The organism is Plantibacter sp. RU18, assembly GCF_050613355.1.
Taxonomy (GTDB): domain Bacteria; phylum Actinomycetota; class Actinomycetes; order Actinomycetales; family Microbacteriaceae; genus Plantibacter.
Map to the genome: position 1 here is coordinate 2,093,290 of NZ_CP159618.1, position 57,671 is coordinate 2,150,960.

General features: G+C 66.5%; 51 protein-coding genes, 1 tRNA gene, 3 rRNA genes and 1 pseudogene (1 of these 56 running past the window's edge). 39 read left to right on the top strand and 17 right to left on the bottom strand.

The window, feature by feature from the left end; genetic code table 11:
- A protein-coding gene (locus ABMA10_RS10085) for a hypothetical protein (RefSeq protein WP_347868191.1) crosses the window boundary here: on the bottom strand, positions 1-72 show its start. The gene continues 573 nt to the left of window position 1, outside the view; 72 of the gene's 645 nt are visible here — the first part of the coding sequence; it begins with the start codon at positions 70-72; its stop codon lies beyond the left edge, outside the window.
- Between the two features lie 140 nt (positions 73-212).
- Between ABMA10_RS10085 and ABMA10_RS10090 the strand changes: the two genes are divergently transcribed.
- The 9 genes and pseudogenes from ABMA10_RS10090 to ABMA10_RS10130 all read left to right on the top strand — a co-directional run bounded on the left by ABMA10_RS10090 (position 213) and on the right by ABMA10_RS10130 (position 9,802).
- Positions 213-1,493, top strand: coding sequence for a sensor histidine kinase (locus ABMA10_RS10090; protein ID WP_431031468.1), 1,281 nt, complete (start codon positions 213-215; stop codon positions 1,491-1,493).
- Positions 1,493-2,182, top strand: a complete 690-nt coding sequence (locus ABMA10_RS10095; RefSeq protein ID WP_347868189.1) for a response regulator transcription factor — start codon at positions 1,493-1,495, stop codon at positions 2,180-2,182. The genes ABMA10_RS10090 and ABMA10_RS10095 overlap by 1 nt, the downstream gene beginning before the upstream one ends.
- 202 nt (positions 2,183-2,384) lie before the next feature.
- Positions 2,385-3,428 carry an N-acetyl-gamma-glutamyl-phosphate reductase gene (argC, locus tag ABMA10_RS10100; RefSeq protein WP_347868188.1) on the top strand — a complete coding sequence of 348 codons (1,044 nt, stop codon included), beginning with the start codon at positions 2,385-2,387 and terminating at the stop codon, positions 3,426-3,428.
- Positions 3,425-4,597 (top strand): bifunctional glutamate N-acetyltransferase/amino-acid acetyltransferase ArgJ, encoded by a 1,173-nt coding sequence (gene argJ, locus ABMA10_RS10105; RefSeq protein WP_347868187.1) that lies wholly within the window; start codon positions 3,425-3,427, stop codon positions 4,595-4,597. Before argC ends, argJ begins: the two co-directional genes overlap by 4 nt.
- Positions 4,597-5,505 carry an acetylglutamate kinase gene (gene argB, locus ABMA10_RS10110; protein WP_431031469.1) on the top strand — a complete coding sequence of 303 codons (909 nt, stop codon included), beginning with the start codon at positions 4,597-4,599 and terminating at the stop codon, positions 5,503-5,505. The genes argJ and argB overlap by 1 nt, the downstream gene beginning before the upstream one ends.
- Positions 5,502-6,687, top strand: a pseudogene (locus ABMA10_RS10115) (acetylornithine transaminase). Before argB ends, ABMA10_RS10115 begins: the two are co-directional and overlap by 4 nt.
- Before the next feature lie 32 nt (positions 6,688-6,719).
- Entirely contained in the window at positions 6,720-7,664 is a 945-nt protein-coding gene (argF, locus tag ABMA10_RS10120; protein WP_347868184.1) for an ornithine carbamoyltransferase, read from the top strand.
- 75 nt (positions 7,665-7,739) lie between these two features.
- Positions 7,740-9,170 (top strand): argininosuccinate lyase, encoded by a 1,431-nt coding sequence (gene argH, locus ABMA10_RS10125; protein ID WP_347868183.1) that lies wholly within the window; start codon positions 7,740-7,742, stop codon positions 9,168-9,170.
- A 5-nt stretch (positions 9,171-9,175) separates the two neighbouring features.
- Complete coding sequence (locus ABMA10_RS10130; RefSeq protein WP_414693655.1) at positions 9,176-9,802, top strand: DNA-3-methyladenine glycosylase; 627 nt, start codon at positions 9,176-9,178, stop codon at positions 9,800-9,802.
- Between the two features lie 38 nt (positions 9,803-9,840).
- On the opposite strand, the gene ABMA10_RS10135 is transcribed toward ABMA10_RS10130, so the two are convergent.
- Both ABMA10_RS10135 and ABMA10_RS10140 read right to left on the bottom strand, forming a co-directional pair.
- Positions 9,841-10,443: a hypothetical protein gene (locus ABMA10_RS10135; RefSeq protein WP_347868182.1), complete on the bottom strand. Its 603-nt coding sequence runs from the start codon at positions 10,441-10,443 to the stop codon at positions 9,841-9,843.
- A complete protein-coding gene (locus ABMA10_RS10140; protein WP_431031470.1) occupies positions 10,440-11,069 on the bottom strand; it encodes a DNA-binding protein in 630 nt (209 codons plus the stop codon). Before ABMA10_RS10140 ends, ABMA10_RS10135 begins: the two co-directional genes overlap by 4 nt.
- Before the next feature lie 114 nt (positions 11,070-11,183).
- Between ABMA10_RS10140 and tyrS the strand changes: the two genes are divergently transcribed.
- The 5 genes from tyrS (at position 11,184) to rrf (ending at position 20,390) form a co-directional block, all read left to right on the top strand.
- Positions 11,184-12,536, top strand: coding sequence for a tyrosine--tRNA ligase (tyrS, locus tag ABMA10_RS10145; RefSeq protein WP_347868180.1), 1,353 nt, complete (start codon positions 11,184-11,186; stop codon positions 12,534-12,536).
- Between the two features lie 127 nt (positions 12,537-12,663).
- Entirely contained in the window at positions 12,664-14,448 is a 1,785-nt protein-coding gene (locus tag ABMA10_RS10150) for a PQQ-binding-like beta-propeller repeat protein (RefSeq protein ID WP_347868179.1), read from the top strand.
- Between the two features lie 597 nt (positions 14,449-15,045).
- Positions 15,046-16,566: ribosomal RNA gene (locus tag ABMA10_RS10155) — 16S ribosomal RNA — on the top strand.
- A 446-nt stretch (positions 16,567-17,012) separates the two neighbouring features.
- Positions 17,013-20,129 (top strand): 23S ribosomal RNA (locus tag ABMA10_RS10160).
- A gap of 144 nt (positions 20,130-20,273) precedes the next feature.
- Positions 20,274-20,390 (top strand): 5S ribosomal RNA (gene rrf / locus ABMA10_RS10165).
- Together the 16S, 23S and 5S rRNA genes form the textbook arrangement of a ribosomal RNA operon.
- A gap of 257 nt (positions 20,391-20,647) precedes the next feature.
- Here the strand turns inward: rrf and ABMA10_RS10170 are convergent.
- A complete protein-coding gene (locus ABMA10_RS10170; RefSeq protein WP_347868950.1) occupies positions 20,648-21,220 on the bottom strand; it encodes a hypothetical protein in 573 nt (190 codons plus the stop codon).
- 9 nt (positions 21,221-21,229) lie between these two features.
- Here ABMA10_RS10170 and ABMA10_RS10175 point away from each other — a divergent pair, with 9 nt between their 5' ends.
- The 16 genes from ABMA10_RS10175 to der all read left to right on the top strand — a co-directional run bounded on the left by ABMA10_RS10175 (position 21,230) and on the right by der (position 36,855).
- Positions 21,230-22,060, top strand: coding sequence for a hypothetical protein (locus tag ABMA10_RS10175; RefSeq protein ID WP_431031471.1), 831 nt, complete (start codon positions 21,230-21,232; stop codon positions 22,058-22,060).
- A complete protein-coding gene (locus ABMA10_RS10180) occupies positions 22,020-23,066 on the top strand; it encodes an HAD-IIA family hydrolase (RefSeq protein WP_347868952.1) in 1,047 nt (348 codons plus the stop codon). Before ABMA10_RS10175 ends, ABMA10_RS10180 begins: the two co-directional genes overlap by 41 nt.
- A gap of 94 nt (positions 23,067-23,160) precedes the next feature.
- Positions 23,161-23,319 carry a hypothetical protein gene (locus ABMA10_RS10185; RefSeq protein WP_347868953.1) on the top strand — a complete coding sequence of 53 codons (159 nt, stop codon included), beginning with the start codon at positions 23,161-23,163 and terminating at the stop codon, positions 23,317-23,319.
- Between the two features lie 3 nt (positions 23,320-23,322).
- A complete protein-coding gene (locus tag ABMA10_RS10190; protein ID WP_347868954.1) occupies positions 23,323-24,177 on the top strand; it encodes a TlyA family RNA methyltransferase in 855 nt (284 codons plus the stop codon).
- Positions 24,178-24,181: 4 nt separating this feature from the next.
- Complete coding sequence (locus ABMA10_RS10195; RefSeq protein ID WP_347868955.1) at positions 24,182-25,192, top strand: NAD kinase; 1,011 nt, start codon at positions 24,182-24,184, stop codon at positions 25,190-25,192.
- Positions 25,189-26,886 carry a DNA repair protein RecN gene (recN, locus tag ABMA10_RS10200; protein WP_347868956.1) on the top strand — a complete coding sequence of 566 codons (1,698 nt, stop codon included), beginning with the start codon at positions 25,189-25,191 and terminating at the stop codon, positions 26,884-26,886. Before ABMA10_RS10195 ends, recN begins: the two co-directional genes overlap by 4 nt.
- A 137-nt stretch (positions 26,887-27,023) precedes the next feature.
- Positions 27,024-28,718: a CTP synthase gene (locus ABMA10_RS10205; RefSeq protein WP_347868972.1), complete on the top strand. Its 1,695-nt coding sequence runs from the start codon at positions 27,024-27,026 to the stop codon at positions 28,716-28,718.
- Entirely contained in the window at positions 28,711-29,331 is a 621-nt protein-coding gene (locus tag ABMA10_RS10210) for an NUDIX hydrolase (RefSeq protein WP_347868957.1), read from the top strand. Before ABMA10_RS10205 ends, ABMA10_RS10210 begins: the two co-directional genes overlap by 8 nt.
- 3 nt (positions 29,332-29,334) lie before the next feature.
- Positions 29,335-30,285 carry a site-specific tyrosine recombinase XerD gene (gene xerD, locus ABMA10_RS10215; protein ID WP_347868958.1) on the top strand — a complete coding sequence of 317 codons (951 nt, stop codon included), beginning with the start codon at positions 29,335-29,337 and terminating at the stop codon, positions 30,283-30,285.
- Positions 30,286-30,355: 70 nt separating this feature from the next.
- Positions 30,356-31,231 (top strand): ParA family protein, encoded by an 876-nt coding sequence (locus tag ABMA10_RS10220; RefSeq protein ID WP_347868959.1) that lies wholly within the window; start codon positions 30,356-30,358, stop codon positions 31,229-31,231.
- A gap of 10 nt (positions 31,232-31,241) precedes the next feature.
- Positions 31,242-32,102 (top strand): segregation and condensation protein A, encoded by an 861-nt coding sequence (locus tag ABMA10_RS10225; protein ID WP_347868960.1) that lies wholly within the window; start codon positions 31,242-31,244, stop codon positions 32,100-32,102.
- Complete coding sequence (gene scpB, locus ABMA10_RS10230) at positions 32,095-32,736, top strand: SMC-Scp complex subunit ScpB (RefSeq protein WP_347868961.1); 642 nt, start codon at positions 32,095-32,097, stop codon at positions 32,734-32,736. Before ABMA10_RS10225 ends, scpB begins: the two co-directional genes overlap by 8 nt.
- Positions 32,702-33,523: a pseudouridine synthase gene (locus ABMA10_RS10235; RefSeq protein WP_347868962.1), complete on the top strand. Its 822-nt coding sequence runs from the start codon at positions 32,702-32,704 to the stop codon at positions 33,521-33,523. The genes scpB and ABMA10_RS10235 overlap by 35 nt, the downstream gene beginning before the upstream one ends.
- Positions 33,520-34,620: a prephenate dehydrogenase gene (locus tag ABMA10_RS10240; protein ID WP_347868963.1), complete on the top strand. Its 1,101-nt coding sequence runs from the start codon at positions 33,520-33,522 to the stop codon at positions 34,618-34,620. Before ABMA10_RS10235 ends, ABMA10_RS10240 begins: the two co-directional genes overlap by 4 nt.
- Before the next feature lie 8 nt (positions 34,621-34,628).
- Positions 34,629-35,360, top strand: coding sequence for a (d)CMP kinase (cmk, locus tag ABMA10_RS10245; protein WP_431031472.1), 732 nt, complete (start codon positions 34,629-34,631; stop codon positions 35,358-35,360).
- A complete protein-coding gene (gene der / locus ABMA10_RS10250; protein ID WP_347868965.1) occupies positions 35,347-36,855 on the top strand; it encodes a ribosome biogenesis GTPase Der in 1,509 nt (502 codons plus the stop codon). Before cmk ends, der begins: the two co-directional genes overlap by 14 nt.
- Positions 36,856-36,939: 84 nt before the next feature.
- Here der and ABMA10_RS10255 read toward each other — a convergent pair whose 3' ends face one another.
- A complete protein-coding gene (locus ABMA10_RS10255; RefSeq protein ID WP_347868966.1) occupies positions 36,940-37,587 on the bottom strand; it encodes a TetR/AcrR family transcriptional regulator in 648 nt (215 codons plus the stop codon).
- A gap of 152 nt (positions 37,588-37,739) precedes the next feature.
- On the opposite strand from ABMA10_RS10255, the gene ABMA10_RS10260 reads away from it, so the two are divergent.
- The 5 genes from ABMA10_RS10260 (at position 37,740) to ABMA10_RS10280 (ending at position 42,958) form a co-directional block, all read left to right on the top strand.
- A complete protein-coding gene (locus tag ABMA10_RS10260) occupies positions 37,740-38,654 on the top strand; it encodes an NUDIX hydrolase (protein WP_347868967.1) in 915 nt (304 codons plus the stop codon).
- A 103-nt stretch (positions 38,655-38,757) separates the two neighbouring features.
- Positions 38,758-39,246, top strand: coding sequence for an NfeD family protein (locus ABMA10_RS10265; protein ID WP_347868968.1), 489 nt, complete (start codon positions 38,758-38,760; stop codon positions 39,244-39,246).
- 54 nt (positions 39,247-39,300) lie between these two features.
- A complete protein-coding gene (locus tag ABMA10_RS10270) occupies positions 39,301-40,821 on the top strand; it encodes a flotillin family protein (protein ID WP_347868969.1) in 1,521 nt (506 codons plus the stop codon).
- A 295-nt stretch (positions 40,822-41,116) separates the two neighbouring features.
- Positions 41,117-42,772, top strand: coding sequence for a long-chain-fatty-acid--CoA ligase (locus tag ABMA10_RS10275; RefSeq protein ID WP_414693676.1), 1,656 nt, complete (start codon positions 41,117-41,119; stop codon positions 42,770-42,772).
- A 112-nt stretch (positions 42,773-42,884) separates the two neighbouring features.
- Positions 42,885-42,958 (top strand) — tRNA-Pro (locus tag ABMA10_RS10280).
- 45 nt (positions 42,959-43,003) lie between these two features.
- Here ABMA10_RS10280 and ABMA10_RS10285 read toward each other — a convergent pair.
- The 8 genes from ABMA10_RS10285 to ABMA10_RS10320 form a co-directional block, all read right to left on the bottom strand.
- The gene (locus ABMA10_RS10285; protein ID WP_431031473.1) at positions 43,004-43,252 is read right to left on the bottom strand and encodes a hypothetical protein; all 249 of its coding nucleotides are present in this window, start codon (positions 43,250-43,252) and stop codon (positions 43,004-43,006) included.
- Between the two features lie 23 nt (positions 43,253-43,275).
- Positions 43,276-43,938 carry a response regulator transcription factor gene (locus tag ABMA10_RS10290; RefSeq protein ID WP_431031474.1) on the bottom strand — a complete coding sequence of 221 codons (663 nt, stop codon included), beginning with the start codon at positions 43,936-43,938 and terminating at the stop codon, positions 43,276-43,278.
- Positions 43,935-45,152: a sensor histidine kinase gene (locus ABMA10_RS10295; RefSeq protein WP_347866734.1), complete on the bottom strand. Its 1,218-nt coding sequence runs from the start codon at positions 45,150-45,152 to the stop codon at positions 43,935-43,937. Before ABMA10_RS10295 ends, ABMA10_RS10290 begins: the two co-directional genes overlap by 4 nt.
- Before the next feature lie 104 nt (positions 45,153-45,256).
- Positions 45,257-46,063, bottom strand: a complete 807-nt coding sequence (locus tag ABMA10_RS10300) for an ABC transporter permease (protein ID WP_431031475.1) — start codon at positions 46,061-46,063, stop codon at positions 45,257-45,259.
- Positions 46,064-46,085: 22 nt separating this feature from the next.
- On the bottom strand, positions 46,086-46,994 hold the full coding sequence (locus tag ABMA10_RS10305) for an ABC transporter ATP-binding protein (protein WP_431031476.1): 909 nt from the start codon (positions 46,992-46,994) through the stop codon (positions 46,086-46,088).
- Positions 46,995-47,126: 132 nt separating this feature from the next.
- A complete protein-coding gene (locus ABMA10_RS10310; RefSeq protein ID WP_347866731.1) occupies positions 47,127-48,467 on the bottom strand; it encodes an FtsX-like permease family protein in 1,341 nt (446 codons plus the stop codon).
- The gene (locus ABMA10_RS10315; protein ID WP_347866730.1) at positions 48,464-49,195 is read right to left on the bottom strand and encodes an ABC transporter ATP-binding protein; all 732 of its coding nucleotides are present in this window, start codon (positions 49,193-49,195) and stop codon (positions 48,464-48,466) included. Before ABMA10_RS10315 ends, ABMA10_RS10310 begins: the two co-directional genes overlap by 4 nt.
- A 99-nt stretch (positions 49,196-49,294) precedes the next feature.
- Positions 49,295-50,539, bottom strand: coding sequence for an IS256 family transposase (locus ABMA10_RS10320; protein WP_431030682.1), 1,245 nt, complete (start codon positions 50,537-50,539; stop codon positions 49,295-49,297).
- A gap of 363 nt (positions 50,540-50,902) precedes the next feature.
- On the opposite strand from ABMA10_RS10320, the gene ABMA10_RS10325 reads away from it, so the two are divergent.
- Positions 50,903-51,295, top strand: coding sequence for a barstar family protein (locus ABMA10_RS10325; protein ID WP_347866729.1), 393 nt, complete (start codon positions 50,903-50,905; stop codon positions 51,293-51,295).
- A gap of 25 nt (positions 51,296-51,320) precedes the next feature.
- Here ABMA10_RS10325 and ABMA10_RS10330 read toward each other — a convergent pair whose 3' ends face one another.
- The 3 genes from ABMA10_RS10330 to ABMA10_RS10340 are packed head-to-tail and all read right to left on the bottom strand — an operon-like array spanning position 51,321 to position 53,682.
- The gene (locus ABMA10_RS10330; protein ID WP_347866728.1) at positions 51,321-51,647 is read right to left on the bottom strand and encodes a YciI family protein; all 327 of its coding nucleotides are present in this window, start codon (positions 51,645-51,647) and stop codon (positions 51,321-51,323) included.
- Entirely contained in the window at positions 51,647-53,059 is a 1,413-nt protein-coding gene (locus ABMA10_RS10335; protein ID WP_347866727.1) for a flavin monoamine oxidase family protein, read from the bottom strand. The genes ABMA10_RS10330 and ABMA10_RS10335 overlap by 1 nt, the downstream gene beginning before the upstream one ends.
- Positions 53,056-53,682 (bottom strand): dihydrofolate reductase family protein, encoded by a 627-nt coding sequence (locus tag ABMA10_RS10340; protein ID WP_347866726.1) that lies wholly within the window; start codon positions 53,680-53,682, stop codon positions 53,056-53,058. Before ABMA10_RS10340 ends, ABMA10_RS10335 begins: the two co-directional genes overlap by 4 nt.
- Positions 53,683-53,888: 206 nt before the next feature.
- Here ABMA10_RS10340 and ABMA10_RS10345 point away from each other — a divergent pair, with 206 nt between their 5' ends.
- A complete protein-coding gene (locus ABMA10_RS10345) occupies positions 53,889-54,374 on the top strand; it encodes a glutathione peroxidase (protein ID WP_347866725.1) in 486 nt (161 codons plus the stop codon).
- Between the two features lie 30 nt (positions 54,375-54,404).
- Here the strand turns inward: ABMA10_RS10345 and ABMA10_RS10350 are convergent, their stop codons facing one another.
- Positions 54,405-55,277, bottom strand: a complete 873-nt coding sequence (locus ABMA10_RS10350; protein ID WP_347866724.1) for an oxidoreductase — start codon at positions 55,275-55,277, stop codon at positions 54,405-54,407.
- Between the two features lie 102 nt (positions 55,278-55,379).
- Between ABMA10_RS10350 and ABMA10_RS10355 the strand changes: the two genes are divergently transcribed.
- Positions 55,380-55,937 (top strand): PadR family transcriptional regulator, encoded by a 558-nt coding sequence (locus ABMA10_RS10355; protein ID WP_347866723.1) that lies wholly within the window; start codon positions 55,380-55,382, stop codon positions 55,935-55,937.
- Positions 55,938-55,941: 4 nt separating this feature from the next.
- Complete coding sequence (locus tag ABMA10_RS10360) at positions 55,942-57,654, top strand: ABC1 kinase family protein (RefSeq protein WP_347866722.1); 1,713 nt, start codon at positions 55,942-55,944, stop codon at positions 57,652-57,654.
- Positions 57,655-57,671 lie beyond the last annotated feature (17 nt).

Consider the following 57,671-nt stretch of genomic DNA (forward strand, 5'->3'; position numbering starts at 1 on the left):
GAATGCGGCTTCTGCGCCGAGGATGGCCCAGATGAGCGGGCTGGTACCGAAGAGTTCCGTGAAGCTGTCCATACTTCGATGATCCAGGAACCGGGGAGCCTGCACATCGACCGAGTCGCTGATCTTCCCGCGGCACCCGTCAGCGGAACTGCGTACACCTCGTCCCCCGTCCGGCGCTCGCGTCGAGCGCCGCGAGCTGGTGAGATGGGGGCATGACTGCACACGACGGCCCGCGCGCGTGGGTAGGACACCACCGTGGTCCACTCGTCACCGCGCTGTGCGCGGCGATCGGGGTCGTCTGCGTACTCATCGGGTTCTCACTCCCATGGAACCTCGAAGCCGTCCGCCCCGGGATCGGCGTGACCCTCGCCTTCCTCGTCGGTGCGCTCATCATCCACCTGTTCCGTCGACGCAGACCGCTGACCATGTTCGCGCTCGGGGTCCTGCTCGCGCTCACCGAGGCCCTGGTCACCGGGTACGGCGGCGTCGGCGTCCTCATCGTGGTGTCGGACCTGGCGTACGCCGCAGCCCTGTACTCGGGCTCGCGCATCGTCGACGCCGTCGCGTTCGCCTGCACGGCGCTCGCCGTCGGTGCCGCCGGGTTCCTCGCCGTCGTCTGGGCGACGGGGAACATCGTCGCGGTCGCCGGCACCGGCGGCGGGTTCATGTTCGGATGGCTCATCACCGTTCCGGTGCTCTTCGCGAGCTCGATCTGGTTCGGCAGACTGGTGCGAAACCCGAGACTCGAGGCGCAGCGCGAACGCGACCGCGCGGACACTGTCGAACGTGCGGCCGCAGCACTCCGTCAGGACGCCGTGACCCGCGAACGACTCGAACTCAGCCGCGAGCTGCACGATGTCATCGCAGGTCACCTGTCGGCGATCGCCATGCAGTCCACCGCCGCGCTCGAGCGCCGGGACTCGGACGACGCCGCACCGCTGCGACGCACGCTCGAACTGGTCCGGGGGAGCAGCCTCGATGCGCTCGCCGACATGCGGACCATGATCGACGTGCTCCGCGGGGACCCCCTCCTCGCAGGCGTCGCGGAAGCCCCGAGCCGGTTGACGGCCGAGGAGATCGGCCGCGCCGTCCAGGTGGCTGAGGCGAACGGACTCCGGGTCGTCCTCCGCGCTCCGACGTCCGACGTGCTCGCCGACGTCCCCGCGCAGGTCTCCGTGGTCGCCCTGCGAACGCTCGTCGAGGGTCTGACCAATGCTGCGAAGCACGCTCCTGCCTCGAGCGTCGAGGTCGACATCGCCGTCACCGGCGGCCATCTGACTGTCGCCGTGGTCAACCCGGTGCAGGAGTCTCCGGCGCCTCCCGCGGTGCCCGGCTCCGGCGGGGTCGGACTGGTGGGACTCGCGGAACGCGCACGATTGGTGGGCGGTCGGCTCGCATCGGGCTCCGACGGCGTCGTCTGGCGGACCTCGTTGCTCGTTCCATCCGAGCCTCCTCGACCAGCAGCCGCAATCGCCCGGACAAGGAGCATCTGATGAGCATCGCCGTGTTGATCGCCGACGACCACGCAGCCGTCCGAGCCGGGCTCCGAGCGCTGCTCGAGGAACCCGCCGACATCGTGGTCGTCGGTGAAGCGGCGGACGGCGAGTCCGTGGTCATCGAGACCGCGCTGCGCCGACCGGACGTCGTGTTGTTGGACGTGCAGATGCCGCGGGCCTCGGGCATCGACGCGATCCCGGCCATCCTCGCGGCGACGTCGCCGTCGCCGGAGATCATCGTCCTCACGACCTTCTCCATCGACCGCTACGTCGACGATGCGCTCGCCGCCGGTGCGAGTGCCTTCCTCGTGAAGACCATCTCCGCCGCGGCGCTCGTGGACGCCATCCGCCGTGTGCACGCCGGCGAGGCGGTCCTCGCGCCGGAGGTCACCCGCCGCGTCCTCGAGCGCCTTGCGGCCTCACGCCCCGCCGTCGTCCGAGCACCGGAGCCGCCGCATCCCGGCCTCGCCTCCTTGACTCCCCGCGAGCTCGACGTGCTCGCCCAGCTCGGTGCCGGTCGCAGCAACGCCGGGATCGCGACGGCGCTCGGCCTGTCGGAGGCGACCGCCAGGACGCACGTGTCGCGGATCCTCCTCAAACTGGACGCGCGCTCTCGCGTCCAGGCCGCGCTCATCGCCGAACGGGCGGGGCTCGGCGCGGATTCGCCAGCATCCTCGTCGCCGTAGTACGCTCTCGACATGGCACGTTTCCAGGCACAGGGTTCTTCGCGGGCGATCACGCTCCGCGCCCTCCGCCGTCCTGTGTCAGCACGCGCTACCGCAGAGCGACGATAGGCGACCCCGATGCAGCACCCTCGACACGACGGTGCAGCTGATCCGGGAGTCGCCGTCTGAAGTCCCTCACGCGTCCACTCAATAAGGTAGAGCCATGTCCTTCTCTGTAGCGGTAGCCGGCGCATCCGGTTACGCAGGAGGCGAGCTGCTGCGGCTGCTCGCCGATCACCCCGAATTCGACATCACGACCGTGACGGCGCACGCCAACGCCGGACAGCCGCTGATCGATCACCAGCCGCACCTGCGTTCGCTGCGTCACCTCGTGCTCGACGCGACGACGCCCGAGGTGCTCGCCGGCCACGACATCGTCTTCCTCGCCCTCCCGCACGGCAAGTCCGGCGAGATGACGGCGGCGCTCCCGCCGGACACACTCGTGGTCGACTGCGGTGCGGACCACCGGCTCGTGGACGAAGCGGACTGGGCCGCGTTCTACGGCGGCGACTACTTCGGAGCCTGGGCGTATGGAGTCCCCGAACTGCAGACCACGACCGGTCGTGGTCGCGACGCACTCGTCGGCGCGAAGCGGATCGCTGCGCCGGGCTGCAACGCGAGCACGGTGGCGCTCTCCCTCGCGCCCGGGATCGCGGCAGGCGTCATCGAGCCACTCGACCTGGTCTCGGTCCTGGCGGTCGGGCCGTCGGGCGCAGGCAAGAGCCTCAAGCTGAACCTGCTGGCGAGCGAGATCCTCGGGTCGGCCAACCCGTACGCGGTGGGCGGGACTCACCGGCACATTCCCGAGATCACGCAGAGTCTCCGCGCGGCGGGCGCCGAGCGTGCCAGCATCTCCTTCACTCCGGTGCTGGTCCCGATGTCGCGGGGCATCCTCGCCACGTCGACAGCGCGCATCGTGCCGGGGACGACGGCCGCCGAGGTACGAGCAGCATGGACCGCCGCCTACAGCGACGAACCGTTCGTGCACCTGCTCCCGGAGGGTGCGCTCCCGCGCACTGCCGACGTGCTCGGCGCGAACACCGCGCTCATCGGGCTCGCGGTCGACGAGGCGGCCGGACGGGTGGTCGTCGTGACCGCCGTCGACAACCTCGTGAAGGGGACTGCCGGGGCGGCGATCCAATCGGCGAACATCGCGCTCGGACTCCCCGAGACGACCGGACTCAGCGTGAATGGAGTGGCACCGTGAGTGTGACAGCAGCAGCAGGATTCCTCGCGGCGGGCGTCGCCTGCGGTCTCAAGTCGTCAGGCGGACTCGATCTCGCGGTGGTCCACAACGTCGGCCCGCTGCAGAACGCGGCCGCAGTGTTCACGAGCAATCGGTGCAAGGCGAACCCCATCCTCTGGAGTGAGCAGGTCATGCAGGACGGCATCGTCTCAGCGATCGTCCTGAACTCCGGTGGTGCGAACTGCTACACCGGTACACGGGGTTTCCAGACGACGCACGCGACCGCCGAGGCCGTCGCCGAACGACTCGAGATCTCCGCGGGCGACGTGCTCGTCTGCTCGACCGGCCTCATCGGCGATCAGCTCGATCTCGACAAGCTGACCGCAGGCGTCTGGGACGCGACACGTTCCGTCGGCGACGACGACGGCGCGAGCGAAGCCGCGGGTTTGTCGGCGGCGACGGCCATCATGACGACCGACACGAAGCCGAAGCAGGCCGTGCAGCGCGTCGCCGAAGGCTGGACCGTCGGCGGCATGGCGAAGGGCGCGGGAATGCTCGCGCCAGGCCTCGCGACGATGCTGGTCGTCATCACGACCGACGCCGTCCTCGAATCCGCCCAGCTCGACGAGGCACTCCGCGCCGCGACCCGGGTCACCTTCGACCGGCTCGATTCGGACGGCTGCATGTCCACCAACGACACTGTGGCGCTGCTGGGCTCAGGGTCGAGCGGCGTCACCCCGGACCTCGCCACGTTCACGGAGGCGCTCACCGAAGTCTGTCGTGACCTGACACTGCAGCTGCAGGCCGATGCCGAGGGCGCGGCGCACGACGTCGCGATCGAGGTCGTCGGTTCCCTCACCGAGGACGACGCCGTCGAGGTGGCCCGTGCCGTCTCACGCAGCAACCTGTTCAAGGCCGCGATCTTCGGGAACGACCCGAACTGGGGTCGGGTGCTCGCAGCGGTCGGGACGACCTCGGCCGCCTTCGACCCCTACGGCATCGACGTCGCCATGAACGGTGTCCAGGTCTGCACGGCCGGAGAGCCCGATCAGCCGCGAGACCTCGTCGACCTGACGCCGCGCGCGGTGCACGTCCTCATCGATCTGCACGCCGGCGACGCCGCCGCCACGATCTGGACCAACGACCTCACGCACGACTACGTGCACGAGAACAGCGCCTACGCGAGCTGATGATGACGGAGTATCGAGACAACTCACCCGAGGAGGCCGCGACGAAGGCCGCGACCCTCATCGAGTCGCTCCCGTGGTTGAAGGCGTTCCGCGATCGGATCATCGTCGTCAAATTCGGCGGCAACGCCATGGTCAGCGAGGAGCTGGCCCAGGCGTTCGCCGAGGACATGGTCTACCTGCGGTACGCCGGCTTGAAGCCCGTCGTCGTCCACGGCGGCGGACCCCAGATCTCCGCGATGCTCGAACGCCTCGACATCCACAGTGAGTTCCGCGGCGGGTACCGGGTGACGACACCCGAGGCCATGAACGTCGTCCGCATGGTGCTGACCGGGCAGGTGAACCCGGAACTCGTCGGTCGGATCAACGAGCACGGTCCGCTCGCGGCAGGCCTGTCCGGGGAGGACGCCGGGCTGTTCGCCGGTCGCCGTCGTTCGATCGTCGTCGACGGTGAGACCGTCGACATCGGGCTCGTCGGCGACGTCGTGAGCGTCGACCCCTCATCTGTGCTGGCATACCTGGAGTCGGGCAACATCCCGGTGGTCTCGTCGATCGCTCCCGACCTCGACCAGCCGGGGCAGACGCTGAACGTGAACGCCGATGCTGCCGCCGCCGCGCTCGCCGTGGCCCTCGGCGCGGAGAAACTCGTCATCCTCACCGATGTCGCGGGGCTGTACAGCGACTGGCCGAACCGTGACTCCCTCGTCTCGCAGATCAGCACCACCGAGCTGCGTACCATGCTGCCGTCGCTCGAATCGGGCATGATCCCGAAGATGACCGCGTGCCTCGACGCCGTCGAGGGCGGTGTCGCGAAGGCGGCGATCATCGACGGACGCGTGCCCCACTCCATCCTGCTCGAAGTGTTCACCCAGAACGGTTCCGGCACCGAGGTCGTCCCGGAGGACTCATGACCGACTGGAAGTCGCGTGTCGAACGCGACATGATGCGCACGTTCAACACTCCGATCGCGATGCTCACCCGCGGCGAGGGGTGTCACGTCTGGGATGCAGACGGCACGCGGTACCTCGACTTCCTGGCGGGGATCGCGGTCAACGCGCTCGGCCACGCACATCCCGCGTTCGTGAATGCCATCACCAGGCAGGCGAACACCCTCGCGCACGTCTCGAACTACTTCTCGTCCCCGCCGCAGTTGGAGCTCGCGGAGCGTCTGGAAGCGGCTGGCGGGCGCCGAGGTGAACGGGCGTGTGTACTTCGCGAACTCCGGGGCCGAGGCCAACGAGGCTGCGTTCAAGCTCGCCCGCTTGAACCGGGGGGATGGTTCGCGCACGAGGGTGATCACCCTCGAGAACTCTTTCCACGGACGGACGCTCGGCGCGCTCGCGCTCACGGGGAAGCCGTCGCTCCAGGAGGGCTTCGGGCCCCTGCCGGGAGGTGTGGAACACATCGCGACGACGATCGAAGCGCTCGAGGCCACCATCGACGAGCGTGTCGCGGCCCTCATCGTGGAGCCCATCAAGGGCGAGGCAGGTGTCGTGGACCTTCCGGAGGGATACCTCCAGCGTGCCCGCGAGCTCACCGAGGCGCACGGTGTCCTCCTCATCATCGACGAGATCCAGACGGGTGCCGGACGCACCGGCGAGTGGTTCGCGTTCCAGCGGTCTGGAATCGTGCCGGACGCCATCACCGTCGCGAAGGGCATCGGTGGGGGTATGCCGATCGGTGCGCTCGTGACCTTCGGTGCGGCATCCGACCTCTTCGGCCCCGGTCACCACGGGAGCACTTTCGGCGGGAACCCGCTCGCCACGGCGACCTCGAACGCCGTCCTCGAGGAGATCGAGCGCGCGGGGCTCGTCGAGAACGCGGCGGTGCGGGGCGAACAGCTGCGTGCGCTGATCAGCGGTCTCGGGTCGCCGCTCATCGAGGAGGTACGCGGGCACGGTCTGCTGATCGGGATCGGCTTGACCGCTCCGGTCGCGGCGGAGCTCTCGAATGCGGCGTTCGAACGCGGCCTCATCATCAACGCGCCCAACGCCACCAGCATCCGCATCGCTCCGCCCCTCATCATCGGCGACGCCGAGATCGAGGAGTTCACCACACTCTTCCGGGCTGCGCTCGACGCCGTCCAGGCCTGACGGCCGCCGACCCCACACGAACAGGACCACTCATGACCCGTCACTTCCTCCGCGACGACGACCTCTCCCCGGCCGAGCAGGCGCAGATCCTCGACCTCGCAACGGAGCTGAAGCGCGATCGTTGGTCGCGCAAGCCGCTCGCAGGCCCGCAGACCGTCGCCGTGATCTTCGACAAGTCCTCGACCCGGACCAGGGTCTCCTTCGCCGTCGGCATCGCCGACCTCGGTGGATCCCCGCTCATCATCTCCACGGCCAACAGCCAGTTGGGCGGCAAGGAGACCGCGGCGGACACGGCTCGCGTCCTGGAACGCCAGGTCGCCGCCATCGTCTGGCGGACCTATGCGCAGTCGGGGCTCGAGGAGATCTCGGCCGGGACCACGGTGCCGGTCGTGAATGCGCTGTCCGACGACTTCCACCCGTGCCAGTTGCTGGCGGACCTCCTCACGATCCGCGAGCACAAGGGCGAGTTGTCCGGCCTCACGATGTCGTTCTTCGGCGACGGCGCGAGCAACATGGCGCACTCGTACCTCCTTGCCGGAGCGACTGCCGGCATGCATGTGCGCGTCGCCGCCCCTGCGGAGTTCTCACCGGCTGCCGCAGTGGTGGCGGACGCTGCCAGGATCGCCGCGACCACGGGGGGTTCCGTGCTCGTCACGACCGACCCCGACGCAGCTGCGGCTGGTGCCGACGTCATGATCACCGACACCTGGGTGTCGATGGGCAAGGAGAGCGAGAAGACCGAACGCGTCGCGATCTTCGGCGCGTACCAGGTCGACCGCCGCCTCATGGGCCTCGCCGCGAGCGACGCCGTGTTCATGCACTGTCTGCCGGCCGATCGCGGTTTCGAGGTCGAGGGCGAGGTCATCGACGGCGAGCAGAGCATCATCTGGGACGAGGCGGAGAACCGTCTGCACGCGCAGAAGGCGTTGCTCGTGTGGTTGCTCGAGCAGCAGCACTCCGCCCCGTCAGCGGCCTGAGCCGCGCCCACCGGCTCCGGCCGATCCATTCCGCCCGGCATCCGTGACCGGGCACCAGCAGCACAGGAGAACATCGTGGCAGATCAGCAGAACCGAGCCGGCGAATCCGGATCCCTCTGGGGTGGACGATTCGCGAGCGGACCGTCGCCGGAACTTGCGCGCCTCAGCAAGTCCACGCAGTTCGACTGGGTGCTCGCGGCGTACGACATCGCAGGCTCCCGGGCGCACGCGAAGGCGCTTGCCTCGGCCGGCTACCTCGACGATGCCGAGCTCGAGGGCATGCTCGGAGCGCTCGACGTCCTCGACGCCGATGTCGCGGACGGCGTGTTCGTCGCTGCGGAGAGCGACGAGGACGTGCACTCGGCTCTGGAACGCGGGCTCGTGGAGCGCGCGGGCAAGGAACTCGGCGGCAAGCTGCGCGCCGGCCGCAGCCGGAACGACCAGATCGCGACCCTCGTGCGGCTCTATCTGATCGACCACGGTCGTGTGATCGCCCGCGAGGTCATCCATCTGATCGACGCGATCGTGTCTCAGGCGGAAGCGCACCCGGAGGCGGCGATGCCCGGTCGCACGCACCTGCAACATGCGCAGCCGGTCCTGCTCGCGCACCAGCTCCTGGCGCACGCGTGGCCGCTCACCCGCGACCTCGAGCGTCTCCGCGACTGGCTCGCGCGGGCGAGCGCGTCGCCGTACGGCTCTGGTGCACTCGCGGGCAGCTCGCTGGGGCTCGACCCGGTCCTCGTCGCGCGCGAACTCGGCCTCGACCGCCCGACGGAGAATTCGATCGACGCGACCGCGAGTCGCGACGTCGTCGCCGAGTTCGCCTTCATCACCTCGCTCATCGGGATCAACCTCTCGCGCTTCGCCGAGGAGATCATCGTCTGGAACACGCGGGAGTTCGGATTCGTCACGCTCGACGACGCGTACTCGACGGGGTCGAGCATCATGCCGCAGAAGAAGAACCCCGACATCGCCGAGCTCGCGCGTGGCAAGTCCGGTCGGCTGATCGGCAACCTCACCGGGCTGCTCGCGACGCTCAAGGCCCTCCCTCTCGCTTACAACCGCGACCTCCAGGAGGACAAGGAACCGGTCTTCGACTCGGTGAACCAGCTCGAGGTGCTCCTCCCAGCCTTCACTGGGATGGTCGCCACGCTCCGTTTCGACACCGCTCGCTTGCGGGAACTGGCGCCGGAGGGTTTCTCGCTCGCAACCGACGTGGCCGAGTGGCTCGTCAAGCAGGGTGTGGCCTTCCGCGATGCACACGAGATCAGCGGTGAGCTGGTCCGGTACTGCGAGGAGCGCGGTCTCGCCCTCCACGAACCGGACGACGGTGCGCTGCAGGGCGTCTCGCCTCACCTCGTTCCCGAGGTCCGCAGCGTGTTGACGGTCGACGGGTCGATCGGGAGCCGTCTCGGTGCCGGCGGGACCGCTCCCGAGCGGGTCCAGGACCAGCTCGTGACCCTGGTCTCACGCGTCGGCGAGCTGTCGCACGCGCTCTCGCTCTAGGACGGTTGCACGCCTTGACATCGCCGGGTGGACTGCGCGAGCTGACGTCCGGTTCGGCGCTCGAGGTCGCTCCGGCGCTCCTCGGCGCGGTGCTGTCGCACACGACGGCGGAGGGGACGGTCTCGGTGCGGCTCACCGAGGTCGAGGCGTACCTCGGTGTGGGAGAGGACCCCGGCTCGCATGCGCACCGCGGCCAGACCCCTCGGACGAGCCCGATGTTCGGTCCGCCGGGCCATCTGTACGCGTATTTCACCTACGGGATGCACGTGTGCATCAACGTCGTGTGTTCACCGGTCGGCACCGCCTCAGCGGTGCTTCTCCGCGCAGGGGAGGTCGTCGCCGGCCAGGAGCTCGCCTCGCTGCGTCGGGGGGAGCGTGTCTCAGCGCGGGATCTCGCGCGCGGGCCGGCACGGCTCACCGTTGCTCTCGGGGTCGCGCTCGCGCAGTCCGGTGACGATCTCGCGGCGGACCCGTTCGAGCTCGTCCTGCCGGAGCGTCGGCTGGCGATGGTCGCGGGACCCCGCACCGGGGTCGGTGGCCCCGGTGGCGGAGCGGCGTACCCCTGGCGGTTCAGTGTGCCGGGGGAGCCGACGGTGTCGCCCTACAAGCGGTCACCGCGAGCTGTGGATTGATCCAGCCGGTGGCCCGCGAGGCGCTGGTCGGCGCCGGGTCAGCCGCGGGCGAGGAGGAGGATCGCGGCGACGCCGGCAGCCCACAGCAGGCTCGCGAGTGATCCGATGATGAAGCGTTCGCGTGCCTCCGCGGAGTCGAGTTCGGTGAATCGACCGACGCCTTTGACGGCGACGATGACGGCTATCGCCTCCGGGTAACCGGCGTACAGCGCGGCGACGAGCGCGAGGCGTTCGAGGACGCCGATGGTCGTCCCTCCGCGGAGGACTTCGATCGGACGGCCGATCACCTGTGGCGAGGCGCCCGAGGGTCGTCGCTCGATCATGATCCCGCCGTGGACGCCCTGCGGGACGGTGCCGTCGGTCGCGAGCGACAGGACGAGGGATGCGACGGGGCCCCCGCCGACCACGGCGAGGAGGAGCACGAACGTTCCGAGGAGCAGGAGCGCGGGGCCGCTCGGCGGGATCGCCGGCTGCAACACGGTCACGAGTGCGGCGACCGCCATGACCGCGGTGAGCATGATCATGAGCCGATTCGCGAGACGGGTGGCGAGCATCCGTCCCAGCAGCAGGAACATGATGGCACTGCCGAGGAAGCCGACGACTGTCGGCCAGGTGGTGGCGGTGGTCGCGAAGATGTTCATCGGTCGTCCTCTTGATCGGGAGTGCTGACTCCGACGGTACCGTCGAGCTCGGACAGCAGCCGGACGATGGCGCCGGTTGCGGCGACTTCCGCTCGGATGCCGGCGGCGGCGACGCGTCTGCTGATCGAACTCTCGGTGAGTCCGAGGCGTTCTGCTGCTTCGGTCTGGGTCGCGCCGGCCGCGAGCAGGTCGGCCACTTCCCAGCCGCCGGCCGTCCGTCGCTCTCGCAGATGCAGGAGCAGCACGACGATCGCCTCGAGGTCGGCGCCGCGCTGCTGATCCGAGGATTCCAGCGCGAAGCGGAGCGCGCTCTTCTTCGCCCGGGTGACGGCGTCCCGCGCGGCGTAGAACGCCTCCCCGGTGGCAGCGCGCGTCGCTTCGGGGAGCGGAAGCCGCACGCCGCCTTGACCGAGGCCGACGCTCCACCCACCGTCGCGGACGAGGTCGAGTGCGATGCCGAGGGCCAGGGCGGCGTCGTCGGTGGCGAGTTGGAACTCGTCCCCGGCCGTGCGGTCTGCGGCGAGGAGGAGCCGTTCGTGGTGTCGACGATTCAGTTCTTCCACGGTCGTCCCCGCTCGATCCGGGTTCGACCGGCTTGCGATCTGGTCGACGGTCAGGACGTACACGCGGCTCCTCTTCGGGTTGCGGCATGCGTTCACAGTACAGGCAACATGCATATATTTCTACAACTTGCTCGACTGTTAGTAATTCCTGCAAGCCGAAGCGGAGTGTCGAACCCCATGACGAGCTGCGCCGAGCGGGTCGCTGATACCCTTGCAGGCGTGTCGAACCTCGCTCTTTCCGCCCAGCACAACGATCCCGCCTTCGCAGATGTCTGGGAGGAACTCGTCTGGCGCGGGCTCGTCCACGTGTCGACGGACGAGCAGGAGTTGCAGGAACTGCTCGCAGGCCCCCCGATCACCTACTACTGCGGCTTCGACCCGACCGCTCCGAGTCTCCACCTCGGCAACCTCGTCCAGCTCCTCGTCATGCGGCGGCTGCAGCTCGCCGGGCACCGACCACTCGGTCTCGTCGGAGGCTCCACTGGTCTCATCGGCGACCCGCGCCCGACCGCGGAGCGCACGCTCAACACACGCGACACGGTCGCCGAGTGGGTCGACTCCCTCCGCGTCCAGATCGAACGCTTCCTGAGCTTCGAGGGCGACAACGCCGCGCGCATGGTGAACAACCTCGATTGGACGGCGCCACTCTCGGCGATCGACTTCCTCCGGGAGATCGGCAAGCACTACCGGGTCGGCACCATGCTCAAGAAGGATGCCGTCAGCGCGCGTCTCAACTCCGACGCCGGCATCAGCTACACCGAATTCAGCTACCAGATCCTGCAGGGCATGGACTACCTCGAGCTCTACCGCACCCACGGGTGCGTCCTGCAGACCGGCGGCAGCGACCAGTGGGGCAACCTCACGAGCGGTACGGACCTCATCCGCCGGGTCGAGCGCCAGACGGTGCACGCCATCGGGACACCGCTCATCACCAACTCCGACGGCACGAAGTTCGGCAAGAGCGAGGGCAACGCCGTCTGGCTCGATGCGAGCATGACGAGCCCGTACGCGTTCTACCAGTTCTGGGTGAACACCGACGACGCCGACGTCGTCGCCCGGCTCAAGGTCTTCACGTTCTTCGAGCGATCGGAGATCGAGCGGCTGGCCGCAGCAACCGAGGCCGAGCCGTTCCGACGCGAAGCGCAGAAGACACTCGCCTATGCCGTCACCTCGCTCGTGCACGGCACCGAGGCGACCGACGCGGCGATCGCCGCTTCTGCAGCGCTGTTCGGGCAGGGCGACCTCGAAGCGCTCGACGCCGAGACCCTGCGTTCTGCGGTGAAGGAGCTCCCGACAAGCCAGGGAACACCGGAGACGACCGTCCTCCAGGCGCTCGTGGACACTGAGCTGTGCTCGAGCCTCGGCGAGGCGCGTCGCGCTGTCGCGCAGGGTGGCGTCTCGGTGAACAACGTGAAGATCGACGACGTGGACGCGACCCTCGACGGACGCTTCCTCGCCGGCGACGTCGCCGTCCTGCGCCGCGGCAAGCGCACACTCGCGGGTGTCGTGCTCGGCGGTGTATCAGCCTGACCACCGGGCGACGGGCCACCGTCGTCGGCCACCGAACCTGAAGGGGACGCTCCGAGTGCAGCTCTGCGAGGCCTGCGGGACCGAGATCGTCGACGCGCGCGACGGCGTGTGTCCGGCGTGCGGTTGCATGATCCCGCTGCACACGAACCCCACGCCGACGCACGCGGACGAAGCCTCCGATGAGTCGACGCCATCGGAGGAGCGTGTGGACGGGCTGCCGACCGACGCCGTCGTCATCTCGCCGGGCGTCGGTGAGATCGATGGCGAGCTCGTCGATCACACCGAGCCGGGAGTGCCCGAACCCACCCTGCCCGATGCGAGCACGGGCGTCTCGGCGTCTGCGGCCGTCGAGGTCTCGGAGGGCGTGGCCACCGGAGCACCACCCGCGCACCAGAGCGATGCTGCTCTGGAGCCGGGTGAGGTCCCGTCTGCAGCGACGGCACCCGCAGCGGCTGCTCCACCGGCAGAAGCACGAACGCCGGTCGGTGCCGCCACGATCGCGTCGCCGCACCTGGCCCGATGGCACCCGGACTCCCTGCAGGCCGCGCGCCGCAGGCGTCCATCGAAGCGGTTGTGGTTCGTGATCGGGGGTGCTGCGCTCGTCCTGATCGCCGCGGTCGTCACCATCGTGCTGCTCGTCACGGCCGCGGTCCCACAGCGCGTCGAAGGACTCGCGCTCCTCCGGGACCTGCCAACGAAACCGGTGATCGGCGAATGGGAGCTCGCGCATCCGCTCGCCGACGAGGTTCCGGCCGGCGACGAACTGTATCTGAACGGCTACACCGCCGGACGGAGCACGGCTCTGCTCGTGTGGTCCACCGACCGTCCACTCGCGTCGGCCGACGTCGACACCGCCCCAGGGGAGACGATGATCTCGCTCGTGAACACGGCGAACGGACACACACTGTGGGATCGTCGCGTCACCGAGTTGTCGAAGGACTTCGACCGGTTCGACACGCCCGTGGTGGTCTCGCCGCCCGACGCCGCAGCGATCGTGGTCAGCCAGGGTGAACTGATGGTGTCGCTGAGTCGACGGGACGGACGGGTGGTGTCGACGTCCGCCGAGCACTCGAGTGTCGAGGGGATCGGGTTCCCCGAGTTCGCGGCACCGGCGGCGTTCGTCCCCGCGCTCGACGGCGAGATGTTGGTCTCGTCGACGACGGACGGTGTCGGGACGATCGGCCGCTACCGCTCGACGGACCTGACCGATCCGGTGTGGCAGGTCACGGGCGACGCGGGGGAGCGAGCCACGACCGCGGGGGACAAGCTCTTCTTCGACGGTTCGGTGTATTCGCTCGACGACGGCTCCAGGATCGACTGGAAGGGTGACCTCTCCTGGTACTACCAGCAGCTCGGTCGCGACCTCGTCGCCATCGACTACTCCGGCAACGACACCACGGTCCGAGGCGTCGACGCCGCCACGGGGGCGGAGCGTTGGAAGGTGACAGGTACCCTGCCTGTCGTCCTCGACGGAAGCGGACTGCTCGTCGTCGCCGACCAGTCGGGCGAACAGGTGCGCCGACTCGATCCCGCTACAGGCGAGGTGGAGTGGCGGGGCGGACTCACCAGCACCTGGGACGGTGCGTACACGGTCGGCGACACGATCATGCTCGGCGACGGCGACGGCGGGTACACCGGGATCAGCGCACGCGACGGTGAGATCCGATACGAGGAACGTGACGCAGCGGGGAGTCTGGTCGGCTACAGCGACCAGACGCTCGTGCTCGCTCTCGACGGTCGACTCGTCGGCATCGACGCCATGACGGGGAAGCGCAGCTGGTCCGTCCCCGCTGTAGGCGACCAGTACGGATTCGCCGCGTGGGGCGGCAGCCCGGTCGCGGTCGCCTCGGTGCTGACGGCCGGTTCCACCGAGCCCGCCGTACTGGGCGTCAGCGACCCATCGGACCGATGAACCGCGTGTTTCCGCACGACACGCCCGGGCTGCAGCCGCGATTTGCCACGTTCCGGCGTCCTGCGTAAAGTAATCACTCGTCACCCCAAAGGTGCGGGAAGCGGAAGAGCTTCCCGGCTTAAGTGGGACTGATACCCAGCCAAAAGTCGAGCATCTCGACGTGAGCAAGACTCACACTTGAGATTGTCTCACTTCAAGACTAGGTTGGAACTTCCCAGCTCTCGGGTCATCGAAGCGGTGAGGATCAGGCGGACTCTGTCCGGCGAGATCAGCTCCTGGTTCGATTTGACAACAACCGAAGAAGTGGTAACTTAGAGAAGTTGCCCTGCAGGGCGGTCGTGATGGCCAAAGGCAGGAGCATCCGATCCTTGAGAACTCAACAGCGTGCACAATGTCAAATGCCAAAAACCTCGTGCTTGTGATGCCTTCCTTTTCGGTTGGTTGATCTTGCAGGAGATTCCTTTGGAATACATTTAAACAAAACAAAGCAAGTCAGTAATGATTTGTTCTGTCAGTTTCAAACTTGCAGCGTTTTCGCCTATTCCGGCGTTGCGTTGCGCGAAATGTGCCGGCCTTTCGGGGTCGTGCAATTCAACATTTACGGAGAGTTTGATCCTGGCTCAGGACGAACGCTGGCGGCGTGCTTAACACATGCAAGTCGAACGATGAAGCCCAGCTTGCTGGGTGGATTAGTGGCGAACGGGTGAGTAACACGTGAGTAACCTGCCCTTGACTCTGGGATAAGCGTTGGAAACGACGTCTAATACCGGATACGAGCTTCCACCGCATGGTGAGTTGCTGGAAAGAATTTTGGTCAAGGATGGACTCGCGGCCTATCAGCTAGTTGGTGAGGTAATGGCTCACCAAGGCGACGACGGGTAGCCGGCCTGAGAGGGTGACCGGCCACACTGGGACTGAGACACGGCCCAGACTCCTACGGGAGGCAGCAGTGGGGAATATTGCACAATGGGCGAAAGCCTGATGCAGCAACGCCGCGTGAGGGACGACGGCCTTCGGGTTGTAAACCTCTTTTAGCAGGGAAGAAGCGAAAGTGACGGTACCTGCAGAAAAAGCACCGGCTAACTACGTGCCAGCAGCCGCGGTAATACGTAGGGTGCAAGCGTTGTCCGGAATTATTGGGCGTAAAGAGCTCGTAGGCGGTTTGTCGCGTCTGCTGTGAAATCCCGAGGCTCAACCTCGGGTCTGCAGTGGGTACGGGCAGACTAGAGTGCGGTAGGGGAGATTGGAATTCCTGGTGTAGCGGTGGAATGCGCAGATATCAGGAGGAACACCGATGGCGAAGGCAGATCTCTGGGCCGTTACTGACGCTGAGGAGCGAAAGGGTGGGGAGCAAACAGGCTTAGATACCCTGGTAGTCCACCCCGTAAACGTTGGGCGCTAGATGTGGGGACCATTCCACGGTTTCCGTGTCGTAGCTAACGCATTAAGCGCCCCGCCTGGGGAGTACGGCCGCAAGGCTAAAACTCAAAGGAATTGACGGGGGCCCGCACAAGCGGCGGAGCATGCGGATTAATTCGATGCAACGCGAAGAACCTTACCAAGGCTTGACATATACGAGAACGGGCCAGAAATGGTCAACTCTTTGGACACTCGTAAACAGGTGGTGCATGGTTGTCGTCAGCTCGTGTCGTGAGATGTTGGGTTAAGTCCCGCAACGAGCGCAACCCTCGTTCTATGTTGCCAGCACGTAATGGTGGGAACTCATGGGATACTGCCGGGGTCAACTCGGAGGAAGGTGGGGACGACGTCAAATCATCATGCCCCTTATGTCTTGGGCTTCACGCATGCTACAATGGCCAGTACAAAGGGCTGCAATACCGTAAGGTGGAGCGAATCCCAAAAAGCTGGTCCCAGTTCGGATTGAGGTCTGCAACTCGACCTCATGAAGTCGGAGTCGCTAGTAATCGCAGATCAGCAACGCTGCGGTGAATACGTTCCCGGGCCTTGTACACACCGCCCGTCAAGTCATGAAAGTCGGTAACACCCGAAGCCAGTGGCCTAACCGCAAGGGAGGAGCTGTCTAAGGTGGGATTGGTAATTAGGACTAAGTCGTAACAAGGTAGCCGTACCGGAAGGTGCGGCTGGATCACCTCCTTTCTAAGGAGCATGTGCAGCTCTCCTCTGTATACAGGGAGATTCAAGCTGCCAAGTCACGCTGAGGCGAATGTTCTCAGGTGGCGCTCATGGGTGGAACATTGACATTGGCATCAGGTCGGAAGATTTGAACTCAGTACATCACTTTCGGGTGATCGGAACGGTTCGGGTTTCGAGGTCTGGTGCATGCACGCTGTTGGGTCCTGAGGGACCGGATCCGCATCTTCGGATGTGAGGACGAACCTCAGGGCCTGTTGTTGTTGGCATACATGGCCATCACGACAGGTACCGCCCGTACTTTGAGAACTACACAGTGGACGCGAGCATCTTAGATTCATGGCCCTTCGGGGTTGTGGATCACAAAGATCAAATGACACTCTTCGGAGTGTTATAGATCATTGGTCAATCTGCATCAAGTAATTGGTGTCGATCGATTCAAACTCATGTGATTTCAAATTTCTAAGAGCAAACGGTGGATGCCTTGGCATCTGGAGCCGAAGAAGGACGTAGTAATCTGCGATAAGCCTCGGGGAGTTGATAAACGAACTGTGATCCGAGGATTTCCGAATGGGGAAACCCCGCCAGGCCTTTTAAGTGACCTGGTGACTCCCGCCTGAATATATAGGGCGGGTAGAGGGAACGGGGGGAAGTGAAACATCTCAGTACCCCCAGGAAGAGAAAACAACAGTGATTCCGTCAGTAGTGGCGAGCGAAATCGGAAGAGGCTAAACCGGGCATGTGTGATAGCTATCAGGCGTTGCATGTCCGGGGTTGTGGGACTTCTCACTCCGAACTGATATTCGGGGAGCATTAGAACGTGGTATAGACGAATGGGATTGAAAGCCCAGCCAGAGACGGTGCCAGCCCGGTAGTCGAAATGCTGCAATCGTGCGAGAAGTATCCCAAGTAGCACGGGGCCCGAGAAATCCCGTGTGAATCTGTCAGGACCACCTGATAAGCCTAAATACTCCCAGATGACCGATAGCGGACAAGTACCGTGAGGGAAAGGTGAAAAGTACCCCGGGAGGGGAGTGAAATAGTACCTGAAACCGTTTGCTTACAAACCGTTGGAGCACCCTTGTAGGTGTGACAGCGTGCCTTTTGAAGAATGAGCCTGCGAGTTAGCGATATGTGGCGAGGTTAACCCGTGTGGGGTAGCCGTAGCGAAAGCGAGTCTGAATAGGGCGATTCAGTCGCATGTCCTAGACCCGAAGCGAAGTGATCTATCCATGGCCAGGTTGAAGCGACGGTAAGACGTCGTGGAGGACCGAACCCACTTAGGTTGAAAACTGAGGGGATGAGCTGTGGATAGGGGTGAAAGGCCAATCAAACTTCGTGATAGCTGGTTCTCTCCGAAATGCATTTAGGTGCAGCGTTGCGTGTTTCTTGCCGGAGGTAGAGCTACTGGATGGCCGATGGGGCCTAAAAGCTTACTGACGTCAGCCAAACTCCGAATGCCGGTAAGTGAGAGCGCAGCAGTGAGACGGTGGGGGATAAGCTTCATCGTCGAGAGGGAAACAACCCAGACCACCAACTAAGGTCCCAAAGCGCGTGCTAAGTGGGAAAGGATGTGGAGTTGCACAGACAACCAGGAGGTTGGCTTAGAAGCAGCCACCCTTGAAAGAGTGCGTAATAGCTCACTGGTCAAGTGATTCCGCGCCGACAATGTAACGGGGCTCAAGCACGCCACCGAAGTTGTGGCATTGATATTTTTGGTAGGCCTTCGTGGTCCAGCCGTATTGATGGGTAGGAGAGCGTCGTGTGGCGAGTGAAGCGGCGGTGTAAACCAGCCGTGGACGCTACACGAGTGAGAATGCAGGCATGAGTAGCGAAAGACATGTGAGAAACATGTCCTCCGAAAGACCAAGGGTTCCAGGGTCAAGCTAATCTTCCCTGGGTAAGTCGGGACCTAAGGCGAGGCCGACAGGCGTAGTCGATGGACAACGGGTTGATATTCCCGTACCCGCGAAGAACCGCCCAAGACAATCCAGTGGTGCTAAGAGTCCTAACCCGGACGACTGATTCCCTTCGGGGATGATGGGTCCGGTCTAACGCTCGACCCCATGCTGGTGCGTTTAGCGTATTAACAGGTGTGACGCAGGAAGGTAGCCTATGCCGGGCGATGGTTGTCCCGGTGTAAGTGCGTAGGCTGAGAGATAGGCAAATCCGTCTCTCGTGAAGGCTGAGACACGATACGGACCCGTAAGGGATAGTAGGTGATCCTATGCTGCCAAGAAAAGCATCGACGCGAGGTTCTAGTGGCCCGTACCCCAAACCGACTCAGGTGGTCAGGTAGAGAATACTAAGGAGATCGAGAGAATCGTGGTTAAGGAACTCGGCAAAATGCCCCCGTAACTTCGGGAGAAGGGGGGCCTGAGGCGTATTAGGACTTGCTCCGAAAGCGTTTGAAGGCCGCAGAGACCAGTGGGAAGCGACTGTTTACTAAAAACACAGGTCCGTGCCAAGTCGCAAGACGATGTATACGGACTGACGCCTGCCCGGTGCTGGAAGGTTAAGAGGAACGGTTAGCCGCAAGGCGAAGCTGAGAATTTAAGCCCCAGTAAACGGCGGTGGTAACTATAACCATCCTAAGGTAGCGAAATTCCTTGTCGGGTAAGTTCCGACCTGCACGAATGGCGTAACGACTTCCCAGCTGTCTCAACCGCGAACTCGGCGAAATTGCATTACGAGTAAAGATGCTCGTTACGCGCAGCAGGACGGAAAGACCCCGTGACCTTTACTACAGCTTGGTATTGGTGTTCGGTGTGGCTTGTGTAGGATAGGTGGGAGACTTTGAAGCTTGGACGCTAGTTCAGGTGGAGTCATTGTTGAAATACCACTCTGGTCACTCTGGATATCTAACTTCGAACCGTAATCCGGTTCAGGGACAGTGCCTGGTGGGTAGTTTAACTGGGGCGGTTGCCTCCCAAAAAGTAACGGAGGCGCCCAAAGGTTCCCTCAACCTGGTTGGCAATCAGGTGTCGAGTGTAAGTGCACAAGGGAGCTTGACTGTGAGACTGACAAGTCGAGCAGGGACGAAAGTCGGGACTAGTGATCCGGCAGTGGCTTGTGGAAGCGCTGTCGCTCAACGGATAAAAGGTACCTCGGGGATAACAGGCTGATCTTGCCCAAGAGTCCATATCGACGGCATGGTTTGGCACCTCGATGTCGGCTCGTCGCATCCTGGGGCTGGAGTAGGTCCCAAGGGTTGGGCTGTTCGCCCATTAAAGCGGTACGCGAGCTGGGTTTAGAACGTCGTGAGACAGTTCGGTCCCTATCCGCTGCGCGCGCAGGAAATTTGAAAGGATCTGACCCTAGTACGAGAGGACCGGGTTGGACGAACCTCTGGTGTGTCAGTTGTTCCGCCAGGAGCACCGCTGATTAGCTACGTTCGGGATGGATAACCGCTGAAAGCATCTAAGCGGGAAGCCGGCCTTAAGATGAGATTTCCATGCCTTCGGGCGAGAGGCTCCCAGCCAGACTACTGGGTTGATAGGCCGGATGTGGAAGAGAGGACGAAAGACTCTCGGAGCTGACCGGTACTAATAAGCCGATAATTTGATAACATATTCTTTGTTTGAATACGAAGATGCTACGCGTCCACTGAGTGGTTCTCGATGTACGGTCGAGAACCTGCAAACAACACCTTCGTTGTCTTACGACACACGACGTTGTTAGTTTGCTCGTTCACTTTGATACATCAATAGTGTTTCGGCGGCCATAGCGAGAGGGAAACGCCCGGTTACATTCCGAACCCGGAAGCTAAGACTCTTTGCGCCGATGGTACTGCAGGGGGGACCCTGTGGGAGAGTAGGACACCGCCGGACTTCTTCGTTGAAATGGCCACCCAAGATTCTTGGGTGGCCATTTTGCGTTAAGTCGACACTTTTCGGGCCCGCTTGACGCGGGTCCGCCGTTACGCGGGTAGCGTGGAACCAGAATTCAACAGCAGGCAGACGTCGAGCGACGACGTACGAGTACCGTGGAGAACATAGTGAGCGATCAGTCAGACGACAACCCCGAGCGGGGCGACCGACGTCCTCCTCGCTCCACGCCTCGTTCTTCCGGGGACGCTCGGCAGGGTTCAGGCGCCGGACGTCGAGACGACCGGCCGAGCCGTGACCGTCCTGCGGCGGATCGTTCCACCGGAGGTGCGCGCGCAGACCGGACGCCGGAGCGTCGGCCATGGGGAGACAAGCCCCGTACCGATCGTCCTCGCACGGATCGTCCCGCCGGTGATCGTCCGCAGCGTTCGGTTGACCGTACCGATCGTCCTCGCACGGATCGTCCTGCCGGTGATCGTCCGCAGCGTTCGGGTGACCGTCCCGGGTGGAACAAGGATCGCCCCGCCTCGGGCGATCGTCCGCAGCGTTCGGGTGGTTCGGACCGTCCTGCCTGGAACAAGGATCGTCCGTCGTCCGGAGATCGACCCGATCGCGGGAATCGCACTGACCGTGGGCACTCGTCCGATCGCGGCGGGCGCCCCGAACGTGGTCGCGACAACGGCTCTCGTCCGAGTGGACGCGATGGCGGTCGTGATCTGTGGACGCGCGATGGTGCGCCGGCCCGTGGAGACCGTGATGCCTTCAAACGTGAGCGCGAGCTCACCGAGGAGGAGCGCATCGCCTTCGAGCTGAAGTCGATCCGTCCGCGCCACGACGACCCGGTGATCCCGGACGACGTCACACCGCAGGATCTCGACAAGGGTGCGCGCAACGAGCTGAAGACCCTCAGCAAGGAGAACGCCGACGGCGTCGCGCAGCATCTGGCGATGGCCGCACGGTTGATCGACTCCGATCCTGCGCTCGCGCACCTGCATGCAATGTCGGCCGCGCGCCGCGCCGGTCGTATCGCGATGGTCCGCGAGACGCTCGCGATCACGGCCTACGAGACCGGCGATTACGCGCTCGCTCTTCGCGAGCTCCGCACGTACCGCAGGATCTCGGGCAAGGACGATCAGCTGCCGTTGATGGTCGACAGTGAGCGTGGTGTCGGTCGTCCTGAGCGGGCGCTTGAACTCGGTCGCTCCGTCGACCGCTCGACGTTGGACGTGCCGGTCCGGGTGGCTCTGGCGATCGCGATGTCCGGCGCCCGGCTCGACCTCGGTCAGAACGAGGACGCTCTGACCGAGCTGGAGATCCCGCAGCTCGATCCGAAGCGTGCCTTCACCTGGAGCCCCGCGCTGTTCGAAGCGTACGCCGAGACGCTCGACATCCTGGGGCGCGAGGACGAGGCGACCGTCTGGCACGATCGTGCGACGATCGCTGCCGAGGCACTGGACCAGTCCGCTGCCGACGACGAAGGCGAGACCATGGTCGTCGTCGAGGAGATCTTCGAAGACGAAGACGACGACGACGACACCGTCACCGGCGATGAAGCGGTCCAGGCCGACGCGGAACCCGCTGAAGCGGAAGCACCGGTGCGCGATGAGGGGCCGGAGGCCGGTTCTCGAGAGGATGAGGCCGACAGTGAGCCCGCTGCTGACGAGAAGGCCTAAGCCCGTGACTCCACTCGATGGTGTCGACGTCGTCCTCGCCGACCTCGACGGCGTCGTCTATGCCGGACCGAACCCGATCGCACATGCGGTCGAATCGCTCAACCTCGCGGCCGAGAGGGTCCGCGTCGGGTACATCACGAACAACGCGTCTCGTACCGACGCATCCGTCGCTCAGCACCTGACCGACCTCGGGCTCCGGGTTGCTCCCTCGGAGGTCGTGACGAGCCCTCAAGCGGCCGTGCGTCTGCTCGCCGGCCTCGTCCCTGCCGGCTCGACGATCCTGGTCGTCGGTGGTGCCGGTCTGGTGGACGAGGTGGAGAAGGGCGGGTTCGTCGTCACCCGTTCCGCAGACGACACGCCGGCTGCGGTGATCCAGGGCTTCGCGCCAGAGGTCGGTTGGTCGCATCTGGCCGAGGCCGCGTTCGCCCTCCAGGCGCCGACCGCCGACGGCACTGAGCTGCCGTGGGTCGCGACGAACACCGATTGGACGATCCCGCAGGCCCGCGGGATCGCGCCGGGAAACGGCACACTCGTGTCCGCGGTCCACACCGCGATCGGTCGTCTGGCGACGGTGGCCGGCAAGCCGGAGGTCCCGATCTTCGAAGAGGCCAAGGCCCGCTTCGCAGCCGCGAACCCGCTGTTCATCGGTGACCGACTCGATACGGACATCCTCGGCGCGAACCGGGCCGGGATCGCATCGGCGCTCGTCCTGACCGGCATCGATCGGGCCAAGCACGTGCTGGCCGCGGACGCGCAGTCGCGCCCGACGTTCATCCTCGAGGACCTCCGACAGCTGCACGAGCCGTATCCGCCGACCACGATGTCGCGCGATGGCAAGGCTGCCACCGTCGGTGCCGCCACCGTGCGGATCCGAGGTAACGACGTCGTGATCGAGTCGGCGGGGGAGTCGAGGATCGATCTGCTGCGCGCCGCCTGCGCGTCCATCTGGGCGTCCGGGCGAGCCATCTACGGGCTCAACGTCCCGGAGCACCTCTACACCGAGTGACCCGGTCACCGAGCCTGAGGGCGAGCCTGCGAACCGGTGTTCGCCCTCAGCGCTTCCTCCCGGGAACGTCGGCACCGGCCGATAGGCTGACGGGGTGACGAACGAGCAGGAGTACCCAGCCGACGGCCTGGTGTCGCGCGTCCATCTCATCGACGAGCAGCCGCTCGATCAGCGGGCCTCCGCCTACAGTCAGGTCGTCGATGAACTGCGTGCGGTCCTCGAGGGGAGCGACTCGCCGAGGACCTCGGCCTAGCGCATGGTGATCCCAGCACAGAACCTCCCGTCCGAGCAGGGCGACTCCGAGACTGCCCCTTGCCCGGTGCGCCTGGACGCTGCTCTCGCGGCCCGCGGACTCGCACGATCACGCACGCACGCGACGCAACTCATCGCCGACGGCCTCGTGACGGTCGACGGCGCGGCAGTCGTGAAGGCCGCGCACAAGGTGCGGCCCGAAGCGCGTATCGAGGTTGCGATCGCCGACCACTACGTCAGCCGAGCGGCACACAAACTCGTCGCCGCGCTCGACGCGTTCCCCGTCCCGGTCGCGGACGCACTCGTCCTCGACGCCGGTGCGTCGACGGGCGGTTTCACCCAGGTGTTGCTCGAGCGCGGAGCCCGGCGCGTGATCGCGCTCGACGTCGGACACGATCAACTCGTCCCGCTGCTGCGGGACGACCCCCGGGTCTCCGTCGTCGAAGGCTGCAACGTGCGCTTCCTCACCGCCGCGCAACTGACCGATCTCACCGGTCTCGACGAACGCCCTTCGGTGGTCGTCGGCGACCTCTCCTTCATCTCGCTCACCCAGGTGCTGCCCGCGCTCGTCTCGGTGGTCGCCGAGCCCGCTGAAGCCGTCCTGCTCGTCAAACCGCAATTCGAGGTGGGACGAGGAGGAGTCAAGGAGGGCGTGGTCAAGAACGCCGCGTTACGCGCCGACGCGATCAGTGCCGTGCTGTGGGCGGCCTGGGACCTCGGTCTCGGCACCGCCGGGCTCATCCCCTCGCCGATCGTCGGCACCCACGGCAACCACGAGTACCTCGTGTGGATATCGGCTCGGCACGGCCGGAATCCGACAGAATGGATGCAGCAGATCACCTCGATGGCTGGAGCGTAACCGGATGGCCCTTTCGACCGATCCCGCAGTCACCGCACGGAACATCCTGGTGGTCGCGCACACCGGACGAGACGATTCGCGCGACGCCGCGGTGCTCGTCTGCCGACTCCTGCTGGACGCCGGCGTCCGACCTGTTCTGAGCGCGCTCGAACGGGCCGACCTCCTCGCGGTCGATCCGAGCCTCGATGTCGTGTCCGTCCTCGACGACGAGGTGCAGCTGCATGACATCGAGCTCACCATCGTCCTCGGCGGCGACGGCACGATCCTGCGCGCGGCCGAGGTCACCCGCGGATCAGCGGCCCCGCTGCTCGGCGTGAACCTCGGGCACATCGGGTTCCTCGCCGAGAGCGAGCGCGACGACCTCACCGAGACGGTCGAGCGCGTCGTCCACCGCGACTACTTCGTCGAGGAGCGGATGACGCTCTCCGTGCGTGTGAAGGTCGGTGCCGAGGTCGTCTACGAGACCTGGGCGCTCAACGAGGCCACTGTCGAGAAGGGCAGTCGGGAGCGGATGCTCGAGGTCGTCATCGAGGTCGACCAGCGCCCACTGTCGTCCTTCGGCTGCGACGGCGTCGTCATCTCGACCCCGACCGGATCGACCGCCTACAACTTCTCCGCCGGGGGCCCCGTGGTGTGGCCATCGGTCGAGGCGATCACCCTCGTCCCGCTGAGCGCCCACGCGCTCTTTGCGAAGCCGCTCGTCGTCGGCCCTGAATCGTCCCTGGCTGTCGAGGTGCTGGAACGCACTGACGGTGTCGGTGTGCTCTGGTGCGACGGACGCCGGGCACAGGATCTGCAGCCGGGTGCTCGGGTCGTCGTCCGCCGATCCTCCGTGCCGGTCCGCCTCGCCCGCCTGCACGAGAGCACGTTCACCGACCGACTCGTCAACAAGTTCCAGCTTCCCGTGACTGGATGGCGCGGCCCGGTCGGACGCGAGGAGCCGATGACCGGTGCGATCCACCTGCCGGCGTCCACCCGAGCAGCCCGACACACCGACCAGGAGGGTACGGCATGATCGAGGAGATCGAGATCCGCGACCTCGGGGTCATCGCCGAGGGCACGCTGCCGCTCGGCCCCGGCTTCACCGCTGTCACCGGCGAGACCGGCGCGGGCAAGACGATGGTCGTCACCGCGCTCGGGCTGCTGCTCGGGCAGCGCTCGGACAGCGGCGTCGTCCGAGCGGGCCAGAAGCAGACGAGCGTCCAGGGCCGTTGGTTGGTACCTGCGAACGGTGCGGTCGCCGAACGTGTCCGCGAAGCCGGCGGAGACCTGGACGAGGCCGGGAAGGACGCTGAGTTGTTGCTCGGCCGGATCGTGACCGCTGAAGGCCGAGGTCGTGCGATCGTCGGTGGCCGGACTGCTCCGGTCGGCATCCTCGGCGAGCTCGGCGAACAACTCGTCGTCGTGCACGGCCAATCGGACCAGATCCGGTTGCGCGCGGCTCCGGCCCAGCGCGACGCCCTCGACCGGTTCGCGGGCGAACCGCTGCCGGCAGCGCTCGCGGACTACCAGGCGCGCTACACGAACCTGCTCGAGCTCCGCGCGGAACTCGACACCCTCACGAACGAACGCGACACCCGCCTGCTCGAAGCCGAGCAGCTGCGGACCGCCCTCGCCGAGATCGAGCAGGCCGATCCGCAGCCGGGCGAGGATACGGAACTCGCCGAGCGTGCCGACCGCCTGACGAACCTCGAGGAACTGCGTCTGTCGGCAGCCGGCGCCCGGGAACTCGTCTCGGCGGAGGCCGGTGAGGAGAGCGACGTCGTCGGACTCCTCGAAGGCGCGAGGCGTCAGCTCGATCGCGCGGCTGTCCACGACCCGGCGCTCGGTGCCATCGCGGCGAGCGTCACGAACGCCAGCTACCTCGCGGCGGAGATCGCCGCGGAGCTCTCCACCTATCTCGCCGGGCTCGACGAGGACGGCGCACGCGAGCTCGAGGTCGTGCAGGAGCGTCGTGCGACCCTCGCGACCCTTGCCCGGAAATATGGTCCGAGCGGTGACGACGTACTGCACCTGCTGGAGACCGGCAGTACACGTCTCCTCGAACTCGACGGAGACTCCGACCGCATCACGCAGCTCGCGGACGACGTCGAGCGGATCGCCGCCGAGGTCGACACCGCGGCAGCAGCCCTCAGCGCGATCCGGACAGCGGCCGCTGAGCGCCTCGGCGCGGATGCGAGCGCGGAACTGCACTCACTCGCCATGGCTGAGGCGGAACTCGTCGTCGAGGTGACCGACCGCGACGAGTTGACCGTGCACGGGCGCGACCACATCGTGTTCCTGCTGCGTCCGCACGCCGGAGCCGACCCGAGGCCGCTCGGCAAGGGCGCGTCGGGTGGCGAACTGTCCCGCGTCATGCTGGCCCTCGAGGTCGTCATCGCGGGCGCGGACCCCGTCCCCACCTTCGTGTTCGACGAGGTCGATGCCGGGGTCGGCGGTGCCGCGGCCATCGAGATAGGCCGGCGTCTCGCGGCGCTCGCCGAGCGGTCGCAGGTGATCGTCGTCACGCACCTCGCGCAGGTTGCCGCGTTCGCGAACAACCACCTGAGTGTGGTGAAGGGCGGTGACGGCTCCGTGACCGCGTCGAGTGTCCGCCAGTTGGTCGGTGCCGATCGTGAGGCCGAGATGGCCCGGCTTCTCTCCGGACTGGCCGAGTCGGACAGCGGGCTCGCGCACGCCCGTGAGCTCCTCTCGATGGCGGCGAAATGAGACGCCGGCGGTCCCCAGGGCGCGCGTCGTCGCGGCCGGCGAGGTGTGCGATGCTTCCGATCTGGACGATCCGCAGCGGAACGTCAAAACGGATGGTAGGATAAAAGCCCGTGGTGAATACTTCTGAAGCGGGCAAGCTGAACTCTCTGACCGACGACATCGTCGACAAATCCAACGGCACGACCAAGCACATCTTTGTGACTGGTGGTGTCGTTTCCTCGTTGGGCAAGGGCCTGACCGCCGCGAGCCTCGGCAATCTGCTGACGGCACGCGGCCTCCGAGTGGTCATGCAGAAGCTCGACCCGTACCTCAACGTCGACCCAGGCACGATGAACCCGTTCCAGCACGGCGAGGTCTTCGTGACCGACGACGGTGCTGAGACGGACCTCGACATCGGCCACTACGAGCGTTTCCTCGACATCGAGCTGAGCCAGGCAGCGAACGTGACGACCGGCCAGATCTATTCGACGGTCATCGCCAAGGAACGCCGCGGCGAGTACCTCGGCGACACCGTGCAGGTCATTCCGCACATCACCGACGAGATCAAGCGCCGCATGCGCCTGCAGGCGAGCGAGAATCCGCGCCCCGACGTCATCATCACTGAGATCGGTGGAACCGTCGGCGACATCGAGTCCCAGCCGTTCATCGAATCGGCGCGCCAGATCCGTCACGAGCTCGGCCGCACGAACGTGTTCTTCGTGCACGTGTCGCTCGTGCCGTACATGGGCGCGTCCGGTGAGCAGAAGACGAAGCCGACGCAGCACTCCGTTGCAGCGCTCCGCTCGATCGGCATCCAGCCCGACGCCCTCGTGCTCCGGAGCGACCGCCCCGTCACCGAGAGCAACAAGCGCAAGATCGCGCTCATGTGCGACGTGGACGAGGATGCCGTCGTCAACGCCATCGACGTGCCGTCGATCTACGACATCCCCACGATGCTGAACGACCAGGGCCTCGACGCCTACATCGTGAACCGGCTCGGCCTGATCGCGGACGACGTCGACTGGAGCGGCTGGGCCGACCTGCTGCAGGCTGTGCACGCGCCGAAGCACGCCGTCACCATCGGTCTCGTCGGTAAGTACATCGACCTCCCCGACGCCTACCTCTCGGTCACCGAGGCGCTGAAGGCCGGCGGGTTCGCGCACGACACCAAGGTCAGCATCAGGTGGATCCCCTCCGACGACTGCGAGACGGTCGACGGTGCCGTCAAGGCCCTCGCTGACGTCGACGGCATCTGCGTCCCGGGTGGGTTCGGCATCCGTGGCATCGAGGGCAAGCTCGGCGCGCTGAAGTTCGCCCGCGAGAACGGCATCCCCGTCCTGGGTCTGTGCCTCGGCCTCCAGTGCATGGTCATCGAGTACGCCCGCAACATCGTGGGCCTCGAGGGCGCGAGCTCATCCGAGTTCGACCCCGACACCGAATACCCCGTCATCGCGACGATGGCCGAGCAGGTCGAGATCATCGCAGACGGCGACCTCGGTGGGACGATGCGCCTCGGCCTCTACGCCGCGAAGCTCGACGAGGGTTCGATCGTCGCCGAGTTGTACGGCTCCACCGAGGTCGCCGAGCGGCATCGTCACCGCTACGAGGTGAACAACGGCTACCGGCAGCAGATCGCCGACGCGGGCCTGCAGTTCTCCGGCCTCTCGCCCGACGGCAACCTCGTCGAGTACGTCGAGCTGCCCCGCGAGGTGCACCCGTTCTACGTGGCGACACAGGCACACCCGGAGCTCCGGTCGCGCCCGAACCACGCGCACCCACTCTTCGCGGGCCTCGTGGGCGCATCCCTCGAGCGCCAGCAGGCGAGCCGCCTGTTCGACGTGGCCAATGGCTGAGCCGCTGCAGGACGAGTCGCACCCCGTCGAGGTGCTCTCCTCGGAGCGCGCTTTCGCAGGCAAGGTCTGGGACATCCGCCGCGAGACGTTCAGCTACGGTGACGGCGAGGTCGTCCGCGAGTTCGTCGACCACACCGGTGCTGTCGCAGTGCTCGCATTGGACGCCGAGGAGCGGGTGCTCCTCATCCAGCAGTACCGCCACCCGATCCGCGAACGCGACTGGGAGCTGCCTGCCGGCTTGCTCGACATCGCGGGGGAGGACCCGGCTCTCGCCGCTGGTCGCGAGCTCGAGGAGGAGGCCGACCTCGTCGCCGGTTCGCTCCAGCTGCTGACGGAGTTCTACACGACGCCCGGCGGGAGCAACGAGTCCATCCGCATCTATCTGGCGCGCGGCCTGACAGCCACCGCTCAGGCGTTCGCCCGCACCGAGGAGGAAGCGGACATCCGCGTCGAGTGGGTTCCGCTCGACGACGCGGTCGCAGCCGTCCTCGACGGTCGACTGCACAACTCCATCCTGATGCTCGGCGTACTCGCCGCAGCCGCTGCGCGTGACCGCGACTGGTCGACGTTGCGCGCCAGCGGCGCGTCCACGATCGGTCCGGGCGGCGCCTGAGCCATGGCGCTCGATCGCGCAGTCGCGAACTACCTGCGGCACATCGCGATCGAGCGTGGCCTGTCCGCGAACACGCAGGCCGCGTACCGACGCGATCTCGAGGGCTACCTGGCGTGGTTGGCCGCGCACGGGGTCGATGAGGCGACGGCGATCACGCCCGCTCACGTGACAGGGTTCACCGCCTCACTCCGGACCCCGGAGGGGCGGCCCGTGCAGGCCTCGTCGCTCGCCCGGGTGCTGTCGTCGATCCGTGGGCTGCACCGCTTCCTGCTGGACGAACAGCTTGTGGAGCTCGATGTCGCGCGCGAGGTGCGACCGCCGAGACTCCCGAGCAGACTGCCGAAGGCGATCACGATCGGGCAGGTGCAGGCTCTGCTCGCGACGACCGATGGCGACGACCCGCTCGCGGTGCGTGACAAGGCCCTGTTGGAGGTGCTCTACGCGACGGGTGCTCGCGTGTCTGAGGCGGTCGGTCTCAATGTCGACGACGTGATCGACACCGACATCGTGCGACTCCTCGGCAAGGGCGGGAAGCAGCGCATCGTGCCGCTCGGGAGCTTCGCGCGTGACGCTCTCGACCGCTACCTCGTCCGGGTGCGGCCGTTGTACTCGGGCCTCGGGCGCTCGACCCCGGCGCTGTTCCTTGGTCAGCGAGGCGCGCGGTTGTCCAGGCAGAGCGCGTGGCTCATCCTGCAGCGGGCGGCGGAGCGCGCGGGCCTCGAATCACACGTCTCCCCGCACACGCTCCGGCACTCCTTCGCCACGCACCTGCTGCAGGGCGGCGCCGACGTCCGGGTGGTGCAGGAACTGCTCGGCCACTCGTCCGTCGCGACGACGCAGCTGTACACGCTCGTCACCATCGACAACCTGCGCGACGTCTACACGCAGGCGCATCCGCGGGCCAGATGGAGCACGGGCGGAGCGGCACCGCAGTCCTCACGCGCAGGCCGGTAGACTCGTCACTCGAACGACAGCAAGCGGGAGCGAGGCAACACCGGTGGCCGGTACGAAGCAAACGAGCGCAGTGCAGCATTCTGCACGCAAGACCGCCGCGGAACTGAACCCGAACGGCCCCACCGGCCGTCCGCGTCGCGAGTTCGACATCCCGCCGACACTCGCGCAGCACGGACCGGCCCGCATCATCTCGCTGTGCAACCAGAAGGGCGGCGTCGGCAAGACGACGACGACCATCAGCCTGTCCGCCGCGCTTGCCGAATACGGCCGTCGAGTGCTCGTCGTCGACTTCGACCCGCAGGGCGCGCTGTCCGCTGGCCTCGGCATCACGACCCACGACTCCAACACCGTCTACGACCTCCTGCTGGGCACGGTGAAGGATCCGGCCGAGGTCATCCAGCACACGGCGATTGACGGCCTCGACGTCCTGCCGGCCAACATCGACCTGTCAGCCGCCGAGGTCCACCTCGTGAACGAGGTCGCCCGCGAGACCATTCTCGCCCGCGTGCTCCGGAAGGTGTCCGACGACTACGACGTCATCCTCATCGACTGCCAGCCGTCGCTGGGTCTGCTCACGGTGAACGCCCTGACCGCGAGCCACGGCGTGCTCATCCCGCTCGAATGCGAGTTCTTCGCCCTGCGCGGTGTCGCGCTCCTCATCGAGACGATCGACAAGGTCCGCGACCGCCTCAACCCGGCCATCGAACTCGACGGCATCCTCGCGACCATGTACGACTCGCGCACCCTGCACTCGCGCGAGGTCCTCGAGCGCGTCGTCGACGCCTTCGACGAGAAGGTCCTCGAGACGGTCATCGGCCGGACCGTCAAGTTCCCCGACGCGAGTGTCGCCGGTACGCCGATCACGGAGTTCGCTCCGGAGCACCCCGCTGCGAAGGCGTACCGCCAGCTCGCGAGAGAGCTCATCTCCCGTGGCGCGATCGCCTGATCCCGCCCGGATGCCTGTGGCCGTCCTCTCCGCGGCCGAGGCCGACCGGACGGCGTCCACCGAGGCGACGTCCGTCGAGCCCACGGCCAGTCCGTCGTTCCGCGTGTCCTTCGACGGTTTCGAGGGGCCGTTCGACCTCCTGCTCTCGCTGATCGGCAAGCATGAGCTCGACATCACCGAGGTCTCACTCAGCCGGGTGACGGACGAGTTCATCGCCTATCTGCGAACACTCGAATCCGATGACGAACTCGACCAGGCGAGCGAATTCCTCGTGGTCGCAGCCACCCTCCTCGACCTCAAGATCGCTGGACTCCTGCCGCAGGGTGAGCTCGTCGACGCCGAGGACGTGGCGTTGCTCGAAGCCCGTGACCTCCTCTTCGCACGATTGCTCCAGTACCGTGCGTTCAAACAGGCCTCCTCCTGGTTCGGCGAGCACTTCGACGTCGAGGCAGCACGCCACGTGCGCTCGGTGCGGCTCGAGGGCAAGTACCGCCAGCAGACCCCTGAGCTCGTCTGGACGCTCACCGCGCAGGATTTCGCCGCCCTCGCGACCCTCGCCTTCACCCCGCGGGAGGTGCCGACGGTCGGACTCGACCACCTCCACGCACCGCTCGTGAGCATTCGGGAGCAGGCCGCGCATGTCGTCGCGATCCTCCGCGGGGGTGGTTCCCACACCTTCCGCGAGCTCATCGCCGGTGCCGAGCTCAAGGGCGTCGTCATCGCGCGCTTCATCGCCGTGTTGGAGCTGTACCGCCACGCGGCGCTGTCGTTCGAGCAGATCGAGCCGCTCGGCGAGCTGACGCTGCGGTGGACGGCCGAGACCTGGACCGACGACAGCCTCGCCAACCTGGGAGCCGATTACGATGCCTGATGCGCCAGACCTGACCGACACCGCGGTCGAACCCGCCGATGTTGCGCCCGGACTGCCGGCCGAGCCAGCACCGGTCCCAGCGCCCGACGTCCCGCGGGCGCTGGAGGCGATCCTGATGGTCGCCGATGAACCGCAGAGCCTCGTCAACCTCGCCGCGGCCGTGCATGTGCCGGTGGGGAGCGTGCGTCGAGCCATCGCCGAGCTCGTCGCCGACTACGACGGTGAACGGGGCGGCGTCCGGCGTGGCTTCGAGCTGCGCGAGGTCGGTGGTGGCTGGCGGTTCTACGTCCGTGCCGACTTCGACCAGCTCATCACCGAGTACGTCGTGACGCAGAACCCGACGAAGCTCTCGCAGGCGGCCTTGGAGACCCTCGCCGTCATCGCCTACAAACAGCCGATCAGCCGTGGCGCGATCGCGTCCATCCGTGCCGTGAACGTCGACTCCGTCGTGCGCACGCTCCTCGGACGAGGTCTCATCACGGAGATGTTCACCGACAGCGAGACGGGGGCCATCAACTACGGCACCACCGATCTCCTGCTCACTCAACTTGGTATCAACGCCATCGATGAATTGCCGCGGATCTCCCCGCTGCTCGACGATGGCCGGGAAGGATTCGACAGTGACCAGCACTGAATCAGAGGGCATCCGCTTGCAGAAGGTGCTGGCGAATGCCGGCGTCGCCTCCAGGCGTGTCTCCGAGCAGCTCATCGAGGATGGTCGAGTCGAGGTGAACGGTGTCGTGATCACCGAGCTCGGGTCGCGCATCGATCCGGAGCACGACCTCGTCTCGGTGGACGGCAGCGCCATCCAGCTCGACTCCTCGAAGCGCTACCTCATGCTCAACAAGCCCGTCGGCATCTACAGCTCGCTGAAGGACGACCGTGGCCGCCCGGACCTGCGCCGCTTCACCGAGCAGTACGAGGAGCGGCTGTTCAACGTCGGCCGCCTCGACGCGGAGACGAGCGGCCTGCTCATCCTGACCAACGACGGCGACCTCGCGCACGTGCTCGCGCACCCGTCCTTCGGTGTCCAGAAGACCTACATCGCGAAGGTCACCGGGCGGGTGACACCTCAGGTGCTCGCGAAGCTGACCGCGGGCATCGACCTCGAGGACGGTCCGATCTCGGCCGACAAGGCCCGTCTGCTCGGCACCGAGGACGGTCACAGCCTCGTCGAACTCACGCTCCACTCGGGTCGGAACCGCATCGTGCGTCGGATGCTCGACGCCGTGGGTCACCCCGTCGTCGATCTCGTCCGCCGCCAGTTCGGACCACTGCACCTCGGAACGCTCGGTTCGGGCCAGTTGCGTGAACTCAGCAAGGACGAGCTCGGCGCGATCCTCACGATCGCACGCACGCACGGGCCGGATGCCCGCGCAGCCGACGGCACTGCTGCGGAGGCCGCGGAGTCCGAGGAGTGAGCGACCTGACCGCTGCCCCTGCTCGTGTGCAGGGGCAGGTGCGCATCGTCGGTGCAGGGCTCCTCGGCGCGAGTATCGGCCTGGCGCTTCGCGCGAAGGGCGTCGACATCATCCTCGACGACGCCTCGCCGAGCCAACTGCGCCTCGCGGTCGACTATGGAGCAGGACGCGCGGCATCGGCATCGGACGATCCGGCCGTCGTCGTCATCTGCGTCCCCCCGGATGTGACCGCCAGGGTCATCGAGGCCGAACTCGCCGCGTTCCCGGATGCGGTCGTCACCGATGTCGCGAGCGTCAAGCTCGAGCCGTACCGTGCTCTGCTCGCGCGTGGCGTCGACCTCACCAGGTACATCGGCTCACACCCGCTCGCCGGTCGGGAGCGCGGGGGAGCGATCTCGGCGCGCGCCGACCTCTTCCTCGGTCGCCCCTGGGTGATCTGCCGTGATGCCGAGACACCGACGTGGGCGCTCGCACAGGTCGAAGGCCTCGCGCTGGATCTCGGCACGATCCCGATGGAGATGACGCCCGACGAGCATGACCGTTTCGTCGCGCTCGTCTCCCACACGCCGCAGCTCGTCTCAAGCCTGCTCGCTGCACAGTTGCAGGAGGCCGAGGAGGGCGCGATCCAACTCGCCGGGCAGGGGCTGCGCGACACCGTGCGGATCGCCTCGAGCGCGCCCGAACTCTGGGTCCAGATCCTCAGCGCGAACCACGCAGAGGTCCTACCAGTGCTCGAACGGCTGCAGGGAGACCTCACGCAGGTCATCTCGGCTCTGCGCGACCCGGAACTCCCAGGCGCACGCCGCACGATCGCCGACACGATCGCGGCGGGCAACAGCGGCGTGGCGCGTCTGCCCGGCAAGCACGGTCAGAACCGTCGATTCGCGAGCATCGTGGTGCTCCTCGACGACAGTCCCGGCCAGCTCGGCGCGCTGTTCACCGAGCTCGGCGAGATCGGCGTGAACATCGAGGACCTGCGCCTGGAGCACTCGCCCGGAGCGAACATCGGCCTCGCGGAGGTCCAGGTACTCCCGGAAGTGAAACAGCGGACCATCGACGACCTCGAATCGCGCGGCTGGCGCATCGCAGAAGTATAGGAAGACACATGACGGAACTGCACCCCGAAACCACCGCGAGCGCCGCCGGCGGCCCGGTCGTCGTCGCGATCGACGGGCCTGCCGGCAGCGGCAAGTCGAGCGTGAGCAAGGCGGTGGCCAGACGACTCGGCTACCGGTACCTCGACACCGGCGCGTGGTACCGCGCCCTCGCGCTGCACACCCTCGACGCGGGGCTCGATCCCGAGGACGCTGCGGCGGTCGTCGCATCGCTCGACGCGTTCGGCGAGACGTTCACCGTGTCGCTCGACCCCGACGTCACGGCGTTCTCGCTCGGTGGTCGGGACGTCACCGAGGAGATCCGCGGATCACGCGTGACCGACGTCGTCTCCGCCGTCGCACGGGTGCCCGATGTGCGGTCGTGGATCAACCGGACCTTCCGCTCGCTCATCGCGAGCGTCGATCGACCGGGCGTCGTCGTCGAGGGACGTGACATCACCACCGTCGTCGCACCGAATGCACAGGCTCGCATCCTGCTCACCGCATCTGAAGAGGCTAGAATGGCCAGGCGTTCAGCGGAATTCGAGAGCCACCCTGCCGGCGACGTCGCGGAACGACTGCAGCGGCGTGATCGGGCGGACTCCAGGGTCGTCGACTTCATGAACGCGGCGGACGGAGTGACCACGGTCGACTCCACGCACATCGACTTCGACGAAACGGTCGACGCGGTCGTCCGCGTCACCGAATCCCTCACAGCAAGGAACACCCATGGCTCACGATGACGAGCATTTCGATCCAGGCCCCGACGACCTGGCAGACCGCCTCTCCGGCTTGGACGAGGAGCTCGCTACCAAGCGGGCCGCGTCACTCCGCTCCGGCCTGGCGGACTACGACCTCGAGGGCGACGACCTCGACATCCTCGACAGCGCCACCGAAGACCCGGACGAGATCCGGTTCCTGCCGGCGCTGCCGGTCGTTGCGATCGTCGGCCGACCGAACGTCGGCAAGTCCGCCCTGGTCAACCGCATCCTCGGCCGCCGCGAGGCCGTCGTCGAAGACACCCCGGGTGTCACGCGCGACCGGGTGAACTACAAGGCGGAGTGGAACGACCGCCGCTTCACCGTCGTCGACACCGGCGGCTGGGAGCCGGACGCCAAGGGCATCGACGCGTCCGTCGCTGCTCAGGCGGAGATCGCGATCGACCTGTCGGACGTCGTCATCTTCGTCGTGGATGCCATGGTCGGAGCGACAGCGACCGACGAACAGGTCGTCCGTCTGCTCCGTAAGACCGGTCGCCCCGTCTTCCTCGTCGCCAACAAGGTCGACGATGCCCGCCAGGAGCCGGAGGCCGCAGCGCTCTGGAACCTCGGCCTCGGTGAACCGCACCCCGTCTCCGCGATCCACGGCCGTGGCGTCGCCGACCTCCTCGACAAGGTCCTCAAGGTCCTTCCGGCGGTCTCGGCCGTCGCGAAGGACGAGTTCGGCGGCCCACGTCGCGTCGCGATCCTCGGACGCCCCAACGTCGGCAAGTCGAGCCTGCTCAACAAGACCGCCGGGGAGGAACGCGTCGTCGTCAACGACCTCGCTGGAACCACCCGCGACCCGGTCGACGAGCAGATCGAGCTGGGCGGCAAGATCTGGCGCTTCGTGGACACCGCGGGCATCCGTCGTCGTGTCCACCTGTCGCAGGGTGCGGACTTCTACGCCTCGCTCCGCACCAGCACCGCGCTGGAGAAGGCCGAAGTGGCCGTCGTCCTCATCGACGTCACCGACGTGATCAGCGAGCAGGACGTCCGGATCATCGACCTCGTCCTCGAGAGTGGCCGGGCACTCGTGCTCGCGTTCAACAAGTGGGACCAGCTCGACGACGAACGCCGGAAGTACCTCGAGCGCGAGATCGAGCAGGACCTCTCCCACGTCGCGTGGGCGCCGCGCGTCAACATCTCGGCTCGGACCGGTCGTCACCTGGAGCGTCTGGTGCCTGCTCTCGAGGTCGCTCTCGAGTCGTGGGACATGCGCATCCCGACGGGGAAGTTCAACGCGTTCCTCGCCGAGCTCACGGCAGCGCACCCGCACCCGCTCCGTGGCGGCAAGCAGCCGCGCATCCTGTTCGGGACGCAGGCAGCGAGCCGTCCACCGACCTTCGTGCTCTTCACCACCGGCTTCCTCGACCCGGGATACCGGCGCTACGTGATCCGTCGTCTGCGCGAGATCTGGGGTTTCGAGGGAACGCCGATCAACGTCAACATGCGTGTGCGTGAGAAGCGCCAGCGCTAGACGCTCGGCGCCTCACACAGAACGGCCCGGATCATCTCGGAGGAGATGATCCGGGCCGTTCTGTGTTGCGCAGCGCCGACTGTGTCAGGCGCGCTGAGAGAGGCCTTCGCCGACCGGGGCGAGTGCTGAACCGTTTTCAACCTCGAACGGCCACCAGCTGGGCAGCATGGTCGCGAACATCTCCAGGAAAGCCGGAATGTCGCGCGGCTCCGGGCTGTCGAGCCAGACGCGGAACGCGGCCACGGCTCCGGCGGCCACGAAGCCTGCGGACGAGCGCACGAAGATCTCATGGTCGGTCGAGGTGAGGGCTTCAGCGTGGGGGAGTGTGATGGCCCCGAGGTCGAAGACCTCAAGGACGGCTGCCGTGAAGACGCGATTGAGCATCGGTTGAAGACTCGCGCCGACGATGTCGTCGCCCAGACCGATGAGGTAGACGTCGGCGTGCTCCTCCATGTGGCGGAGCGTCGCGACCGTGACGCGGGCGATCGCTGCTGGCGCGTCGGCTGCCGAGACGGTCGACAGGTGCAGGTGAGTGAGCGCCGTCAGTTCCTCGGCGAGGACGGACTCGAGGAGTTCGCACGGCGCCGCCGCATGCTGGTAGAACGTCGAGCGGTTGATGCCCGCCTGGGTTGCGATCTCCGAGACGGAGAGCTCGCTGGTTGGGCGCTCTGCTGCGAGCGAGAGGATGGTACTCGCGAGCCGTGCTCGGGTCCGGCGTTGACGTGCATCCATGGGGTTCCTTCGCATGATGGAGTGATGGACCCTGCCACAGGGTGCTCATATAATACTTCTGAAGTACAAAATATCACACTCCTGTTCGAATCGCGGTCGAGATGCCGGTTCATTTGGGCATGCCGTGCACGGATCCATGGCAATCTGGACAGATGACTGATGCTCACCTGCCCGCCGAACCGATTCGGGATGCCGGCGACGCGTGGGTCGAGGCAGGCGACGGTCGCAAGTTCTGGGGGCGCTTCGGCGCAGCAGGACTCCTCGTCCACGACCCGCGACGCGGCGTGCTCCTGCAACACCGTGCCGGGTGGAGTCATTTCGGCGGAACCTGGGGGATCCCGGGTGGTGCCCGGCATCAGCATGAGAGCGCGGTCGACGGCGCGGTCCGCGAGGCGAACGAGGAGGCCGGCGTACCGGGAGCGGCGATCGAACTCCGCTTCGACTCCGTCCTCGATCTCGGGTTCTGGTCCTACACGACCGTCATCGCCGAGGCGGTCACACCGTTCGAGCCCGTCGTCTCGGATCCGGAGAGCATCGCGCTCGAATGGGTCCCGCTGGCGGACGTCGAGGCGCTGCCGTTGCACCCCGGTTTCGCGGATTCCTGGACGGAACTCCGGCCGCAGCTCGAACGCCGGGTCACGGTCGTCGTCGACGTCGCGAACGTCGTCGGCGCGCGGCCCGACGGCTGGTGGAAGGATCGAGCCGGCGCAGCTGCATCGATGATCGCGCGCCTGACCCAACTCGCGCACGACGGGATCGATGCCGACGACCTGGGCCTCGACCTGCATCGCTGGTGGCCTGCCTATGTCGCGGTCGTCGAGGGACAGGCACGCGGCGTCCGCGCGGGCGGGGTCGTCACGGGAGACGGCCCTGAGCTGCGCGCAGGGGTGTCAGTGGTCGATGCGGCAGGGAGTGGCGACGACGCCGTCGTCGACGTCATTCCCGGACTCGCGGGTACCGTGGTGGTCGTCACGTCCGATCGCGGCCTGCGCGACCGCGCCGAGCGACTGGGCGCGAGTGTACGGGGCGCCGGTTGGCTCCTCGGGCACCTCGACGCCCTCGACTGAACCGGTAGGTCGAGCCTGCTCCACAGGACAGATGCACCGCGATCGCGTCCACCGATGACGTGCTCGCCCGCGCCGCCGCGCCGTCTTCAGTAGGGTTGGGGCTATGACCCTGTTCATCATCGTCGGCGCCGTCGGTCTCGTGATCGTTCTGATCTCCCTGGTCTTCGGTGAGATCTTCGACTTCCTGGACGGTGCGGTCTCGGCCACGGCGCTCGGTAGCGCGTTCACGGTCTTCGGCGCGGTGGGTGCCATCGTGCTCGCGAACGGTCTGCCAGCATGGTCCGCGTATGTCATCTCCGCCATCGTCGGCGTCCTCGTGCTCGTCGGAGTGCAGCTGATGATCCGCAGCTTCCGGCGCTCGGAGGACGGCACGCCCAGTTCCCCGCTCGGACTCTACGGCGTCGCCCGCTCGACCATCTCGGCGTCGTTCGGCGAGGTCAGCCTCGACGGTCCGCACGAGATCGAGACGCGTCTCGCCTTCGCGGACGAGCGCATCGAGTCCGGTGCACGGATCCGCGTGGTCGAGCTCCAGGGCTCGCGCGTCAAGGTCGAGCCGGCGTCCAAGGCGCCACCGGCGGCCACCACCGACTAGCTCTCACGCACCAACCATCCACCAGCACGCCCTCGAGGGGAAGGCTTCTGCCCTATGGACTTCATCACCACCAACATCACGGTGATCGCCGTGATCGCGCTCGTCATCGTGGCGCTCGCGATCGTCGCGTTCGTCGCCGGACGCATCAAACGCGTGCCGCCGAACCAGGCGCTCGTCATCGTCGGACGGGGCGCCGGCGCCAAGACCGGTGAGCCCGAAGGCGGGCAGCGCGTCGTCATCGGAGGCCGCGTCTTCATCTGGCCGATCCTCCAGCAGGGCTTCCCGATCTCGCTCGAGCAGCGCCAGATCGGCATCGTCGTCGAGGGGGTCGACACCAACTTCATCAAGGTCGCCATCCAGGCGAGTGTCAACTTCAAGGTCTCGGGCACACCTGAGGGCGTACGTCGTGCAGCCCAGCGGTTCCTCTCGCAGCAGGGCTCCCTGACGCAGATCATCCAGCAGTCGCTCGAAGGATCCCTTCGTTCGATCATCGGCAACATGCCGATCAAGGAGATCATCTCCAACCGCAACGCGCTCTCGGAGGCCGTCGTCGAGGCGACGAAGACCGACCTCGCCGAGCAGGGCCTGCAGGTCGACCTGCTGAACATCTCCGACATCTCCACCCCCGGAACCAACTACCTCGCCGACCTCGGTCGTGCAGAGAACGCGCTCGCGCGTCAGAACGCCGAGATCAAGGAGGCCGAGACGGCCCGGGCGTCAGAGTTCGCGCGGATCGACGCCGCCGAGCAGGTCGCGGAGCGCCAGAAGGCCTTGAGCCTGAAGCAGGCGACCATCAAGGCCGAGACCGACCGGGCGAACGCCGAGGCCGAGGCCTCCGGGCAGCTCGCCACGGCCCAGCAGGACCGTCTCGTTGCAGAGCAGGAGCGCGAAGCCCTCGCCGAAAAGGCGAAGGTGGAGCAGGAGCGCCTCGACATCGAGGTGCGGAAGCCCGCCGAGGCCGACGCGTACGCGACGGTGCAGCGTGCACAGGCGACCCGCGATGCAGCGAACGCAGCGACGGAGGCCGAGGCGTTCAAGCGCAAGACCATCGCCGAGGCGAACAAGGTCGCGGCCGTCCAGGACGCGCAGGCAGCGGCCGAGTCCGTGCGGCTCGCCGGTACCGCTGAGCGGGACAAGCAGATTGCGCTCGCCGAAGGTATCCGGGCGCAGGGTGACGCACGAGCGTCCGCGGTCAAGGCCGAGGGCCTCGCCGAGGCCGAGGCGATCGACGCCAAGGCCGAGGCGTTGAAGAAGTACGGCGAGGCTGGTCTCGCCTCCGAGATCATCGCGCGTCTGCCCGAGATCACCCGCGCCGTCTCGGAGCCGCTCGGCAACATCGCGAACCTCACGGTCATCTCGACCGAGGGCGCGTCCGCCGTCACGAAGACCGTCGGCCAGGTTGTCAGCGAGGTCCCGAAGGTCATCAAGGACATCACCGGACTCGACCTCTCCGCGCTGCTCGGCGGCGTCGCCGGTGGTGCGCTGGGGGAGAACCTCCAGCAGGCGATGTCGGACAACGCGAGTGCGGCCGCGAAGCGGAAGCCCGCGAACCCGGCGTCACCTGACGCCGTCTGAGTCACAGAGCGAGCCACGGGCCGGTCATCCTCGGATGATCGGCCCGTGGTGTTCCCACCGGTCGACGACGACATCCTGCAACGGGGTTGGAGGTTCCCGTGCAATCGTGGTGCATCCCTGAAGCGGCATACACCGCGGCCTACGCTGGGTGGATGCGTGCGGTGCGCACGTGGTCGTCTGGAGGATCAACGTGGACCAGCGAACGAACGTTCCCGAGCAGGACGCCGCCGAGCGCGGTGCGGCACAGCGTCAGCTCCTTGCCTCGAGGCCGTGGCTCGCCGCCTACGCCAAGGGTGTGCCCGCCGACATCGACGAGGTCACGGAGACGCTCGTCGATCTCCTCGACACGTCGGTGAAGCGCTTCGGCGAGCAGGTCGCATTGGAGTTCTTCGGAGCCGAGACGACATACGCGGAACTCGGTGAGCAGGTCGCGCGCGCCGCGGAGGGCCTGCGCAAGCTCGGGGTGAAGCCTGGCGACCGGGTGGCCCTGGTGCTCCCGAACTGCCCGCAGCACGTCGTCGCGTTCTACGCCGCACTGCGGCTGGGTGCGACCGTCATCGAGCACAACCCGCTGTACACCGCGCGGGAGTTGCGTCATCAGTTCGAGGATCACGGAGCGCATGTCGCGATCGTGTGGGACAAGGTGTACGACAACGTCGCCGATCTGCCGGCGGATGTCATGCGTGGGCGGATCGTGTCGGTCGACATCACGCAGGCGCTGCCGCTCTCGAAGCGCCTCGCGCTTCGCCTGCCGGTGAAGCGAGCCCGTGAGTCTCGTGCGGCCATGACCGCGACGCCGTCCGCGAAGCATGTGCTCCCATGGGAACGCCTCGTCGGCGGACGAAAGCTCTCGAAACGCGTCGTGCGCCCGACACTGGACGACACCGCGCTGCTGCAGTACACGAGCGGGACGACCGGTTCGCCCAAGGGTGCGATCCTCACACACCGGAACCTGCGCGCCAACGCGGCGCAGGGACGCGCCTGGGTGCCCGGGCTCCGCGAGGGCGAGGAGGTCTTCTACGGTGTGCTGCCGCTCTTCCACGCCTACGGGATGACGCTGTGCCTCACCTTCGCGATGAGCATCGGCGCACGACTGGTCCTCTTCCCGAAGTTCGATCTGGAGCTCGTGTTGACGGCGGCGAAGAAATCCCCGCCGACGTTCCTGCCGGCGGTGCCGCCGATCTACGACGCGCTGTCACGGGCCTCGAGCCGCAAGGGTGTCGACCTCACCAGCGTGCGTTTCGCGATCTCCGGGGCGATGAGCCTGCCGGTGTCGACGGTGACGCGCTGGGAGGAGGCGACCGGCGGCCTGCTCGTCGAGGGTTACGGCATGACCGAGTCGTCGCCGGTGGCGCTCGGCAACCCGATCGGGCCGTCGCGGCGTCCCGGCACGGTCGGGGTGCCGTTTCCGAGCACCGAGATCCGCATCGTCGACCCTGAGGATCCGACGAAGGACCGGCCGGCGGGTGAATCCGGAGAGCTGCTGATCCGTGGACCGCAGGTCTTCCAGGGCTACTGGGGCCGGCCGGACGAGACGCGCGAGACCCTGCTCGACGACGGTTGGCTGCGCACCGGTGACATCGTGACGGTGTCGCACGACGGCTTCGTCACGGTGATCGACCGCGTGAAGGAGCTCATCATCACGGGTGGGTTCAACGTGAGTCCCTCCGAAGTCGAGGAGACGCTGCTGTCCCACCCCGATGTCCGATCGGCTGCGGTCGTCGGTCTGCCCCGGGATTCGGGTGGCGAGGATGTGACTGCTGCGGTCGTCATGCGGGACGGCACCGTGTTCGACTCGGGAGCGCTCCGCGACTACTGCCGCACGAGGCTCACGGCGTACAAGGTTCCGAAGCGTGTCGTGCAGCTCGATGAGCTGCCCACGTCGCTCATCGGCAAGGTTCTGCGCCGCAAGGTGCGCGACGAACTCGTCGCCGCCCGCAAGGCGGAATAGCTGTGGCATCCGCCCGCGAGGCGACCGAGCCGTCGGCCTCGTGCGTGTCACGAAGCACCTTCGGAATCCGCTAGACTGTTCGAGTTGTCTTCTCCGCTCGCGGGGATGGCATCGGGCTGTGGCGCAGCTTGGTAGCGCACTTGACTGGGGGTCAAGGGGTCGCAGGTTCAAATCCTGTCAGCCCGACAGAAAAGCCCTGGTGAGACGGTCGGTCTCGCCAGGGCATTGTCGTCAGTACGGACGGGCCGGTGGCCGGATCACGTGACGCTGTGGATCATCGAGTCGTCGTAGCTGTTCCAGCGAGTCGCTCGCCGTGCGCGACGAGAAGAGCCCCGTGCAGGCGGCCTTCTCGGACTCTCCCGAGCCCATCTCGGCAGCGCCTTCCGGGAACGCCACCCATGCACGCCCCGAACCGGATGCACTCAGGCGGGCTCGGTCGAGCGCGGCCTCCTCGGGGACCGGGTTGATCCGCCAGGACATCGTCATCGAAGACGAGCAGCATCTCAGAGGACTTTGAGTTCGTAGGCGAGGATGACGGCGTGGACGCGGTCGCGGAGGTGCAGCTTCGCGAAGATGCGGTTGATGTGGGTTTTCACGGTCGCCGGGCTCAGGTGAAGCTGGGCGCTGATCTCCGGGTTTGCAAGACCCGTGGCGATCGCGAGGAAGATGTCGTATTCGCGGGGAGTGAGCCGGTCGAGCGGCGGCGGCTGGGGATCGTCGACATCGGCGGTGTTGCGTTGGGTGTGGTGGTCGATGAGTTGCTTGGTGATTCGTGGCTCGACGACTGCATCTCCGGCTGCGACTGTTCGAACGGCGGCGGTGAGCACCTCTGGCGTGGTGCTCTTGAGGATGAAAGCGCTGGCGCCTGCAGCGAGCCCGCCGAATGCGTATTCGTCGATGTCGAAGGTCGTGAAGACCATGACTTTGGTTTCCGGGTTCGCAGTGGTGATCATGCGGGTGGCTTCGATGCCACCGATGCCGGGCATGCGAACATCCATCAGCACGACGTCCGGTCGCAATCGCGCGGCCTGTTCGACGGCATCTTCTCCACTGCTCGCCTCGCCGACGACGTCGATGTCGTCAGCGCTGTCGAGCACGAGAGCGTTGCCCATGCGCACGAGGGGCTGATCGTCTACGACGATGACACGGATCGGTGTGGGGGTCATGAGTGCTCGGTGTCGCTTTCCTCGGTGAGATGAAGGGTGACCGCTGTACGCCAGCCGCCGTCGGGGAGGGGGCCGCTCGTGCTGGTACCCGCGTACGTTGCGGCACGTTCGGCGATGCCGTGCAGTCCTCTGCCGCTGCCTTGGCTGGGTGCTCCTGCGGCCGGCGCGTGGCCGTCGTCGGTGACCGTCAATGAGATCGAGTCGACATCGGATTCGAGTCGCACGTCGACCAGGGTCGCTCCGATGGCGTAGCGCAGTGCGTTGGTGAGGGCTTCTTGAGCGATCCGGTAGACGGTGGTGGACAACGTCGGGTCGTCGGGAAGTGGTGTTCCGCTGCGGATCAGGCGCACAGGAAGTCCTGCGCTGCGGAAGACTTCGATGAGATGGTCCAGGCGGGGGAGATTGTGTCCTGAGTGGTGCAGGGCCTCTGCGAGATCGACATCGTTGGTTCGCAGCAGGTGCAGTATCCGGCGCATGTCCGTGAGCGCGGTTCTGCCGACGCCGCCGAGGTTTCGCAACGCGGTTGCGGATCGTTCGGGGTGCTTCTGCCACCCGGTGGATGCTCCGTCGGCAAGGGCGATCATGATCGAGATGGAGTGCGCGACGACATCGTGCATTTCCGCGGTGATGCGGTTGCGTTCGACGACTCGGGCGTTTTCCAGCCGTTGGTTGACGAGCTCCGCGAGTGCTGCTTGCCGCTGACGACGATTCCTCACGGCGAAGCCGAGCGAAAGCGCGATGAGGGCGAACGGGTCGAGGATCAGCGGGGAGAACACGCGCCCGTTCGCAATGAAGAGCACCAGAGCACTGAGCGCAGGCAGGGCAACGCCGATGCCGTAGCCGAATGCGGCGCGCGGAAAGGCTCGCGTCGCGGCGAGGTTGTAGAGCGCGAAAGCGAACGGAAAGCTCAGCGGGCCCATGCCGGGATATATCAGGACCCCTCCTGCGCTCACGAGAGCCGTGGCGCACAGCACGAGGAACGGGGTTCTGCGTCGCCAGAACAACGTCACGGATGCGACGATGACGATGAACACTGCAGGCCAGAGCGGGCGCTGCGCGGCCAGGACGAGTGTGATCGCTTGCAGTGCGATACTGGCGAGCACCATCAACAGGTCGACGATCCGCGGTCGACTGGCGAACCAGCGAGCCACGGCATCGGGGGGTCGCCCGAGGTCGGTGATGTCCATCGCGGTGGGTGTCTGGTTGATGCTCATCGTGGATTCCTATCGAACGGCTGTTCTTCCAGTGTTCCGTCCTGCTCGGTGGTCTTCCTGTGCGGTCGGGCGGCAGCATGTCGATGACGCTGCCACCCGCATGCTCAGGCGTCGCGTCGTTTGAGTGCGATTGCGGCGGCGGTGAACAGGATCACGGTCCATCCCAGGAGGATGAGATACCCGATCCATGGTCCCATCGGGTCGGTTCCGTGGGGTGCGAGAAGGAGGGAGCCGGCCTGGATCGGGAAGAACCGGGTGATTTCCGTGCCGTATTCGGAGAACATCTGTGGGATCACAGGGACGATGATGAGGAACACGATGGTCGTGAGCACGGAGGCGACCACGTTGCGGATGAGCGAGCCGATTGCGATCCCGATGATGCTCATGGTCGCAAGGTAGAGCCCGGAGCCCAGGATGAGACGGATCGCGTCAGCGATCTCCAGCGAAAAGCTGTAGTCGCCGCCGGCAAGGATCGCGGGCGCGATGGCGAATCCGATGCTTGAGCTGACGACGCCGATGACGAAGGAGACTGCGGCGATGATCGTGGCCTTGGACGCGAGTGCAGGGGTGCGCTTCGGCACGGACAGGATGGTGGTTCTGATCTGGCCGGAGCGGTATTCGTTCGTCACCAGCAAGGCCGCGAGGATCGCGAGGACGACGCCCACGTATCCGGTTTTGTCCACGATCATTTCGGCGTAGGCGTCGTAGTCGGCCTGGGGCGAGCCGCGGTCGCGGAAAACGTACGCCCAGGGCATGGCTACCCCGTTCGCGATGAGCAGCAGCAACGTGAATCCGGCGATCGCAGTGTTCGAAGCGAGCCCGATGAACTTGATCCATTCGGAACGTATCGTCCCGACCAGATCGACATTTCTTCCGGCCGCTCTTGCGGGTGCGATGAGGGTAGCCATCATGGTCCTTTCTGTGGTCACGACGTCAGCGCTTCGTCGAGACATACTCGACAGCGTCTTGGGTCAGGGCGTTGTAGGCGTCCTCGAGGGTTTGATGCATCGGCGTCAGCTCGGTGAGGAGAATGTCTGCTTCGCGGGCGACGATGGCGATCTGCTCCGCAGAGAGTCCGTCGATCTCCAGCAGCTGCCTCTCTGAGGACGTGATCGTCACACCGGATGTTGCGATCCGGTTGCTCAGCGCGGTCGTGTCGGGGGTGCGGACGCGGACCTTCGCCGATGCGCCCGCGGTGAGCGCATCGATCGGTGAGTCCGCGATGATCTCGCCGCGTCCGATGATGATGACGTGGTCCGCGATCAGTGCGAGTTCGCTCAGCAAGTGTGATGACAGGAACACGGTGCGTCCCTCGGAGGCGAGCCTGTCGAGCAGGGTGCGCACCCATGTCACGCCCTCCGGGTCAAGACCGTTCACGGGTTCATCGAGGATCAACGTCGCCGGGTCGCCCAGCAGTGCCGCGGCGATACCGAGTCGCTGCCCCATGCCGAGTGAGAACCCGCCGACCTTCTTCTTCGCGACCGACGTCAGCCCGGTCGCCTCGAGCACCTCGTCGACCCTCGACTTCGGAATGTGATGGGTGGCCGCGATCGAGGTCAGATAGTTCCACGCCGTGCGCGACTTGTGTGCCGCTTTCGCATCCAGCAGCGCTCCCACGTGTTGCAAGGATGCCCGGTAGGCGGCGTACTGTCTGCCGTCGATGAGTGCTTGCCCGGATGTGGCGCGGTCCAGCCCGACGATCGAGCGCATCGTGGTGGACTTTCCCGCGCCGTTCGGGCCGAGGAACCCGGTGACCTTTCCGGGTTCGACCGTGAACGACACATCTCGCACGGCGAAACGGTCCCCGTATCGTTTGCTGAGATTCTGAACTTCGATCGTCATTGTTGCTCCTTTGCCGTTTCCAGATCTGATGACCTACTTCAACGCTAGAAACCCCCGGGGCCTGTGCCCGCTCACCACGGGTTGATCTTCACCGCCCCCTCGGATGGTGGGAGCGTGCGAAGACAGCCCGCGCTACAGAGCCCGGTCGGGTTCGGCGAGGACACGGCGCAGCACAGGGGTTGTCGCTGTGACCCCGAGCCGGACGAGGAGGACCCCGAGAGCGATGCACACGACGACGGTCACGATGAACAACGGGGCGGTGAAGACCGTCACCCCGACCACCGGCGCGACCAGCACCGTCGCAGCCAACGCAGGGAATACCGCTGCGATGAGCAACGGTGAGGCGACGGCCAACCGACGAGCGCGTTCCATCACCCTGAGCGGCATTCCCAAGCGGTCGAGGCTGACGGAGAGGCCGCGGCGTTCGAGCACGGCGGCTGCCTGCGTCACACCGATGGAGCATGCCACGAGCAGATACGAGATCGCGACAGCGGCGATCACGACCGTTCGGACATCCCCGAAAAACATCAGCTGCTCGGGTTCCAGCGCCGTCGTCCCGTTCTCCACCATTGTCAGGAATCCCAGCACAGAACCCGCTGGAACCGCGATAAAGCTTGCCAAGCCCACCCCTGACACCTGCCGCCATGCCGCAGCCGGTGATTCCAACACGCCACGGGACGCGATGAGTTCCTCAGCGGTCCTCGCCCGCGCGAGCCGGCGCCGCGCGAACAGCCCGATCAGGAACGGGCCGACCAGATTCAGGACAGACATCACCGCCACCAGGACCACCACGATCGCTGCCGTGATCCCGGCCGCACCCCAATTGACAGAAGTGAACCGCAACAGGATGACCCCGCCGGCCAGCACTCCGGCGCCGATCACGAGCCGCATCCAGTGCAGTCGCGGAGCGTTCGTGCGCATCCGCACGCCAAGCGGAGAAATGATCACCCGGCGCAACCCCAACGCCGCGCTCACGGCGGACACGACCACCAGGGCGAGCGCCAGCAGGGCGAGCATCCACGCGGGTAGCCACACCTCGCCGAACGCCGTGGAATGTCCGGCGACCGGTAGCCACACGAGCAGAGGTGCCAGTACCGCATAACCGATGACGCCGATGAGTGCTCCAGCGGCAGCGAGGAGCGAAGCTTCCACAACAGCAATCCCACGGACCCAAGCTGCGGATGCTCCGAACAGTCGCAACACGGCCAAACGATCCTCTCGGCGGCGCGCGGAGAGTCGGGCGGCCGACGCTCCCAGTGTGCCCGCCGGGATGACGAGGACAGCCAGCAGCCCGATAGCCAGAATCTTGTACTGTCCGAATCCGTCGTCCGGGACCATCCAGAACAGCCTCGCCAGTGCTGCGACGAGGTACTCGACGGAACCGACGATCGCGAAGGCGAGTACCGGCAATGCGACCGTCGAGGCGTCACCTCGAGAGGGTCGCAGCAGCAAGAGGAGCGCGTGCGGTCTCACAGCGATACTCCGTCGCTGTCGATCCGCCCGTCGCGAAGACGCACCACCCGTGAGCAGCGTGCCGCGACCTCCTCATCGTGAGTGACCACGACCAGAGAGCGACCTTGCCCAGCGGTGGCTGCCAAGAGCACGCCGAGTACGTCCGAAGCAGTCCTGGAATCCAATGCACCCGTGGGCTCGTCGGCAAAGATCACGTTGGCTTGCGTTGCTTTCGAGCGTGCGATGGCCACTCGTTGCGCCTGACCACCAGAAAGTTGTCCGACCCTGCGATCTCCCAGCCCGGCAAGACCGAGTTCCGTGAGAAGCGTCTCCGCCGCCCCGCCTGCCGCAGCCCGGCTCACACCGGTCAACAGCAGCGGCATCGCCACGTTCTCGGCGGCCGTCAGCTCGGGAATCAGCATCCCCTGCTGGAAGACGAACCCGAACTCGGTCAACCGCAGCGCTGAACGCTGACGATCCGCCATCGCCGCTACATCGACCATGCCCTGCGCTGTTCGCAGCAGAACCTCCCCGGCGTCGGGACGAATGATCCCCGCAAGCACATGAAGAAGCGTGCTCTTTCCCGACCCGGACGGACCCATGATCGCGATCGACTCGCCATCACGAACCGTCAGAGCCACACCGTCCAACGCGACCGTCGCGCCGTAGTGCTGGACCAGCCCCGTCGCAGAGATCCGCACCTCGTCGACCGGTCCGCTGTGAGAAGTTCCCTCGTCGTCTCCTGCCATGCCTTCGACGCTAGAAGCCTGCTACCGCCGCCGAACACTCACCAGGGGTTGGTCAAGCCCCGTGGAGTGGTGTAGCCGTGTGTCCTTCGATTCGTTGGGTTAGGCGCTGAGGGCGAGTTCTGGTTCGGGCACCTCGGTTCCGGTGTCGGGGACGATGGTGAGGCGGCTCTTGGCGAGGATGTCGAGTCCGAGGTAGCGGCGTCCCTCGGCCCATTCATCGGTCTGTTCGGCAAGGACGGCGCCGACGAGCCGGGTGATCGCGTCGCGATTGGGGAAGATGCCGACGGAGTCGGTGCGGCGACGGATTTCACGATTCAGGCGCTCGTTCGGGTTGTTCGACCAGATCTGCTGCCAGAGCCCCTCGGGGAACCCGGTGAACGCGAGGATGTCGGCGCGGGCAGCGTCGAGGTGTTCGTGAGCTGCGGGCAGTTTCCCGTCGACGTAGTCCAACAGCCGGTCGAACTGGGCGTGGACGGCGTCGGCGTCGGGCTGGTCGTAAACGGAGTGCAGCATAGCCTTGACCGCGGGCCAGAGACTCTTCGGGGTCACCGACATCAGGTTCGCGGCGTAGTGGGTGCGGCAGCGTTGCCAGGCCGCGCCGGGGAAGTTCGCGGCGATCGCCTCGACCAGACCGCGGTGCGCGTCGGAAGTGACCAGACGAACCCCGGTCAGACCGCGGGCGACGAGGTCGGCGAAGAACGTGTTCCACGCCGCCCCGGTCTCCGACGTGGCCACCCGCAGGCCCAGGACCTCGCGGCGCCCATCGGCGTTGACCCCGGTCGCGACGAGAACAACGGCGTTGATGACGCGTCCGCCTTCGCGGACTTTCATGGTGAGAGCGTCGGCGGCGACGAACGTGAATGGGCCGGCATCACCGAGCGGGCGGTGTCGGAATTGGTCAACGTGCTCGTCGAGGTCCGCAGCCATCCGGGACACTTGCGACTTCGACAACGAGTGAATCCCGAGGGTCTTCACGAGTTTGTCCATGCGGCGTGTGGAGACGCCGGCGAGGTAGCAGTCCGCGACGACGGTGATCAGGGCGGTCTCGGCGCGTTTGCGGCGCTCGAGGAGCCACTCCGGGAAGTAGGTGCCAGAGCGCAGCTTCGGGATCGCGACATCGATGGTCCCGGCGCGGGTATCGAGGTCGCGGTGCCGGTAGCCGTTGCGTTGGACGGTGCGACCCGGGGTGGGTTGGCCCCACTCGGCGCCGATCACCGCGTCAGCGTCGGCAGAGAGGAGCGCGTTGATCATGGTTTGCAGCAGCGACCGCATCAGATCGGGAGACGCGTCGGTCAGGGCTTCGCCAAGAAGGTGTGCAGGGTCGACAATATGTGGAGCGGTCATCGTGATGATGCCTTTCGAGTGGAGGTTAGAGACTTCTCGAAGGAGTCACACGGTGACCGCGCTCACGTCCAAGACCGAGCCGGCCACCGCAGGCTACACCACCTTATGGGGCACTACTCAGGGGTTGATCCTCCAACGCGGCGCTCGCGGAACATGGCGTCTCCCCGGAGTCGGTCACACCGGTGTGCCTTTTGTACGCCTATCGGATCGGGGCCACACTGGAACTGGTCACCCATCGTAACCATCGGTGACCGTGCACTTCCGGAGGAAACGAATGACCATCGCGTACTGGATCCTGGCGGGATTGCTCGCCCTGCTCGTCCTCGCCGGCGTGCTGGTCTGGTTGGCGACGGTGTGGGTCTGATGGCGAAGCGCTTCCGGATCGAGGGGTCGCGGGTCCACGACATCCCGTCGCTGTACGCGGAGATCGGCCGGGTGCTCATGCCCGACGAGGACTGGACACTGGGGGAGAGCCTCGATGCGCTCGACGACCTCCTGTACGGCGGGTTCGGCGTCCTTGACGGCGATGCGGCGGCGACGGTCCTCTGGGCGGACCATGAGCGCTCCCGGGCCGCGCTCGGCATGGAGACGACCCGCCGGTACTACGAGGACAAGCTGGCGCGGCCGGACGTGTACAACGAGACGACGGCGAGGTCCGCTCTCGCGGCGCTCGATGCGGGAACCGGACCGCTCTACGTCGAGCTCGTCCTGCAGGTGTTCGCCGCTCATCCGAACATCGAACTCATCCTCGACTGAGTCCCGGTCGGACGCCTCGCGCCGCTCAGCCTTGGTCCGGGAACGGACGCAGCTCGAGGCGGCCGTTTCGAGCCATCGGGTGCCGCGCGGCTCTCTCGATCGCTGCATCGAGGTCGGCGCATTCGAGGATGTCGAAGCCCCACAGGGTGTCGGTCACTCCAGGGATCGGACCATCGGTGACGAGTCGCTCACCCGCGCGGACCCGCACACCGCGAGCCTCGCTCGGATCGAGCACATCGCCCATGAGACGGCCACCGACGGCGTCCAGCTCGTCGACCCAGCGGTCCACATCCGAATCGTCGCCGACCGCGTCGGGCTCCGAGTCGGCCAGGACGAACATCATGTATCTCATCAGGATTCCTTTCCATCTGGGTGTGCCTGCTGGTGCAAGCGAGTCGCGTGGTCGTCCCAGATCCCGTCGATCGGGGTGTCCTTGCCGAGGATGTTCTGCGCGGCTCGATGACCAGAGCACAGCGCGGCGGTGACCGTGGCCGGGTCGTCGGTCCAGGTGGCCTCCCCGGCGAGATGCAGGACGCCGCCGACCGGTGTCGCGAGTGCGTCGTGGTCGTCGGTGGAGGAGCCGAGCTGCATGTAGGCGTAGGAGCCATGGGAGAACGGGTCGGCGTGCCACGCGGTGACGGTCACGTCGGACGGCTGCTCGACACGGTCTCCGTAGAGACGACGCAGCTGGTCGAGGATCGAGTCGGCGACCTGGGTGTCGTCCCAGTCGCGGATCTCGCGGGCGGTCGGGCCGGCGGCGAAGGTGAGCAGGGTCGGTTCGCCGTGCAACGGCGTCAGGTCGTACCAGGAATGCCAGCGGCGGCCCTCCGGGCCCTGTTGTCGGACGACGTAGACCTCGTCATCCCAGAACTTCGTCGGGAACCGCAGGAAGACCTTCTCGAAGGAGTTCATCGTCAATCGCGACAGCGCGCCGACGACCGGCTCCGGCAGCGGCGGCACGATGACGAACCGCTCAGACTGGAGGACGCCGACGGGCACCGTCACGACGACGGTGTCCGATCTCAGCACCGCGTCGCCGACGGTGACCGTGGCGCCGTCAGACGACCAGTCCACGCGCGCCACGAGCTGCTCAAGGCGGACGTCGAGACCCGCTGCCAGGTGCTTCGGCAGCGCGTCGTAGCCGTCCGGGAAGACGACCTCGTCACCGTCGATGAGGTCGTCGTCGAGACCGTGGGCCGCGAGGTCCTCGATCGCCGCTCCATACTGCTCCTCCGATCGGTGCTCCAGGTACTCGCGCACCCGCTGCACCCGGTCCACGTCCCAGCCCTGGAGCGCGAGGGCCGCCTCGGTCACGTCGCGGTACGACGCTTCTGCGGCGGATTCGGCCACGACACCGAGCAGCGTCGCGTCCAGCCGATGGATGTCCTGCACGAACTGCGTCGCGTCCTCGTCGGAGAGTCGGCCGCCATCCGGGCCGTAATAGGCGATCGGCCGACTGTCAGGCTGGTATCCACCGACGGTGAACTCCACCGTCCGCATGCCGAACGCGTCCGCCGCCGCTGCGACCGGACTGTCGGTGACGCCGTGGATCCACGACGCCCCGAGATCCGTGACGTGACCGTCGCGTCGCTCGGTCCACACCCGTCCACCGACCCGATCCCGCGCCTCCAGGACGACGACGCGACGACCCGCACGGGCCAGCAACCGTGCGGCGGTCAACCCCGACACGCCCGCACCGACGACGATGGTGTCGAACCGCTCGTCGTCCACGGGAGCGGGCGGCGCGCCGGTGGAACCGCTCATTCGAGGTCGTCCATGCTGCCGGTCCCTGGCGTGCCGTCGACCCGCTCGTACTGCAGATGGACCGACCCGCCCGGTGACGTCTCGGCCGGTGCGACGAGGCGGAGGTTCGTCGGGACGCTTCCTCCCGCGAAGACCTGTTTCCCGGTGCCGAGGAGGATGGGATAGACCCACAGGTTGAGCTGATCGAACAGCTGCTCGGCGAACAGCGTCTGCACGAGGTCGAGACTCCCGATGACGTGGATCTTCTCGTGCCGCTCGCGCAGCTCACGGACCGCTGCGGGCAGATCCTCGCCGAGCTGTGTCGCATGCGCCCATTCGGGTTCGAGCGCCCCGCGGGATGCAACGTACTTCGGGATGCGGTTGAACAGGTTCGCGATGCTGCCGACCCGTCCGTCCTCCTGACCAGGCCAGTACGACGCGAAGATGTCATAGGTGCGCCGACCGAGCAGCAGTGCGTCCATGCCCTGCATCCCCGCGTCGATCTGCTCGCCGTCCACCTCGTCGATGAGTGGTGCCTGCCAGCCACCGAACGCGAATCCGTCGGTCGGGTCCTCCTCCGGCCCGCCTGGCGCCTGCGCGACGCCGTCGAGCGTCATGAAGAGGTCGATGTGGATACGTCCCATGTCCTGCTCCGTTCTTCCGGGTTCAGATTCCACCCCGACGGCATCGGTGTCAACGGGGTGGGCCGAGAAGGTGACGAGGAGCTGAGAACGCACTGACCGAAGGGCGTCGACCACTCCGGAGGCGAGTAGCGTTCGGAGCAGGTTCTCCGTCGGGCGGACGCACTGGCGGCGCACCACGGACTCCAACGGATGAGAGGCACACCACCATGACCGATCTGGACAGTATCCCCGTCACCACCCTCGACGGCCGCGACACGACGCTTGGCGAATGGGACGGCAAGGCGAAGCTCGTCGTCAACGTCGCCAGCCGCTGCGGTCTCGCTCCGCAGTACGAGAAGCTGGAGAAGCTCCAGAAGGAGTATGCGGACCGCGGGTTCACCGTCATCGGGTTCCCGAGCAACCAGTTCCTCCAGGAGCTCGGCGACAACGAGAAGATCGCCGAGTACTGCTCTGCCACCTGGGGTGTCACCTTCCCGATGATGGACAAGGTCAAGGTCAACGGGCGCAACCGGCACCCGCTCTACCAGGAGCTCGTGAAGACCGCAGATGCCAACGGCAAGGCAGGCAATGTGAAGTGGAACTTCGAGAAGTTCCTCATCGCGCCCGACGGCACCGTGCACCGGTTCCGTCCGACCACCGAGCCGGACGACCCCACCGTGATCGCCGCGATCGAGGAGAGCCTGCCGGCGTAGTCACGTTCGACGGGGTCGTGGACCGTCCGGCTACAGGAACGCGACCCCGGTGAACGCCTCGGCGCTCGCCCAGAGCTTCGCCGCCACCTGCTCGTCCCTGGCGGCCTCGGTACGCCCGACCGCCTTGGGATGGCCGCGCATCTCACCGAAGCCGTCAGGACCGTAGTATCCGCCGGGCTCGACGTCTGGCGACGTCGCCGCGTAGAGCGTCGGGAGCGCGCCCATGTCGGCGCTCTGGCCGAGGAGCTTCGTGCCGAATGCGAGGAGCGGACCCTGGCGGGACTCGGTGTGCGACTGCAGCTGCGTCGACGCGAAGCCCGGGTGGGCGGCGACAGAGATGACCGGCGAACCCGTAGCGGCCAGGCGACGCTGCAGCTCTGCGGCGAACAAGAGGTCTGCGAGCTTCGACGCCCCGTACGCGCGCCACCGCTCGTACTTCCGATGGTGCCAGTTGAGGTCGGCGAGATCGATGCTTCCGGCACGATGCGCCGTGCTCGACAGGGTCACCACGCGAGCGGTGATCCGTTCGATGAGCAACCCGGTGAGCGCGAACGGGCCGAGGAAGTTCGTGCCGAACTGGAGCTCGAAACCATCCTTCGTGCGTCGTTCGGGCACCGCCATGACGCCGGCGTTGTTGATGAGGAGGTCGACTGCTCCGGTGCCGTCGGCGAACCGGCGCACCGAGTCGAGGTCGGCGAGGTCGAGCTCACGGACGGTGATGTCGCCGCGCATCGAAGATGCTGCGGCTTCGCCCTTCTCCGTGTCTCGACAGGCGAGCACGACGCTCGCGCCGTGCGCGGCGAGCTCGCGGGCGGCGGCCGCGCCGATGCCGCTGTTCGCACCCGTCACGATGACGGTCATCCCGCTCTGATCCGGGATGTCGGCTGCTGTCCACTCGCTCATCCAGGAGACGTTACGCCACATTCCCGGCCCATCTACACATATCGCTCACAGCTGGAACGATATATCGTTGAGCATCGTTCACGACTCACGAAGGAGATCATCATGGGTGGATCATTCCCCTCTGCCGGCGCAGGTTTCGGTTTCGGCTCAGGCGCGCATACTGACGGCATGTGGCAGGTCATGGAGCAGCTGCGCTCCAAGTTCGAGAAGAGTGCCGGCTCGCGAGTCGGCCGCGGCGACGTCCGTGCCGCCGTCCTCGCCCTGCTCGCCGAACAGCCGATGCACGGCTACCAGATCATCCGCGAGATCGAGGAGCGCAGCGGCGGCTCCTGGAAGCCCAGCGCCGGCTCCGTCTACCCGACGCTGCAGCTGCTCGCCGACGAAGGCATCATCACCGCCGAGGAGGCAGGCGGTCGGAAGACCTACGCGCTCACCGAGGCTGGCCGCGAAGAGGTCGCCGAATCCGGTGCATCGGCACCGTGGGAGGGTGGCGCGTCGAGTGAGGGCAACGGCTTCACCGCCCTGCCGAAGGCCGGCGTCGAACTCGCGCAGGCCGCAGCGCAGGTCGGACGCACCGGCACCCCGGAGCAGGTCCAGCAGGCAGTGACCATCCTCGACGACGCCCGCAAGCGCCTCTACGCGATCCTCGCCCAGGACTGACCGGGTGACGTCGACCGGCCCGACACGAGGAGACTCGGCGTCCGGCCAGGGAGCGGGCCGTGCACGGTACCGGCGCATCCTGCGATTCGCGAGCTGGCACCTCGCGGTGGCCTGGTGGTTCGAGATCGTGCTGCCGCGCATCGGGCTCGCGAAGCTGACCGAACGCACGAGGTCCCGTCGCATGCAGCGGTTCGCGCGACGTTTCCACGGACTCGCGATCGACCTCGGCGGCCTGATGATCAAGGTCGGCCAGTTCATGTCGTCGCGCCTCGACGTCCTCCCGCCGGAGATCACGAAGGAACTCGAAGGACTGCAGGACGAGGTTCCGGCGGTGCCGTTCCCGGCCATCAGGGCGCTCGCCGAAGCCGAACTCGGCGTGCCGCTCGCGCAGGTGTTCGCCTCCATCGACGAACGACCGGTCGCCGCCGCATCGCTCGGGCAAGCGCACCGCGCATGGCTCGCTCCGTCGCTGGCCGAGGACAGCGGACTCGACGGCGTCGTGCTCAAGGTGCAGCGACCCGGCATCGACCAGGTCGTCGCCGTCGACCTCGCAGCACTCCGGAAGGTCGGCGGGTGGTTGCGTCGCGTGCGCATCGTGTCCGACCGGGTGGACATGCCTGCCCTCGTCGAGGAGTTCGCGGCGACGAGTCTCGAGGAGATCGACTACCTGCACGAGGCAGCGAGCTCCGAGCGCTTCGCGATCGACTTCGCCGACGACGATCGCGTGGCCGTCCCGTCCGTCGTGTGGGAGCGCACCACTCGCCGGGTCCTCACCCTCGAGGACGTCACCGCGATCAAGATCACCGATGCCGAGGCGCTGCGAGCGGCCGGGATCGACCCCTCGGACGTCGCGCCCGTCTTCGCGGCCGTCATGTTCGACCAGCTCTTCTCCAACGGCTTCTTCCATGCCGACCCGCACCCGGGCAACATCTTCGTCACGCCGATCGAGGCCGCGCCGGGGGAGCGTCCGTGGAAGCTGACGTTCATCGACTTCGGCATGATGGGCGAGGTGCCGCCCACCACACGGCGCGGCTTGCGCAAACTGCTCATCGCCGCCGCCTCCCGCGACGGCTCGGGGCTCGTCGACGCGATCCGCGACCTCGGTGTCCTGCTCCCATCGGCCGAGACGACCGAGCTCGAACGGGCCATGACCGCGCTCTTCGCCCGGTTCGGCGGCATGGGATTCGCCGAACTCCGCGAGGTCGATCCTCGCGAGTTCCGCGACTTCGCCACCCAGTTCGGCGACGTCGTGCGGTCGCTGCCGTTCCAGCTCCCCGAGAACTTCCTGCTGATCATCCGCGCGATCTCGCTGACCTCCGGCGTCTGCAGCGCACTCGACCCGGAGTTCAACCTGTGGGACTCCGTCGAGCCGTATGCCGCACAGCTGCTTCGTGACGAGCGAGGCAACGTCGTGCAGGACCTCGGTCGGGAGGCTCTCGACATCGCCGCCGTCGCGATCCGTCTGCCGAAGCGCATCGATGCCGTCATCGCGCGCATCGAGGACGGTTCGGCGGCGGTGACGAACCCGCGACTCGAGCAGCGGGTGGCGAAGCTCGACCGCACCACTCGGCGCGTGGTGTCCGCCGTGCTGTTCGCCGCACTCCTCGTCGCAGGCGCCGTGCTCCGCGCCGATGACACCGTCTTCGGAACCGTCCTCATGGTCGCGTCGGTGCTCCCACTCCTGCACGCGCTGTTCTCGGGCCGGCGAGGCCGGTAGGGGGTGAGTCGGTCGCG

Bases quoted from the DNA above. Each gene is read 5' to 3' on its own strand.
- ABMA10_RS10210 (WP_347868957.1), top strand. From the start codon at position 28,711: ATGGCTGAGCCGCTGCAGGACGAGTCGCACCCCGTCGAGGTGCTCTCC.
- ABMA10_RS10350 (WP_347866724.1), bottom strand. From the start codon at position 55,277: ATGAGCGAGTGGACAGCAGCCGACATCCCGGATCAGAGCGGGATGACC.
- ABMA10_RS10135 (WP_347868182.1), bottom strand. From the start codon at position 10,443: ATGAACATCTTCGCGACCACCGCCACCACCTGGCCGACAGTCGTCGGC.
- ABMA10_RS10265 (WP_347868968.1), top strand. From the start codon at position 38,758: ATGACCCTGTTCATCATCGTCGGCGCCGTCGGTCTCGTGATCGTTCTG.
- ABMA10_RS10190 (WP_347868954.1), top strand. From the start codon at position 23,323: ATGGTGATCCCAGCACAGAACCTCCCGTCCGAGCAGGGCGACTCCGAG.
- ABMA10_RS10150 (WP_347868179.1), top strand. From the start codon at position 12,664: ATGATCCCGCTGCACACGAACCCCACGCCGACGCACGCGGACGAAGCC.
- ABMA10_RS10285 (WP_431031473.1), bottom strand. From the start codon at position 43,252: ATGTCCTGGCGGATCAACCCGGTCCCCGAGGAGGCCGCGCTCGACCGA.
- der (WP_347868965.1), top strand. From the start codon at position 35,347: ATGGCTCACGATGACGAGCATTTCGATCCAGGCCCCGACGACCTGGCA.
- ABMA10_RS10330 (WP_347866728.1), bottom strand. From the start codon at position 51,647: ATGAGATACATGATGTTCGTCCTGGCCGACTCGGAGCCCGACGCGGTC.
- ABMA10_RS10225 (WP_347868960.1), top strand. From the start codon at position 31,242: ATGCCTGTGGCCGTCCTCTCCGCGGCCGAGGCCGACCGGACGGCGTCC.
- ABMA10_RS10255 (WP_347868966.1), bottom strand. From the start codon at position 37,587: ATGGATGCACGTCAACGCCGGACCCGAGCACGGCTCGCGAGTACCATC.
- argC (WP_347868188.1), top strand. From the start codon at position 2,385: ATGTCCTTCTCTGTAGCGGTAGCCGGCGCATCCGGTTACGCAGGAGGC.
- argB (WP_431031469.1), top strand. From the start codon at position 4,597: ATGATGACGGAGTATCGAGACAACTCACCCGAGGAGGCCGCGACGAAG.
- ABMA10_RS10290 (WP_431031474.1), bottom strand. From the start codon at position 43,938: ATGACCCCCACACCGATCCGTGTCATCGTCGTAGACGATCAGCCCCTC.
- ABMA10_RS10315 (WP_347866730.1), bottom strand. From the start codon at position 49,195: ATGGCAGGAGACGACGAGGGAACTTCTCACAGCGGACCGGTCGACGAG.
- ABMA10_RS10095 (WP_347868189.1), top strand. From the start codon at position 1,493: ATGAGCATCGCCGTGTTGATCGCCGACGACCACGCAGCCGTCCGAGCC.
- argF (WP_347868184.1), top strand. From the start codon at position 6,720: ATGACCCGTCACTTCCTCCGCGACGACGACCTCTCCCCGGCCGAGCAG.
- xerD (WP_347868958.1), top strand. From the start codon at position 29,335: ATGGCGCTCGATCGCGCAGTCGCGAACTACCTGCGGCACATCGCGATC.
- ABMA10_RS10355 (WP_347866723.1), top strand. From the start codon at position 55,380: ATGGGTGGATCATTCCCCTCTGCCGGCGCAGGTTTCGGTTTCGGCTCA.
- ABMA10_RS10195 (WP_347868955.1), top strand. From the start codon at position 24,182: ATGGCCCTTTCGACCGATCCCGCAGTCACCGCACGGAACATCCTGGTG.
- tyrS (WP_347868180.1), top strand. From the start codon at position 11,184: ATGACGAGCTGCGCCGAGCGGGTCGCTGATACCCTTGCAGGCGTGTCG.
- ABMA10_RS10335 (WP_347866727.1), bottom strand. From the start codon at position 53,059: ATGAGCGGTTCCACCGGCGCGCCGCCCGCTCCCGTGGACGACGAGCGG.
- ABMA10_RS10305 (WP_431031476.1), bottom strand. From the start codon at position 46,994: ATGACGATCGAAGTTCAGAATCTCAGCAAACGATACGGGGACCGTTTC.
- ABMA10_RS10320 (WP_431030682.1), bottom strand. From the start codon at position 50,539: ATGACCGCTCCACATATTGTCGACCCTGCACACCTTCTTGGCGAAGCC.
- ABMA10_RS10340 (WP_347866726.1), bottom strand. From the start codon at position 53,682: ATGGGACGTATCCACATCGACCTCTTCATGACGCTCGACGGCGTCGCG.
- ABMA10_RS10235 (WP_347868962.1), top strand. From the start codon at position 32,702: ATGGCCGGGAAGGATTCGACAGTGACCAGCACTGAATCAGAGGGCATC.
- ABMA10_RS10260 (WP_347868967.1), top strand. From the start codon at position 37,740: ATGACTGATGCTCACCTGCCCGCCGAACCGATTCGGGATGCCGGCGAC.
- ABMA10_RS10090 (WP_431031468.1), top strand. From the start codon at position 213: ATGACTGCACACGACGGCCCGCGCGCGTGGGTAGGACACCACCGTGGT.
- ABMA10_RS10270 (WP_347868969.1), top strand. From the start codon at position 39,301: ATGGACTTCATCACCACCAACATCACGGTGATCGCCGTGATCGCGCTC.
- ABMA10_RS10345 (WP_347866725.1), top strand. From the start codon at position 53,889: ATGACCGATCTGGACAGTATCCCCGTCACCACCCTCGACGGCCGCGAC.
- recN (WP_347868956.1), top strand. From the start codon at position 25,189: ATGATCGAGGAGATCGAGATCCGCGACCTCGGGGTCATCGCCGAGGGC.
- ABMA10_RS10180 (WP_347868952.1), top strand. From the start codon at position 22,020: ATGAGGCCGACAGTGAGCCCGCTGCTGACGAGAAGGCCTAAGCCCGTG.
- scpB (WP_347868961.1), top strand. From the start codon at position 32,095: ATGCCTGATGCGCCAGACCTGACCGACACCGCGGTCGAACCCGCCGAT.
- cmk (WP_431031472.1), top strand. From the start codon at position 34,629: ATGACGGAACTGCACCCCGAAACCACCGCGAGCGCCGCCGGCGGCCCG.
- ABMA10_RS10325 (WP_347866729.1), top strand. From the start codon at position 50,903: ATGGCGAAGCGCTTCCGGATCGAGGGGTCGCGGGTCCACGACATCCCG.
- ABMA10_RS10300 (WP_431031475.1), bottom strand. From the start codon at position 46,063: ATGATGGCTACCCTCATCGCACCCGCAAGAGCGGCCGGAAGAAATGTC.
- ABMA10_RS10295 (WP_347866734.1), bottom strand. From the start codon at position 45,152: ATGAGCATCAACCAGACACCCACCGCGATGGACATCACCGACCTCGGG.